At 61.6% G+C, this 43160-nt stretch carries 37 protein-coding genes and 1 tRNA gene; 17 read left to right on the forward strand and 21 right to left on the reverse strand.

Annotation, left to right across the window (positions count from 1 at the left end; translation table 11 throughout):
• Window positions 1–98 precede the first annotated feature (98 nt).
• Genes ACIQ3Q_RS15700 through ACIQ3Q_RS15710 form a run of 3 tightly spaced genes read left to right on the forward strand, consistent with a single transcriptional unit; the run spans window position 99 to window position 5243 of the window.
• Window positions 99–1817: an ATP-dependent nuclease gene (locus tag ACIQ3Q_RS15700; protein WP_396270111.1), complete on the forward strand. Its 1719-nt coding sequence runs from the start codon at window positions 99–101 to the stop codon at window positions 1815–1817.
• The gene (locus ACIQ3Q_RS15705) at window positions 1814–3997 is read left to right on the forward strand and encodes a DNA methyltransferase (protein ID WP_396270112.1); all 2184 of its coding nucleotides are present in this window, start codon (window positions 1814–1816) and stop codon (window positions 3995–3997) included. The genes ACIQ3Q_RS15700 and ACIQ3Q_RS15705 overlap by 4 nt, the downstream gene beginning before the upstream one ends.
• A gap of 22 nt (window positions 3998–4019) precedes the next feature.
• The gene (locus ACIQ3Q_RS15710) at window positions 4020–5243 is read left to right on the forward strand and encodes an ATP-binding protein (protein ID WP_396270113.1); all 1224 of its coding nucleotides are present in this window, start codon (window positions 4020–4022) and stop codon (window positions 5241–5243) included.
• A gap of 52 nt (window positions 5244–5295) precedes the next feature.
• Here ACIQ3Q_RS15710 and mfd read toward each other — a convergent pair whose 3' ends face one another.
• A complete protein-coding gene (mfd, locus tag ACIQ3Q_RS15715) occupies window positions 5296–8769 on the reverse strand; it encodes a transcription-repair coupling factor (protein WP_396270114.1) in 3474 nt (1157 codons plus the stop codon).
• Between the two features lie 86 nt (window positions 8770–8855).
• Here mfd and ispD point away from each other — a divergent pair, with 86 nt between their 5' ends.
• Window positions 8856–9932 carry a 2-C-methyl-D-erythritol 4-phosphate cytidylyltransferase gene (gene ispD / locus ACIQ3Q_RS15720; RefSeq protein WP_396270115.1) on the forward strand — a complete coding sequence of 359 codons (1077 nt, stop codon included), beginning with the start codon at window positions 8856–8858 and terminating at the stop codon, window positions 9930–9932.
• A gap of 30 nt (window positions 9933–9962) precedes the next feature.
• Here ispD and ACIQ3Q_RS15725 read toward each other — a convergent pair whose 3' ends face one another.
• Both ACIQ3Q_RS15725 and ACIQ3Q_RS15730 read right to left on the reverse strand, forming a co-directional pair.
• Window positions 9963–10397 carry a TA system VapC family ribonuclease toxin gene (locus tag ACIQ3Q_RS15725; RefSeq protein WP_396270116.1) on the reverse strand — a complete coding sequence of 145 codons (435 nt, stop codon included), beginning with the start codon at window positions 10395–10397 and terminating at the stop codon, window positions 9963–9965.
• A 13-nt stretch (window positions 10398–10410) separates the two neighbouring features.
• Window positions 10411–10647 carry a DUF6364 family protein gene (locus tag ACIQ3Q_RS15730; RefSeq protein WP_396270117.1) on the reverse strand — a complete coding sequence of 79 codons (237 nt, stop codon included), beginning with the start codon at window positions 10645–10647 and terminating at the stop codon, window positions 10411–10413.
• Window positions 10648–11021: 374 nt separating this feature from the next.
• Between ACIQ3Q_RS15730 and ACIQ3Q_RS15735 the strand changes: the two genes are divergently transcribed.
• From ACIQ3Q_RS15735 to ispF, 5 genes are all read left to right on the forward strand, one after another.
• A complete protein-coding gene (locus tag ACIQ3Q_RS15735; RefSeq protein WP_396270118.1) occupies window positions 11022–11687 on the forward strand; it encodes a hypothetical protein in 666 nt (221 codons plus the stop codon).
• Window positions 11688–12064: 377 nt separating this feature from the next.
• Complete coding sequence (locus ACIQ3Q_RS15740; protein ID WP_396270119.1) at window positions 12065–12349, forward strand: hypothetical protein; 285 nt, start codon at window positions 12065–12067, stop codon at window positions 12347–12349.
• Between the two features lie 125 nt (window positions 12350–12474).
• Complete coding sequence (locus tag ACIQ3Q_RS15745; RefSeq protein WP_396270120.1) at window positions 12475–12708, forward strand: hypothetical protein; 234 nt, start codon at window positions 12475–12477, stop codon at window positions 12706–12708.
• Window positions 12709–12774: 66 nt separating this feature from the next.
• The gene (locus tag ACIQ3Q_RS15750; RefSeq protein ID WP_396270121.1) at window positions 12775–13011 is read left to right on the forward strand and encodes a hypothetical protein; all 237 of its coding nucleotides are present in this window, start codon (window positions 12775–12777) and stop codon (window positions 13009–13011) included.
• A complete protein-coding gene (gene ispF / locus ACIQ3Q_RS15755; protein WP_396270122.1) occupies window positions 13011–13523 on the forward strand; it encodes a 2-C-methyl-D-erythritol 2,4-cyclodiphosphate synthase in 513 nt (170 codons plus the stop codon). Before ACIQ3Q_RS15750 ends, ispF begins: the two co-directional genes overlap by 1 nt.
• 136 nt (window positions 13524–13659) lie before the next feature.
• On the opposite strand, the gene ACIQ3Q_RS15760 is transcribed toward ispF, so the two are convergent.
• Window positions 13660–15069: an ATP-binding protein gene (locus ACIQ3Q_RS15760; protein ID WP_396270123.1), complete on the reverse strand. Its 1410-nt coding sequence runs from the start codon at window positions 15067–15069 to the stop codon at window positions 13660–13662.
• Window positions 15070–15097: 28 nt separating this feature from the next.
• On the reverse strand, window positions 15098–15832 hold the full coding sequence (ompR, locus tag ACIQ3Q_RS15765; protein WP_396270124.1) for a two-component system response regulator OmpR: 735 nt from the start codon (window positions 15830–15832) through the stop codon (window positions 15098–15100).
• A 156-nt stretch (window positions 15833–15988) separates the two neighbouring features.
• Here ompR and ACIQ3Q_RS15770 point away from each other — a divergent pair, with 156 nt between their 5' ends.
• The gene (locus ACIQ3Q_RS15770) at window positions 15989–16723 is read left to right on the forward strand and encodes an SIMPL domain-containing protein (RefSeq protein ID WP_396270125.1); all 735 of its coding nucleotides are present in this window, start codon (window positions 15989–15991) and stop codon (window positions 16721–16723) included.
• 107 nt (window positions 16724–16830) lie between these two features.
• Here ACIQ3Q_RS15770 and ACIQ3Q_RS15775 read toward each other — a convergent pair whose 3' ends face one another.
• On the reverse strand, window positions 16831–17613 hold the full coding sequence (locus ACIQ3Q_RS15775; protein ID WP_396270126.1) for a 3-hydroxybutyrate dehydrogenase: 783 nt from the start codon (window positions 17611–17613) through the stop codon (window positions 16831–16833).
• 80 nt (window positions 17614–17693) lie between these two features.
• Here ACIQ3Q_RS15775 and ACIQ3Q_RS15780 point away from each other — a divergent pair, with 80 nt between their 5' ends.
• The 5 genes from ACIQ3Q_RS15780 (at window position 17694) to ACIQ3Q_RS15800 (ending at window position 22333) form a co-directional block, all read left to right on the forward strand.
• Window positions 17694–18569, forward strand: coding sequence for an alpha/beta fold hydrolase (locus ACIQ3Q_RS15780; RefSeq protein ID WP_396270127.1), 876 nt, complete (start codon window positions 17694–17696; stop codon window positions 18567–18569).
• 56 nt (window positions 18570–18625) lie between these two features.
• Window positions 18626–20860, forward strand: coding sequence for a RelA/SpoT family protein (locus tag ACIQ3Q_RS15785; protein WP_396270144.1), 2235 nt, complete (start codon window positions 18626–18628; stop codon window positions 20858–20860).
• Between the two features lie 131 nt (window positions 20861–20991).
• A complete protein-coding gene (locus ACIQ3Q_RS15790) occupies window positions 20992–21681 on the forward strand; it encodes a PEP-CTERM sorting domain-containing protein (protein ID WP_396270128.1) in 690 nt (229 codons plus the stop codon).
• 43 nt (window positions 21682–21724) lie between these two features.
• A tRNA-Val gene (locus tag ACIQ3Q_RS15795) sits at window positions 21725–21801 on the forward strand.
• A gap of 151 nt (window positions 21802–21952) precedes the next feature.
• A complete protein-coding gene (locus ACIQ3Q_RS15800; RefSeq protein WP_396270129.1) occupies window positions 21953–22333 on the forward strand; it encodes a BLUF domain-containing protein in 381 nt (126 codons plus the stop codon).
• On the opposite strand, the gene ACIQ3Q_RS15805 is transcribed toward ACIQ3Q_RS15800, so the two are convergent.
• From ACIQ3Q_RS15805 to ACIQ3Q_RS15870, 14 genes are all read right to left on the reverse strand, one after another.
• Window positions 22330–23190 (reverse strand): DMT family transporter, encoded by an 861-nt coding sequence (locus tag ACIQ3Q_RS15805; RefSeq protein ID WP_396270145.1) that lies wholly within the window; start codon window positions 23188–23190, stop codon window positions 22330–22332. The genes ACIQ3Q_RS15800 and ACIQ3Q_RS15805 overlap by 4 nt on opposite strands.
• Window positions 23191–23255: 65 nt before the next feature.
• On the reverse strand, window positions 23256–24395 hold the full coding sequence (locus ACIQ3Q_RS15810; RefSeq protein ID WP_396270130.1) for an ABC transporter substrate-binding protein: 1140 nt from the start codon (window positions 24393–24395) through the stop codon (window positions 23256–23258).
• A gap of 13 nt (window positions 24396–24408) precedes the next feature.
• On the reverse strand, window positions 24409–25788 hold the full coding sequence (glnT, locus tag ACIQ3Q_RS15815) for a type III glutamate--ammonia ligase (protein WP_396270131.1): 1380 nt from the start codon (window positions 25786–25788) through the stop codon (window positions 24409–24411).
• A complete protein-coding gene (locus ACIQ3Q_RS15820; protein ID WP_396270132.1) occupies window positions 25781–27271 on the reverse strand; it encodes an aldehyde dehydrogenase in 1491 nt (496 codons plus the stop codon). Before ACIQ3Q_RS15820 ends, glnT begins: the two co-directional genes overlap by 8 nt.
• Window positions 27272–27358: 87 nt before the next feature.
• The gene (locus ACIQ3Q_RS15825; protein WP_396270133.1) at window positions 27359–28747 is read right to left on the reverse strand and encodes a DUF3138 family protein; all 1389 of its coding nucleotides are present in this window, start codon (window positions 28745–28747) and stop codon (window positions 27359–27361) included.
• 47 nt (window positions 28748–28794) lie between these two features.
• Window positions 28795–29640: an ABC transporter permease subunit gene (locus ACIQ3Q_RS15830; protein WP_396270134.1), complete on the reverse strand. Its 846-nt coding sequence runs from the start codon at window positions 29638–29640 to the stop codon at window positions 28795–28797.
• A complete protein-coding gene (locus ACIQ3Q_RS15835; RefSeq protein ID WP_396270135.1) occupies window positions 29640–30575 on the reverse strand; it encodes an ABC transporter permease subunit in 936 nt (311 codons plus the stop codon). The genes ACIQ3Q_RS15830 and ACIQ3Q_RS15835 overlap by 1 nt, the downstream gene beginning before the upstream one ends.
• 12 nt (window positions 30576–30587) lie before the next feature.
• Window positions 30588–31694 (reverse strand): ABC transporter ATP-binding protein, encoded by a 1107-nt coding sequence (locus tag ACIQ3Q_RS15840; protein ID WP_396270136.1) that lies wholly within the window; start codon window positions 31692–31694, stop codon window positions 30588–30590.
• A gap of 10 nt (window positions 31695–31704) precedes the next feature.
• Window positions 31705–32805 carry a polyamine ABC transporter substrate-binding protein gene (locus tag ACIQ3Q_RS15845; protein WP_396270146.1) on the reverse strand — a complete coding sequence of 367 codons (1101 nt, stop codon included), beginning with the start codon at window positions 32803–32805 and terminating at the stop codon, window positions 31705–31707.
• A gap of 165 nt (window positions 32806–32970) precedes the next feature.
• Entirely contained in the window at window positions 32971–34383 is a 1413-nt protein-coding gene (locus tag ACIQ3Q_RS15850) for an aspartate aminotransferase family protein (RefSeq protein ID WP_396270137.1), read from the reverse strand.
• A 44-nt stretch (window positions 34384–34427) separates the two neighbouring features.
• Entirely contained in the window at window positions 34428–35795 is a 1368-nt protein-coding gene (locus tag ACIQ3Q_RS15855; RefSeq protein ID WP_396270138.1) for a glutamine synthetase family protein, read from the reverse strand.
• Window positions 35796–35910: 115 nt separating this feature from the next.
• The gene (locus tag ACIQ3Q_RS15860) at window positions 35911–36678 is read right to left on the reverse strand and encodes a gamma-glutamyl-gamma-aminobutyrate hydrolase family protein (protein ID WP_396270139.1); all 768 of its coding nucleotides are present in this window, start codon (window positions 36676–36678) and stop codon (window positions 35911–35913) included.
• Between the two features lie 12 nt (window positions 36679–36690).
• Window positions 36691–37986, reverse strand: a complete 1296-nt coding sequence (locus tag ACIQ3Q_RS15865; protein WP_396270140.1) for an NAD(P)/FAD-dependent oxidoreductase — start codon at window positions 37984–37986, stop codon at window positions 36691–36693.
• Between the two features lie 60 nt (window positions 37987–38046).
• Window positions 38047–39354, reverse strand: a complete 1308-nt coding sequence (locus ACIQ3Q_RS15870; protein ID WP_396270141.1) for an aspartate aminotransferase family protein — start codon at window positions 39352–39354, stop codon at window positions 38047–38049.
• A gap of 169 nt (window positions 39355–39523) precedes the next feature.
• Here ACIQ3Q_RS15870 and ACIQ3Q_RS15875 point away from each other — a divergent pair, with 169 nt between their 5' ends.
• Entirely contained in the window at window positions 39524–40003 is a 480-nt protein-coding gene (locus ACIQ3Q_RS15875) for an Lrp/AsnC family transcriptional regulator (RefSeq protein WP_396270142.1), read from the forward strand.
• Window positions 40004–40019: 16 nt separating this feature from the next.
• Here the strand turns inward: ACIQ3Q_RS15875 and speB are convergent, their stop codons facing one another.
• Window positions 40020–40958 carry an agmatinase gene (speB, locus tag ACIQ3Q_RS15880; RefSeq protein ID WP_396270143.1) on the reverse strand — a complete coding sequence of 313 codons (939 nt, stop codon included), beginning with the start codon at window positions 40956–40958 and terminating at the stop codon, window positions 40020–40022.
• Window positions 40959–41058: 100 nt separating this feature from the next.
• On the opposite strand from speB, the gene ACIQ3Q_RS15885 reads away from it, so the two are divergent.
• On the forward strand, window positions 41059–42948 hold the full coding sequence (locus ACIQ3Q_RS15885; protein WP_396270147.1) for a PhoX family protein: 1890 nt from the start codon (window positions 41059–41061) through the stop codon (window positions 42946–42948).
• Window positions 42949–43160 lie beyond the last annotated feature (212 nt).

Raw genomic sequence — 43160 nt, forward strand, 5'->3', positions numbered from 1 at the left:
ACGAGGTACGGCTTCGTCTACGTCGATCAAGAGAGCTTTGAGCAACACAAGCCCACGAGCTTCGCAGGCCTGGTGAGCGCTTTTCGGGAGTATCAAACATGATCACCCACTTCAAAATCACCAATTTCAAGCGCCTCGGTTCCGTCGAGTTGGAGCTGGGCAATGCTGCCGTGTTCATTGGGCCCAACAACTCTGGCAAGACCACCGCTTTGCAAGCCTTGGCATTGTGGGACGTGGGTTGGCGTCGATGGGCTGAGAAGCGGGACAAGAGCTCACCCGCTGAGCGCAAAGGCGTCACCATCAACCGCCGCGACTTGTACGCCATTCCCGTCCCTAACGCCAAGTTGCTCTGGAACGGACTGCGCACCCACGCCCAAGACAAAGTCGCTGACAAAACAGGCAAGGTGTACATCACGCTGGAAGCGCAAGGGCTGGATGGAGACAAGCCGTGGTCCTGCGCACTTGAGTTCTATTTTGCGAACGAGGAGTCGTTTTACTGCCGTTTGAAAGACAGCGACGACGGGAAAATCCCCGAAGGGGCCCGCAAGCATTCGGTGGTGTTTTTGCCTCCCATGTCGGGTTTGGCCGCCAGAGAGCACCGCAAAGAGCCAGGTGAGATCAATGTCTTGATTGGTGAAGGCCAGACGGCGCAAGTGTTGCGCAACCTCTGCTGGCAACTGTTCACCCGCGAGGATCGAACCGGCTGGAAGACCCTGGTCAATCACATGACCAGCTTGTTCCACATCCAGCTCCAAGAACCGACCTACGTCAAAGAGCGTGCGGAGTTGACCTTGACTTACAAGGACCAACAACGCGACAGTGTCGAGCTGGATCTCTCATCCTCTGGACGAGGGTGCCAACAGGTGTTGATGCTCTTGGCTTTCATGTTGGCCAACCCTGGCTCCGTGCTCTTGCTGGATGAGCCAGACGCCCATCTGGAGATTCTGCGCCAGCGTGATGTGTACAACCTGCTGACGGATATTGCCGCGCAGAGTGATTCTCAGCTCGTGCTGGCAAGCCATTCGGAAGTGGTTTTGCAAGAAGCGGCCGAACGCGATGTGGTGATTGCTTTTGTCGGCAAACCCCACCGCATCGACACCCGAGGTAGAAGCCAAGTCAAGAAGTCGCTGGAAAGCATTCGAATCGCCGACTATTACCTGGCAGAACAAAAAGGGTGGATGCTTTATCTGGAAGGGTCTACGGACTTAGCCATCCTTCGCCGATTGGCTGTGCGCCTGAACCATCCTGCCCAGACAATTCTGGAAGGCTCGGTTCCGGTCAATTACCTCAGCAGCAATCAGCCCCAAGACGCGCGCAACCATTTTCAGGGGCTGCGTGAAGCAAAGCCCGACCTCCTGGGTATTGCATTGTTTGACCGCCTGGATAAAGAGTTGCACCCGGGCGGCCTAGGGCTGGCCTTGCACATGTGGTCACGTCGCGAGATAGAGAACTACCTGGTGACGCCTGAAAGTTTGCTGGGGTTCGTTAACCTGGGCTTGTCCGATGACGACTTGCTAGAGCAAGCGGAGCGCCATAACCGCAGCGAGATCATGCAAATCTGCATCGCCGAGATGGTGGCCGCCTTGAAGGTGGCGCGCCGCCCCGACCCCTGGGGCCCAGACATCAAGGTGACGGACGAGTTCCTGGACCCCCTGTTTGAAAACTATTACCAGCGTTTGGGCACCCCTCAACAGACCTACAAACGCGACTACCACGCCCTGGCCGACGCCATGCCGCTTGCGCAAATCGACCTGGAAGTCATTCAGATGCTCGACGCCATTGCCGAGGTGGCCCACAACGCGAAGCCGCAAACATGAGCAAATTCAAAAAGACCTACGACCTCAGCGAGGCCGAGCAACGCGACCTGTTCAACCTGATCCAGCAAGGCAAGGCCCTGCCCGAGAAATACCGCTTCATCCTGTTCGAGGACAAGCGTGAAGTGGAGCTGGTGTGGAACGGCAAGACCCGGGATGTGTGTACCACCGTGCTGCCTTTCCAGACGCTGGAGCACATCGACGAGCCCCGCCAAGAGACCAAGACTCAGGGCGACCTCTTCGACAGCCGGGGGCGGCAGATGAAGGGCTGGTCCAACAAGTTGATTTGGGGCGACAACAAGCTGATCTTGTCGTCATTGAAAGCGGGCCCACTGCGCCAGCAGATCGAGGACGCGGGCGGCTTGAAGCTGATCTACATCGACCCGCCATTTGATGTGGGGGCTGATTTCTCGATGGACATTGAGATCGGGGGCGAGACGTTCCACAAGGAGGCGAACCTGCTCGAACAGATCGCCTATCGAGACACCTGGGGGCGTGGGACCGACAGCTTCATCGCCATGATGTACGAGCGGCTGGTTCTGATGCGCGACCTGCTTGCCCCAGACGGCAGCATCTTCCTGCATTGCGACTATCGAGTCAGTGCATTGGTGCGGCTTGCCATGGACGAGATTTTCGGTCGAGAGCGTTTCAACAACGAGATCATCTGGAAGTACTCGGGCGGCCGTCTCGGAAAGCGCTTCTTTGGTCGGAAGCACGACAACATTTTTTGGTACGCGAGAGGCGACTCGTGGACCTTCCACCCAGACCGCGTGCGAGACGAGTACGCGGCGGCAACAGTCGAGCGGTTCAGCAGCACGATCCGAAACGTCAGAAACGGGGAGGACTTCGGCGAGCAAAGTCTGAACCCTGACGGCAAGTTTCCAGAGGATGTTTTCACGATCTCGATTGAGGCACCGTCCGCCCATATTCGGACAGGCTATCCGACCCAAAAGCCTGAGGCCCTGCTGGAAAAAATCATGCTCGCTTGCAGCGACGAGGGCGACCTGGTGGCCGACTTCTTCATTGGCTCAGGCACTACCGCTGCGGTTGCAGAGCGTCTTGGACGTCGATGGATCGCCACTGACCTCGGCAAGTTCGGTATCCACACCACCCGCAAGCGTCTCATCGGTGTGCAGCGTGAGTTGAAAGCCGCCGAGAAGGACTTCCGAGCCTTCGAGGTCTTGAACTTGGGCCGCTATGAGCGGCAGGCCTACCTCAACCTCGGTGGCCGCCTGACTGCTGAACAGAGGTCAGCAGCCTTGAATCAGAAAGAATGCGAGTTCCGCGACCTGATCTTGCGCGCTTACAAGGCGAGCCCGCTAGGCGCGGAAGGTGCCGCTCAGGACGGTTTCTTCCACGGTGCCCGCAATGGCCGCCTGGTGGTCATCGGGCCGATCAACCTGCCCGTGGGCCGTTTGTTTGTGGAGGAGGTCATCACCGAGTGCCGCAAGCGGGGAGCCTCGCGGGTGGACATCCTGGCCTTTGAGTTCGAGATGGGCCTGTTCCCGGCGGTGCTGGAGGAGGCCCGCAGCAAGGGCATCGATCTCAGCCCCAAGTACATCCCGGCAGAGGTTTTTGACAAGCGGGCGGTGGACAAGGGCCAGGTGGTCTTCCACGACATCAGCTTTGTCGAGGCCACGCCCCGCTATGACAAAAAGAACAAGCTGGCCTTGACGATTGAGTTGAGCGACTTCTCGGTGTACTACACCCAAGGGGCTGCGGATGCCGCCATTGCAGCACTGAAGGAGGGCAAAAGTGATGTGATTTGCGAGCAGGGCCAGCTCTACAAAATCAGCAAGAGCAAAGAGGGCGTGGTGACTCGGGAGCGGCTGACCAAGCACTGGACCGACTGGGTGGACTACTGGGCCGTCGACTTCGACTACCTGCAGCGCAAAGAGATCATCAAAGTGCCGGTGGGCACGGGTCTTGGCGGTGTGGCCAGCCTAGAAGGCTTTGAGCACCCGCAAGGTGTGCTGGCCTTGCCGGAGTTTGAAGAGCGATGGACGGGAGGCTATATCTTCGAGAACGAATGGCAGAGCTTCCGCACCCGCCAAAGCCGTGAGCTGGAATTGGCCACCGCCGTACACACCTACGACCGCGCTGGCCGATACACCGTGGCGGTCAAGGTCATTGATATCTTCGGTAACGATACGATGACCCTGATTCCAGTGAATGTGGGCTGAACAAGCTGAGGGGATGGTGAGCATGAACCCGTTGACCGATGAAGACCTTCTCGCACTGCTGGGCGACCTTGAAAGCGACCGGGTCGAGCGCAAGCAGGCGTGGAGCGGCAGTGTGGCGGACAAGGCGCGGGAGGCGATTTGTGCTTTTGCCAACGATTTGCCGGGCCATGGCCTGCCGGGCGTGTTGTTCTTGGGTGCGAGTGATGACGGGCAAGCGCTGTCTCAGCCGCTGGACATCAGTGATGAACTTCTGCGCACCCTGGCCGACATCAAAAGTGACGGGCGCATCGTGCCGCAGCCCACCATGACGGTGGAGCGCCGTGTGTTGCAAGGGCAGGCGGTGGCCGTGGTGTGCGTGTGGCCGGCAGACGCCCCACCCGTGCGCTACAACGGGCGCATTTGGGTGCGCACGGGGCCGCGTCGGGACTTGGCAAGTGCGCAGGATGAGCGCATCTTGAACGAGCGAAGACGTCATAGAGATCAACCTTTTGACCTGCGGCCCGTGCCCGGCGCCAGCATGGCTGACCTGAGCCTGAGCCTTTTTGCAGAGGACTATTTGCCGCAGGCCTTTGCCCCCGATGTGCTGGCGGCCAACGAGCGCAGCATGGAGCAGCGCCTGTCGGCTTGCCGCATGGTGGACTCGGCCGACACCTTGTGCCCTACCGTCTTGGGGGCGCTTTGTTTGGGGCGCCAGCCGACCCGGCTGTTGCCCGGTGCGTACGTGCAGTTCTTGCGGATTCAGGGGCGTGAATGGGGCGACGCTGTGGAGGATGAGGCCCTGTTGGACGGGCCACTGCCTCAACTGGCTGCAAGGCTGGATGACAAGCTGGCTTCGCACAACCGGGTCAAGGTGGAGTTCACCTCCCAAACGGTGGAGCAACGGCATTACCTGTACCCTCCAGCCGCCTTGCAGCAGGTGACCCGCAATGCTTTGATGCATCGGACTTATGAGGCCACCCATGCACCGGTGCGGGTGTACTGGTTTGATGACCGCATCGAGGTCATGAGCCCGGGCGGCCCGTTTGGCTTGGTGACGGTGAGCAATTTTGGGCAAGCCGGGGTCACCGACTACCGCAACCCTCACTTGGCCGAGGCGATGAAGGTGTTCGGCTTGGTGCAGCGCTTTGGTGTGGGCTTAAGCCTTGCGCAAAAGGCGCTGCGCGAGAACGGCAACCCGCCCTTGCGCTTTGAGGTGTCTGCCCAAATGGTGCGGGTGACGCTCTTTGCCGCGCTGGCACAAGGCTGATTGAGCGCTGCGGCCGCGCCTTCTTCGTCGGTTTGCGTCTGCAAGGTGGGCATCAAGCCGCCCGCACCGGCTGGCCCAACGAGCGCAAGATGTCGCGCATGAAATCGGCCCGAGCGCGGGGCTCGGCGATCTCGCGCTCGATGCGCAGCTTGTCATTGCCCGCCAGTTTGACGTGGCGGTTCTTTTGCACCAGCTCGATGATGCGCATCGCATCAATGGGCGGGTTGGGCTTGAAGGTGATGCTCATCAGGCGCGGCCCGGCGTCGATCTTCATCACGCCATAGGGCTTGGCCTGGATGCGCAGGCGGTGGGTGTCGAAAAGGGTTTGGCCTTGGGTGGGCAGTTTGCCAAAGCGGTCGGTAATCTCTTCGAGCAGCAGCTCCAAGTGCTCTGGCCGCTCGGCGCTGGCCAGCTTTTTATAGAGCGAGAGGCGGGTGTGCACGTCGCCGCAGTAGGCGTCGGGCAGCAGGGCGGGGCTGTGCAGATTGATCTCGGTGGTGGCGCCAAACACGGCGCTGTGAGGGCTGAGCAGGTCGGGCTCTTCGCCCTTTTTCAGTGCCCGCACGGCTTCGCTCAACATTTCGTTATAGAGCTGGAAGCCCACTTCCATCATATTGCCGCTCTGGTGGTCTCCCAGCACCTCACCGGCACCGCGAATCTCCAGGTCGTGCATGGCGAGGTAGAAGCCCGAGCCCAGCTCTTCCATCTCTTGAATGGCCGTCAGGCGCTGGCTGGCCTGCTTGGTCAGGCCTTCCACATCGGGCACCAGCAAGTAGGCATAGGCCTGGTGGTGGCTGCGGCCCACGCGGCCCCGCAACTGGTGCAACTGGGCCAGGCCAAACTTGTCAGCCCGCGCAATGATGATGGTGTTGGCGCTGGGCACGTCAATGCCGGTCTCGATGATGGTGGAGCACAGCAGCACGTTATGGCGTTGGCCGGTGAACTCGCGCATCACCCGCTCCAGCTCGCGCTCGGGCATTTGGCCGTGGGCCACGGCAATGCGGGCCTCGGGCACCAGCTCTTGCAGCTTCTGGCGCCGGTTTTCGATGGTCTCGACCTCGTTGTGCAGGAAGTACACCTGCCCACCGCGCTTCAGCTCCCGCAGCACGGCCTCGCGGATGGTGCCGCTGCTCTCGCTGCGCACAAAGGTTTTGATGGCCAGGCGGCGCTGCGGCGCCGTGGCGATCACACTCAGATCGCGCAGGCCCTCCAGCGCCATGCCCAAGGTGCGGGGGATGGGTGTGGCGGTCAGGGTCAACACATCGACCTCGGCACGCATGGCTTTGATGGCCTCTTTGTGACGCACGCCAAAGCGGTGTTCCTCGTCGATCACCAAGAGGCCCAGGCGCTTGAACTTCACATCCTTTGACAGCAGCTTGTGCGTGCCCACCACGATGTCGATGGTGCCGGCCTCCATGCCTTCCAGCGCGGCCTTGACCTCTTTGGGCGTGCGAAAGCGGCTCAGCTCGGCCACCTTGACGGGCCACTTGCCAAAGCGATCGACGATGGTTTGGTAGTGCTGTTCAGCCAGCAGCGTGGTGGGCGCCAAGATCGCCACCTGCTTGCCCCCATGCACCGCCACAAAGGCGGCACGCAGCGCCACCTCGGTCTTGCCAAAGCCCACATCGCCGCAGACCAGCCGGTCCATGGGCTTGGGCGAGATCATGTCTTGGATGACGGCGTGGATGGCCGCGCGCTGGTCCGCCGTTTCTTCAAAACCAAAGCTGGCGGCAAAGGCTTCGTAGTCGTGCGGCGAGAAGCGGTGGCTCATGCCCTCGCGCGCAGCGCGCAGGGCATAAAGGTTGAGCAGCTCGGCGGCAGTGTCGCGCACTTGCTCGGCCGCCTTGCGGCGCGCCTTCTCCCACTGGCCAGAGCCCAGGCGGTGCAAGGGGGCCTCGTCCGCGCTCACGCCCGTGTAGCGGCTGATGAGGTGTAGTTGGCTGACGGGCACATACAGCGTGGCGTCGTCGGCGTACTTGAGGTGTAAGAACTCGCTGGCGCCGTCGGTGCCACCGCTCAAGTCAATGTGCACCAAGCCCTGGTAGCGGCCAATGCCATGGGCCGAGTGCACCACCGGGTCGCCCACCTTCAGCTCGGAGAGGTCTTTGATCAGCGCATCGACATTGCTGGTCTGCTCTTGCTTGCGGCGGCGGCGGGCGGTGGGCGCTGTGGCAAACAGCTCGGTCTCGGTGATGAACTGCAGCGAGCGGGCGGGATTGGCCGCAGGCTCGTGCCAATGAAAACCGGCCGCCAGCGGTGCGGCGGCGATGGCCACCTTCTCATCGCCCGCGTCAAACTCCGCCAGCGTGTCCACACTGGGGATGCTGATGCCGTGGTCGCGCAGCATCTCCAGCAGGCTTTCGCGGCGGCCGTCGCTTTCGGCCAGCAGCAGCACGCGGTGCGGCGTCTCGCGCAGGTGCTTCTCCAGCGTGGCCAGCGGCTCGGTGGCGCCACGGTCGGTGGAGATGTCCGGCAGGGGCCGGGCCCAATCCACGGCCTCGTTGCCGCGCAGGGCCAGGGCAGCGTGCTCGTTGCAGCGGGCAAAGAACTCTTCCACCCGCAGGTAGATGGACTCGGGCGGCAAGATGGGCCGCTCGGGGTCGTGCTGCAAAAAGCGGTGGCGCTCGCGGGTGTCTACCCAAAAGCGCTGCAGGGCTTCGTCCACCTCGCCGTGCAGCACCAGATGCGTTTGTTGGTGGCTGCCGATGTACTCAAAAATACTGGCGGGCTCGTCAAAGAACAGCGGCAGGTAGTACTCAATGCCGGCCGTGGCGATGCCTTGGGCGATGTCCTTGTAGATGCGCGAGCGGGTGGGGTCGCCTTCCATCTGCTCGCGCCAGCGCTGCCTGAAGCGGGTGCGCGCCGCGTCGTCCATGGGGAACTCGCGCCCCGGCAACAACTGCACGGAAGGCACGGGGTAGAGGCTGCGCTGGGTGTCGGGGTCAAAGGTGCGGATGGAGTCGATCTCGTTGTCGAACAAGTCCACCCGGTAGGGCACGTTGGAGCCCATGGGAAACAGGTCAATCAGCCCGCCGCGCACGGCATATTCACCGGGCGAGACGACCTGGCTCACATGGCTGTAGCCCGCCAGCGTCAACTGGCTTTTCAGCGCGGCTTCATCGAGCTTGGCCTTTTGCTTGAACTGAAAGGTGGTGCCGGCCAAAAAGCTGGGGGGGGCCAAGCGCGTTAGCGCTGTGGTGGCGGGCAGCACTACCACATCCACTTCACGCTGGTGGATGCGCCACAGCGTGGCCAGCCGCTCCGAGATCAGGTCTTGGTGCGGGCTGAAGGTGTCGTAGGGCAGGGTTTCCCAGTCCGGGAAGATGGCCACCCGCAGGCCCGGCGCAAAAAACGGCAGTTCTTCGGCCAGGCGCTGGGCGTCGGCGGGCTCGGCCGTCATCACCACCAGGGTGCGCTGCTCGGCCACCCGCGCCTGGGCCATCTGGGCCAGCAGCAGCGCGTCGCCCGAGCCGATGGGGCGGGGCAGGGTGAAACGTTTGCCAGGGGCGATGACGGGCAGTTGCATGAAAAGCGTGGGGCAGAAATGACAACACGCCCCTAGCCTCAGAGCAGGGGGCGCATCAAAGCAGGGGATTCTAGAATCTCCCACCTATGACCACCTATTCTGTGGGGGCCGAGCCCCGTTGTTTTGCGCTGGTGCCCTGTGCGGGCACTGGCAGCCGCGCTGGCACCTTAGGGCCTAAGCAGTATCAGCCCGTAGGCGGCCAGCCGCTGGTGGCCCACACCCTGCAAGCCCTGGCCAAAGTGCCGCGCATTGCCGCCACCCTGGTGGTGCTGGCACCCGACGACATTCAGTTTGAAGAAGACTTAGGTGAGGGCGAGACTGAGCACCTGTGGCTGGCCAAGGTGGGCGGTGCCACCCGGGCCGAGACCGTGGCCAATGGCCTGAATGAGCTGCGTGCCCGTGGCGCCCAGCCGCAAGACTGGGTGCTGGTGCACGACGCGGCCCGCTGCCTGCTGCGCCCCGAATGGGTGGACCGCCTGATCGACGCCTGTTGGGACGATGAAGTCGGCGGCCTGCTGGCCTTGCCCCTGGCCGACACGCTGAAGGCGGAGGAGCCCGGCACCGAGCGCATCACCAGCACCCTGGACCGCACCGGCAAATGGGCCGCCCAAACCCCGCAGATGTTCCGCCTGGGCCTGCTGGCCCCGGCCCTGGCCTTTGCCGGTGAGCAAGTGACCGACGAAGCCAGTGCGGTTGAGCGTCTGGGCCACAGCCCAAAGCTCGTGCGCGGCGACTATGAAAACTTCAAAGTCACCTGGCCGGGCGACTTTGCCTTGGCCGAGCGGCTGTTGGCCAGCCAACAGCGCGGCCCCGAAGTGCGCGCCTTTGTGCCAGCCAAAGACTTTGCCCAGTCTCAGCGCTTTTACGCTGACCTGGGCTTCAGCCAAGAGTTTGCTCATGGCGATATCGCGGGCTTCCGTTGGGGCCAAACGGCCTTCTTGCTGCAAGACTTTTTTGAACCCCAACACGCCCACAACTTCATGATGCACCTGATGGTGGACGACCTCCACGCCTTCCATGCCCAGCTGCTGCGCAAAGGCATCGCCGCGCAATACGGCGTGAAGATCAGCGAGCCCGAACAGCGCCCTTGGGGCCTGCTGGACATGACCCTGCACGACCCCAGCGGGGTGCTGTGGCGGGTGGCGCAGCGGATGGTGGGGTGAGGCTGCTGAGCCAGAAAGGCCCAGCAACGCTCAAGGCCTGAGGCGGGTGAATTGCGATTTTGGCAATAGCTGTTTGAAGTCGCCGTCGAAACTCACCAAGTGTTCACCCTGGTGCAACACGGCGGCAGCCAGCCAGGCATCGGGCACCGCATTGGCGCTGAGTTTTTGGGTGCTGCACAGGGCACCCAAGGTGGGCCACTCAGGCCCCAGGTTCGCCAGGCTGACGCCTGGAGATTGCAACAAGGCCTCGACAAATTGCACAGCGTGTTCCGGCGGTGTCGGGTTTGGAAACAAGCGGCTGTTGGTAGCCAACCGAATGAAGCTGGCCACCACCATGGGTTGCAAGCTGAAGCGGGTGCCCTGACTGGCGGCGATCAGAGCGGTGTTGAGCCAAGCCAGCGCAGCAGTGTGGTGAGGATGGTCGCTGCGCGAGGCCGCGAGCAGCACATTGACATCGGGCGTCATGGTGGGCCCTCAGTCAGTCAGCGTCCGCAGCGTCCAATAAAGCTTTGTTACTGACGGGGTTGATGCCCGGTTTGATGCCGCCACGCCCGGCGTAAATGGGCAGCTTGACTGCCTTTGGCTTGACATGTGCCTTGCCCAGGCGCAGTTGCAGCCCCTCTTCAACCAAACGAGTCAGCGTCGTCTTTTGCTCAACCGCCAAAGACTTGGCTTGCTGCACCAGCGCATCGTTCAGAACCAACGTGGTTTTCATTCGAGAGCCTCTTTCGTACAGATTTCTGTATTTTAGGCTTGCGCACTGTAAGCATCAATCGGTTTGCCGCTACGCATTCCTCGGCGGCCAGCCGTGGAACGCCTTTGCGTCGGTGGCAGCAAGGAGCGCTATGCTAGCCGTGCAAAAAGGAGACTTGGCATGCTCACCATCCGCCTGACCCCGGAGCTAGAGCTGCGGCTCAATCGCCTAGCCAAAGAAGCGGGATGGACCATGACTGCTTTGGCCAGACAGGCCACCTCGCAGCCCCTCGACGATTTGGAAGCGGATTACTTGGCTGACGCTCGAGCTCGCAAGGGGCGTAAGGCAAATGTCTTATGTGCTCAATCCAGATCACCCCGTGAATTGAGGCCTGAATGTCTGAATTGAAGTCGCTGCTGTTGCGGTTTGATAGTGCCCTGGAGCGGTTCTCACCAGGCTTGCTGGCAAGTCTGCCTGGCCCGGTCTCAGGCATCGATCTGCAAGCGCTGGAGGCTGGGCTGGACTTCCCTCTACCCGATGAGATTAGGACTCTGCTTGATCACCATGATGGCAGCGGCCAGCACTGTGTCTTTGCTGCGGGATTTCCTTATCGCATGCTGTCGGCCCGCGAGATGCTCGACACTCACAGTGTGGAAGTCAGGCTGTTTGAGGAGCGGTATCAAGAGCGACTGCGTGAAAGATGCCTACCGAATCCTGAGTGGGTGAGCTCCCATCCGTTTGTGGACTGGAAGTTCCACCCAAGCCGCCTGACGATCGGCATCACGATCATGGGAGATTCCTTTGTCTGGGATGGTCTGCCCGGCGGGATAGGGTCAGTTGGCCAACTGCTGGAGGTCGCCAAATATGGAGCGGTCGGACTGGCAGCAGGTAGCCTGACGGAGTACCTGACGGCACTGCTGGACCAAGTCGATCAAGGCCTGGTGATCTGGTCTAGCACGGACCAGGAGCCTTTGGGCTGGCGATCTAGCGTTGACCTAGAAACCACCGATGTTTGGGATCTGCTTCCGCAGTATCGAAAGTATGGAAATGTCCTTGGATGAGATGCGTGCCTTTTGGGCAAAGTTTGATCGTGTGGTCGCTGTTCATGCACCTGATCTTTTTGAGCAGATGGCTCCCCCGGCAGGGAAAGACGACATTGTGGCCACGGAGCGGGCGCTTGGCTTCGCGCTGCCCCCCCATCCTTAGAAACAGTTACGCACACCACAATGGATCAGGCGATGCCTGGTTCTTCCCGGGCGCATACGGTACTTGGCGCCCGATTGCAGAATTGCCGACTTTGTATGCCAGTATCCCAACTACATCGGTTCGAGTTAAGCGTCACCGGGGTACTGGCGCTCGGATAGATGATGAATGGATCCAGAACAATCTACTGCAACCCTGGCCATATCACCCAAAGAGAATGCCGTTCATTCGCACCATGAGCAAAGAGGTGATGGCCGTTGATCTGTTTCCCGGCGGGACGGGATGCATTGAGCAGATCGTACACGTCGGAAAGTCGCCACCTTCCATAGCGCTATTTGCCAAGAGTTGGATCGACCTTTTGAATCCTCTGGTGGATGGCTTGGCCGACGGCTCCATCTACTGGGGTGTTGAGAATGAAACCGTGAACGTGGTGTCCTGGCACTTCACCAAGACGCGGCGGCCTGTCGAAGTATTCGACTTCTACCCTCAGGGATGTTGGCTCGGTTACCTGCACAACTGAGTGCAGATTGCTTGCGGGTGCCCGGCGGTTCATTCAGTGCGAATTTTCTAGCTCTATGACGCAGCTTGACACACCCAGCTTGGCCTCGCTAGATTGCTGAAATCTTCAACAACACAGGCTCCGCCATGAGGATCATGACCTTCAGCGTGCCCGAAGAGGTGAAGAAGGCCTTTGACCAGACTTTTGCCGGGCATAACAAGAGCGCGGTAATGACCGAGCTTTTGAAGGACGCTGTGGCCCAGCAAGCCCAGCACCAAGCCCGCCAAGCGGCGGCCCAGCGGCTATTAGGCCGTTTGGCACAAGCGCCAGTCACCAGCGCGGAAGACCTAGCCCGGGCGCGGCGTCTGGTCCGGGCTTGAGCGTGGGGAGCCCCACCTCGCCCCCGCAGTGGGTGCTGGATGCCGGCCCGCAAAGCGTCGGAGACTATGCTGCAAGATTGGGCGGACTTGATGGCCTCGCACCTGTCTGTAGAGGGCGACGCCGCTTTGCTCGCTGAAGCCATGGCGCTGGCCCAGCACTTGGACCCCCACCTATTGGACACCATCTATCATGCCCTGGCCTTGGCCGCCCCTGTTGCAGTGCCGCTGACAGCCGATGGCAGCATGGTGGCGCATCTGGGCAGCCTGGAACGCCTGCAACACTACTCTTTGACTGGATCGTGATGACCCTTGCCCACTCTTCTTTGTTGAACATCCGCATCGGCGAAGGCTGGGATACCCATGCGCTCGTCGTCGGTCGACCCTTGGTGCTGGGCGGCATCACCATCCCCCACAGCCATGGGCTCTTGGGCCACTCTGACGCTGACGCGCTGCTGCATGCCATCACCGACGCGGTGCTGGGCGGCGCTGGCTTGGGCGATATTGGGCGGCACTTTCCGGACACTGCTGTTGAGTTCAAAGGCGCAGATTCAGCCGTGTTGCTGGCCGAGGCCATGCGGCGCGTGCGCGCTGCGGGCTGGCAGGTGGGCAATGTGGACTGCACTATCGTGGCCCAGGCGCCCAAGATGGCACCGCACATTGCGGCCATGCAGGCACGCATTGCCGAGGTGTTGGGGGTGGCGGTGAGCCAAGTGAACGTCAAAGCCAAGACGGCCGAGAAAATGGGGCCGGTGGGCGAGGGCAGGGCGATTGAGACGCGGGCGGTGTGCTTGCTGGTGGGCATTGAGGGTGCTTGAGGGGGTTTGAAGACCGCCACAGAGGCACAGAGGCACAGAGGCACAGAGGCACAGAGGCACAGAGGCACAGAGGCACAGAGACACGGAGGGATACAGGCGGTGCCGGGGGGGCTGATGGGCGTGGTGCCCTTTGGGCTTAGTCGGCGCGCTTCAGCCGAATGTGAGCCACCAGGCCCGTGTCTCGCGCATTGGCCAAGGCCAAGTCACCACCGATGCGCTGCAGGGCCTTCTTGACGATGGCCAGGCCCAGCCCGGCACCCGTGGCGGCGGTGCGGGCGGCGTCACCCCGGAAGAAGGGGGTGGTGAGCTGGTCCAGCTTTTCGGGGGCCACGCCTTGGCCGTAGTCGCGCACGGTGATGATGACGGTGTCGCCGGCCTGCACATGGCTCACCTTGACGCGGGCAATGCCGGTCTCGGGCGTGCGGCCATATCGGCGGGCGTTTTCAAACAGGTTGGAGAAGATGCGGGCGAGTTCGGTCTCGTCACCTTGCACCATCAGCGCGGGGGGCAGCTTCAGAGTGATGCGAATTTGCGTGGTGTCGCGGAAGGCCGAGGCTTCGCGCTCGATGACGGGCACCAGGTCGACCTTGAAGATGCGGGTTTCGTCGGGCCGCGCGTAGTCCATGAACTTGTCGATGATGGCGTCGAGCTGGTCGATGTCTTGCGCCATGTTGCGGCGGGCTTCTTCGTCATAGACGCTGATTTCGGCCTCCAGGCGCAGGCGGGCCAGCGGGGTGCGCAGGTCGTGGCTGATGCCGGCCAGCATCACCGCGCGCTCTTGCTCCACCTTGGCCAGCTCTCGGGCCATGCGGTTGAAACCCATGTTGACGGTGCGAATCTCGCTGGTCAGCGTGGTCTCGTCCAAATGAGACTCAAACTCACCTTCCCGGATGCGGCTGGCCGCAAAAGAGAGTTCTTGCAGCGGGCGGTTGATCAGCCGCGCAATCGCCACCGAGCCCAGGATGGTGGCGGTAAAGGCAATGCCCACCCAGATCAGCCAGGTGTCGACTTGCATTTGCTGGTGCAGGCGCGAGACATCGGCTTGCAGCCAGTAGGGTGCGCGCTCGATCTCAAAGCCAATCCACAGGCCGGGTTTGCCGTTCACACTGCTGGCGATCACCACCTCTTTGCTGAGGCGGGTGCGCAGGTCAGCGGCCACCAAACGGGTGAAGCGGTCGGTCTCGAAGGGCTCCCACTGGTCAGTAGGGCCACGCGGGCGCAGGCTGACGCCTTCTTGCTCGCTCATGGTCTTGACGGCTGCTACCCTGTTGATCGGGTCGGCATAACGCAGCGCGGCGCTCGACAAGTTCACCAAGCTGGCAATTTGCTGCGCCGCTTGCACGGCGCGCGGCTCAAACTCCAGCTGCCTCAGGGTTTGCACCCACGCAGCAATGCCGCCGCCCAGCAAAATGGCCAGCAAGAAAAAGGTGCGCCAGAAGAGGTTGAGTGCAAATGGCGTCCGGGTGGACGCCTTGCTGCGAGAAGGGCTCTTCTTAGGCTTGACGAGGGGGCGCGAGGGGGGCGGCGAGCCCGTGCTGAGACTCATTCCAATTCCACGTCAGGGATGGAGGGGGTCAAGCGTTGTCACCGGGCACAAAGACATAGCCCACGCCCCACACGGTTTGGATGTAGCGGGGGTTGGAGGGGTCGGGCTCCAGCATCTTGCGCAGGCGCGAGATCTGCACGTCGAGCGAGCGGTCAAAGGGCTCAAACTCGCGGCCACGGGCCAGTTGCGCCAGTTTGTCGCGCGACAGGGGCTGGCGCGGGTGGCGCACCAGGGCCTTGAGCATGGAGAACTCGCCGGTGGTCAGCGTGATCTGCTCGCCATTGCGGGTGAGGCGGCGCAGCGAGAGGTCAAACTCAAACGGGCCGAAGGTGACGATCTGCGGGTCTTTGGCGGGCGCGCCGGGGGCTTCAGGGGCCGGGCGACGGCGCAGCACGGCATGGATACGGGCCAGCAGCTCACGCGGGTTGAAGGGCTTGGGCATGTAGTCATCGGCACCCACCTCCAGGCCGACGATGCGGTCCACATCTTCGACCTTGGCGGTCAGCATGATGATGGGCGTGGTGTCGGCGGCGGCGCGCAGGCGGCGGCAGATGGAGAGGCCATCTTCACCCGGCAGCATCAGGTCCAAGACGATGAGGTCGATGGTCTCGCGCGTCAGCAGGCGGTTCAGCGCCTTGGCGTCCTCGGCCAGCAGAACTTCGAAACCTTCCTGGGTGAGGTAGCGGCGCAGCAGGTCGCGGATACGGGCGTCGTCGTCAACGACGACGATACGGTCTTGGCGTGCATTGCTGTTGGCGTTCATCCCAACTCCTGAATTTGTAACAGCCTCGATTCTGGCCCTTTGCGCCCGGGTTTTTGAGGTGAATGCGGTCTGTTACATTTCATTTTTCCGAGGTGAAACCCTAGTTTGAAGGGGATCAGCCGTCATCCTGCCATTGATCTTGGGCGTTGTGCCGCCATGACTATCACTTCCTCCTCCCTTCGTGCCCGCCGCGCAGCCAGCCTGCTGGGCGGTGCTTTGTCGGTCTTGTTGGCCTCGGGGGCCAGCGCGCAGGCGGTGGCTCCGCAGCCGCAAGGCGTTTTAAACCTTTCCGCCACGGCCACGGTCGATGTGCCCAAAGATTGGATGATGCTGGTGCTGTCGGTTGCCAAAGAAGGTAGCGACGCCAATGCTGTGCAAAACCAGCTCAAAGTCGCTGTAGACAGCGCCTTGGTGGAAGCTCGCAAGCAAATGAAGCCTGGCCAGCTCGAAGTACAAACCGGCGCGTTTTCTATTTTTCCGCGCTACAACAATAAGGGGGTGATCAACGGCTGGCAGGGCAGCACCGAGGTGCAAATCCAAGGCCGTGACATGGCCACCATTGGCCAGCTCACCGGCAAGATCGCCAGCATGACGATTGCCAACGTCAGCTACAGCGTCTCGCGCGAAACCCGCGAAAAGATGGAAGCCGAAGTCACAGCCATGGCGATTGCGCGCTTCAAGGCGCAAGCCGAACTTCAGGCCAAGGCCTTTGGCTATGCGGGCTATAGCTTGCGCGAAGTCTCCGTGGCCTATGAAGCGCCAGAGAGTGGCCACCCGATGCCGATGCGGGCCATGAAGATGGCGATGGCCGATGCCGCCCCCGAGATGCCGGTTGAGGCCGGCAAGGGCAGCATCAGTGCCACCGTCTCCGGCAGCGTACAGCTCAAGTGATTCCGTCTCTCATCATCCGTGTCCTTGTTGCTTCGCCTCGCGCGTGCTACAGCACTGCCTTCGGCTTCGCGCCTAGACACGAATGATTTGGAAACGGAATTTGGGCTTTACTGAGCGACCCAGCCGCCATCCATATTGATGGCGGTGCCGCGCAGGTTGTTGGCGGCGGGTGAGCACATGAAGATGGCCATGGCGGCCAGCTCTTCGGGTGTGGTGAACTGCTGCGAGGGCTCTTTCTCAGCCAGCAAGCGGAGCTTGGCTTCGTCGTTGCTCACGCCGTCGTCCAGCGCGCGGGCATCGACTTGCTTTTGCACCAGCGGGGTCAGCACCCAGCCAGGGCAGATGGCGTTGACCGTCACCGGGGTGGTGGCGGTCTCCAGGGCCACGGCCTTGGTGAAACCGATGATGCCGTGCTTGGAGGCCACGTACGCCGACTTGTTGGCGGAGGCCACCAAGCCATGCACCGAGGCCACATTGATGATGCGGCCCCAGCCACGGGCCTTCATGCCCGGCAGTGCCAAGCGCGTGGTGTGAAAGGCCGAGCTCAAGTTGATGGCGATGATGGCGTCCCACTTCTCAGCGGGGAAGTCATCGACCGGCGCCACATGCTGGATGCCCGCGTTATTGACCAAGATATCCACAGCGCCAAACTCGGCCTCGCAAGCGCGCACCATGGCTTCGATCTCGGCGGGCTTGGTCATGTCTGCCCCGTGGTAGCTGACACGCACGCCGTGGGCCTGGCCGGCTTGGCTGACCTCGGCCTTGGCGGCGTCAATATCGCCAAAACCATTGAGCATTACGTGGGCGCCTTGTTCGGCCAGCGCACGGGCCATGCCGAGGCCAATGCCACTGGTGGAACCAGTGACCAGCGCGGTTTTTCCTTTGAGCATGCAGAAATCTCCTGAAGGGGTTGCTACAGTGATTATCCGCACAGCTTGCTTTAAGGACGCTTGCAGGCGCCCCAAACCCTATGAACACCACTTCCCAGCCCCGCCAACGCTTCGTGCAATGCCTCAATGCGCGGGGTCTGCACCGCATGGCCTACACCGAGTGGGGCGACCCCGCTAACGACAAAGTGTTGGTCTGCGTCCACGGTCTCACGCGCCAGGGGCGGGACTTTGACGTGCTGGCCCAAGCCATGAGTGCCGAATACCGGGTCGTCTGCCCCGATGTGGTGGGGCGTGGTCACTCCGATTGGCTGCCCGACCCCATGGGTTATGCCATTCCCGCCTATGTGGCCGACATGGTCACGCTCCTGGCGCGGCTGGAAGCCCAAACGGTGCACTGGGTCGGCACCTCTATGGGTGGACTGATCGGCTTGGGCGTGGCTGCGCTGCCCAACTCGCCCCTTCAAAAATTGGTGCTCAATGATGTGGGGCCACGCATTGAGGCGCAGGCCTTGATCCGCATTGGCCAGTATCTGGGCTTGCCGGTGCGCTGGAAGACGGAAGATGAAGCCGCAGATCAGCTCTGGGCCATCTCACAAGGCTTTGGCCCGCACAGCCGCGAGCAATGGCTGGCCCTGACCCGGCCGCAGTTGCGGCCTGAAGGCGACGGCTTCAAGCCGCATTACGACCCCGCCATTGCCCTGCCTTTCAAAGCCATCACCCCTGAGCTGGCCGCCCAGGGCGAAGCCATGCTGTGGTACAGCTATGAGCAACTGCGCGGCCCGACCCTGCTGATTCGCGGCGGCCAGTCCGACTTGCTGACTGCTGAGACGGCCCAAGCCATGACGCAGCGCGGCCCCAAGGCCGAGCTGATCGTGTTTGAAGAAGCGGGCCACGCGCCCACGCTGGTGCAGCCGCATCAGGTGGCGGCGGTGCGGGAGTTTTTGTTGAGGCCATGAAGAGCGACGGACATTCCAGCAGCCCGGCAGCGCCCATCGTGGCGCTGGCCGGGGACATGCTGCGCGCGGATGGCCGTCCGGCCCATGTCAGCAATGCTGCGGCCGCAGATGCAGCCGCGCGCGCAGCACTGGAAGAGGGCCAAGCGGCGCTGCTGCGCGCCCGGCAGTTTGCTGAGCCACTGCTGACGGGCCAGCAGCTCGATACGGGTGAAGATGCCTTTGCCCACGCCAGCGCGGTGGCCGACATCTTGCGCGCCATTGGCGGTGCGCCCAGCCTGCAGGCCGCCGCTTTTTTGGTGTATGCGGGCGACTTCTTGCAGCGCCCGGAAGACGTGATCGAGAAGGCCTTCGGGCCGTCCTATGCCAGCCTTGTGACGCTGACGCGAAAGCTGGTGCAGATTCAGCGTGCAGCGCGGGAGGCGCAGGTCGATGACGAGCTGCAGGCCCAGCAAACCGAGCGGGTGCGCAAGATGTTGCTGGCGTTTTCGCGCGACTTGCGCGTGGTGCTGCTACGCCTAGCCTCGCGCCTGCAAACGCTGCGTTGGTATGCGGCGGCACGCCTGCCATGCCCCCACACCCTGGCCGACGAAACCAGCCGCGTGTTTGCGCCGCTGGCCAATCGCTTAGGCATTTGGCAAATCAAGTGGGAGATGGAAGACCTGGCCTTCCGCTTCCAACATCCCGACGAATACAAGCGCATTGCCAAACTGCTGGCTGAGAAACGCGTAGAGCGCGAAGCCAGCGTCGAGGCTGTGCGCAAGCAGTTGGCGGCAGACCTGCAAGCCCACGGTGTGCCCGCCGTGGTGCATGGGCGGCCCAAGCACCTCTACAGCATCTGGAAAAAGATGCAGGGCAAGCGCCTGGATTTTGAGCGGGTGATGGACGTGCGCGCGCTGCGCGTGGTGGTGGCCGATGTGCCCGCCTGCTATGCCGCGCTGGCGCGTGTGCATGAGCGCTACAGGGCTGTGGAAGGCGAGTTCGACGACTACATCGCGCGCCCCAAGGCCAATGGCTACCGATCCCTACACACGGTTGTGCGGGGAGAAGATGGCCGCGCCATTGAGGTGCAGATCCGCACCTACGAGATGCACGAGCACGCTGAGTACGGCGTAGCGGCCCACTGGGCCTATAAAGAGGCCGGTGCCAAGGGCTATGCCGGGGTGAGTGCTGCCGGCGATTATGAAGGGCGCTTGAGCGAAGCCCGCAAGGCCGTGTTGCGGCAGTTGCTGGCCTGGGAGCGCGACTTTTCAGGGCAGGCCGTGTCAGCGGAAGGGGCGGCGCTGGACGATCGCATCTATGTCTTCACGCCGCAAGCCACGGTGATCGAGTTGCCAGCAGGGGCAACGCCCATCGACTTCGCCTATGCGCTGCACACCGACCTGGGCCACCGCTGCCGTGGCGGCAAGGTGGATGGCGCGATGGTGCCGCTCTCAACGCCCCTGGCGAACGGCCAGACGGTGGAGGTGGTGACCATCAAAGAAGGCGGTCCGTCTCTGGATTGGCTGAACCCTGAACTGGGCTTTTTGAAGAGCCCCAGGGCTCGGGCCAAAGTCCGAGCTTGGTTCAACAGCCAAGCTCAAGCCAGCACCATCGCCAAAGGCCGGGAGTCGGTGGAAAAGCTCTTGCAGCGCGAGGGCCGCACAGCGCTGAAGTTGGACGATTTGGCCAGCCAGTTGGGCTTCAAGGATGCGCAAGCCTTGTTCGAGGTGGTGGGCAAGGATGAGTATTCGCTGCGCAACATCGAGCAACTGCTACGGCCGCCTGAGCCCGTGGCGCCCGAGGATGAAGTGCCGCTGTTCCGCCGCAAGCCCGGCGCGCCCAGCCGAGCACCGGGCGGCGTGCTGGTGGTGGGGGTTGAAAGCCTGCTCACCACCTTGGCCAAGTGCTGCAAGCCCGCACCGCCGGACGCCATTGGGGGCTTTGTGACGCGAGGGCAGGGCGTGGCCGTGCACCGCGCGGATTGCACCAACTTCAGGCATATGGCGCAGCGCCTGCCGGAGCGTGTGCTGCCCGTGGCCTGGGGCCGTGACCTTGCCCAGAGCGAGGCCATGTACCCTGTGGATGTGGCTGTCGAGGCCGCCGACCGACAGGGCTTGCTGCGCGACATCACCGAGGTCTTTGCCAAAGACAAGACCAATGTGGTGGGCGTCCACACCCAAACCGTGCGTGATGCCAATGGGCAGACTGCTTGGATGACTTTTACGGTTGAAGTGGCCGATGTGGCGAGGCTGGCGCAAGTCTTGGCGCAGGTGCGTCGTGTCGCGGGTGTGCAACAAGTGAAACGGAAGTAGTTCACGTCAGCACACCTTGAACCGAAAGTTAACAAGTTGTATCTTTAGTCGTGGTTTAATTTGCTGACCTTATTGTTCTGATCTTGGCCGTTAACCGCAAAGATCTGCACGTTTTGTAGTTGGGGAACACCGTGAACGCTCGTCATTACCTCGCCCTTGCTTTGGCTGCCAGTGCTGCTTGCGCCCAGGCGCAATCCACCGAAGAGCCCACCAATTTGCTTGTAGACGGCAGTTTTGAGTTGGCCAACCAGGCTGCAGGCACCTGGGGCTTTTATAAGGGCAGCCCGGCTACCGGTTGGTACGCTGTCGGCGATAACTCCTTGATCGAGTTGCGGAACAACCTCGTGGGTACTGCTCAGAGCGGCAGCAGCTTCGCTGAGTTGGACTCTCAAAGTGCCAACTCCACGATGGCCCAGGACTTTGCCACGGTGGCAGGGCAGACCTACTACCTGTCTTTTTACTACTCCAGCCGGCCGGCCTCTGATGTCTACAACGGCCCGTGCTGCTCTGTTGTTCCGGCGGAATCCAATGGCTTGAGCTTCAATGTGGGCGCGGGTTGGACGGCTGCGCCAGCCTTGGGGGCGAATCAGAGCTATGACAACGTCTGGAACTACTTCACCACCAGTTTTGTGGCCGCCAGCACCAGCACCACGCTCAGCTTCATGGCCACTGGCCTGAGTGACACGTTTGGCACCTCTCTGGACAATGTGAAGGTGTGGACGGACACGCCACCCGTGCCTGAGCCAACCACCCTGGCCCTGATGGTGGCGGGCCTGGTGGCTGTGGGTGCGCGGGTCCGCCGCCAACAAAAATCTCGCTGATTTGCGATAAAGCCTAAAAAGTGGCTATACTGAGAGGCTCAGCAGGCGCGTAGCTCAGTTGGTTAGAGCACCACCTTGACATGGTGGGGGTCGTTGGTTCGAATCCAATCGCGCCTACCAAAATTCTGCTGTTGCCAAACCCCTGGTTTCTGTGATGAAACCAGGGGTTTTTTGCTTTGGGCCGCCGCCGTCAGTCTGTGTTCAATTTCCGCGCGTAGCATGCGCGCGTTTTGAATTCATGGCGGTAGAGCATGAGCGCTACTGAGAGACTGTGCTGGAACGTCTGCTGTACCGTAGCCAAGCCACCCACAAGCTGGGGTCGCTGCACTTGTTCACTTTGTTGGCCCGTGCCCGCGAGCGCAATCTGCGCTTGGGCATCACCGGCCATTTGCTCTACTTGGACGAACGGTTCGTGCAGTGCATTGAGGGGCCACCGTCGTCCATAGAAACGCTGTGGCAGCGCTTGCAACGGGATGACCGGCACTTCAACTTAGAGATTTTGGCGCGCGGCCCTTTGGATGTGCGGCGCTTTCCGGACTGGACCATGGCGTTTTCAAGCTACGCGTCATTTCGGCGCTTTTCCTTGCCTGGCTTCTTCCCCATTGATGAGCAGGGGATGAACGAGTTCACTGAGCGCTGCGTCCGCACTTAGGCTTCGCTGGGCCAAGTGGCCAATAACAGGCCAAGCAAGGCCAAGCACAGGGCCAGACCTTGCGCCATGCCCAAAGGCTCGGACAGGAAAAGAACACCGACCGCACAGGCCGAGATGGGCAGCAGCACGCTGAAGACACCCGCGCGTTGAGCGGGTACCCGCTGCAGGCCAATCATCCATAGCCACACGGTGACAACGCTTGCGGCCAAGGCGTAGAACAAGAGCAGGCCCCATGAGGGCAGCGCCACACTGCTGAAGTCAAACTGGCTAGCCTGCCAGAGCCCGAGTGGCGTGACCAAAGCCAAGCCCCAGAGGTTGATGAGCGCACTGATGCGCTTGGGGGACACCTGGGCGGTCAAGCGTTTGCCAATCACCACATAGCAGGCTTCGCAAAACACCGCGCCCAGCAGCAGCACGTGGCCCCAAAGCGGGCCGATGCTGGATGTTGAAGTGTGTTGCGGTGCACCACTGGGGCGAGCCAGCGCCAGCATGCCCATACCGCAGACGGCCAAGCCGATGCCCGCCAAGACCAAGGGACGAATCCGTTCGCCCAAGAAGAACCAGGAGAGCAGGGCCACCATGGCAGGAATGCCTGCCATCATCACCCCAGCGGAGACGGCCGAGGTGGCGGCAACCCCATACAACATGCAGATCGAAAACAGGAAGTTGCCCAGAAAGCTCTCTAAAAACAAAAGACGCTTTTCTTTGGGCCCCAAGGCCGGCTCATCTGCACCACGGCGTAACCAGCCCGCCATCGCCAAAGCTGCGATGCCAAACCGCAGCCAGGCCAACAGGAAGATGGGGAAGATGGCGACCAGCACTTTTGACAAGCCGACATAGCTGCCCACCAGCGCCATGCTGAGTGACAGGGCGCCGTAGGACAACCAAGGAACCGCACCGGAGGAGCGAAAGCTAGACGGGCTCAATGTCGTACGCGCCCTGATTGGTCGTAAACCGTGAGGCTGACATGTTGTGCCATCTGGCGCCGGGCGGAGTCCCACTTCAGCGTAAAGCCACCCATATCCCAGTTGCCCAGTGACTCCAAGGCCGACAAGAACTGATCCCGCGTGCCATTGCGCGGCATTCGTCGCAAGGCCTCCAACAGCGTCTGAGCCACCATCCAACCTTCTAGAGAGGCATGTTCCGGTTTAGAACCAGCGGCCCTTAAGCGCTGCAGATAGGCCGCAACCACGGGCTTGGCAGCGTCTGTGGGCGAGGGCACAACCTGCGTCAATGACAGCCCAGCGGCATCACTGCCCAATTGGGTGGCCAACGCGGCCGAGCCGCTCAGGCTGGTGCCGTAGCAGCCGCCTCTAAAGCCCGCTTTGCGCAAGGCCCGCCACACGGCGCCCGTGCTGCCATAGGCAGCCAAACTCACGACGACTTGCGGCTTGGCCTCCAGCAGTTGCTTGGCGGCGGGCGCAATGTCGTTTTGCCCCAGCGCAGACTCGCCGGTCGAGTTACGCGCCACCTTGGCCACGGTGACCGGTGCGGGCAGCTTGGCGGCTTGCAAGACTTGCTGCAAGGCGAGCAGGCCGGCCTCGCCGTCTGCATCGGTTTGTTGCAGCACGGCCAGGCGGTCCCACCCCATGGTGCTGAGGGTGCGCACGATCAAGGCCAATTCGGCCGATTGTTCTGCCCGCCAAGTGATCAAGCCTCGCGGAGGCGCCTGGCGCAAGAACTCCGCACCACTCAGCGGCGCAATCATCGGCACACCGGCTTTGAGCGCCAGTGGCAGGCTGCGCCGGACGGACTCCGCGCCGACATAGCCCACCAAGGCAAACACAGCTTCCGCGCCAATCAGGTCTTGGGTGTTGGCGGCGGCCATGTCGGCCTCATAGGCGTCGTCCAAGCTAATCAGCTCGATGCTGCGGCCTTGCACACCGCCGGCGGCATTGACCTGATCAAAGGCCATCTGCAAGCCGCGCTGGTACTCAATGCCCAGGTGTTGCGCGGCCCCGGAGATAGGTACCGATTGGCCCAATCGAATGACATCCTTCGGCGGCGCTGCCCAGCTCAGCCCCTTCGCCGAGGCTGCCGTCAGGCCAACCAAGCCTTGCAAGATTCGGCGTCGATCAGAACGTAGCCGCATAGCGCTGCAACTCCCAGGCGCTGATGTGTCGGGCATAGCTCAGCCATTCGGCGCGCTTGAGGCGGGGCAACTCTTGGCTCAGGGTGTCCCCTAGGGCGGCGAGGATGACTGGGTCGGCTTCCAAGGCGCTGATGGATTCGTCCAGAGACTGAGGCAACACCTCAATGGCTCGCAGGGCGATCTCAGACAGGCTCAGGTTGAACAGGTCATCGGTGCAGGCTGGGCCAGGGTCAAGTTGTCGGTTTATGCCGTCCAAACCCGCGGCGATCAGCGCTGCAGTGGCCAAGTAGGGGTTGGCTGATGCATCAGGCAAGCGCCATTCAAAGCGGCCGGGCAAGGTGCGCACCACCGCTGTGCGGTTGTTAGGCCCGTGGGCCACATAGGCGGGCGCCCAGGTCGTGCCCGACAAGGACTCTCCCACCACCAAGCGCTTATAGCTGTTGACCGTGGGCGCTGCCAGCGCGCACAAGGCGGCTGAATGGGCCATCACGCCAGCAATGAACTGTCGACCCAGCGTAGAGAGATGATGGCCCTTTTCCGCCTGGGGCTCTGTGGGCGCGAAAAGGCCTTGGCCTTGCGCATCCCACAGCGAGACATGAAAGTGCAATCCGCTGCCCGGTTGGTTCGCAAAGGGCTTGGGCATCATCGAGAACACGGCCCCGTGGCGCTCTGCCACCGCGTGGGCGGCCTGCTTGAAGCACATCAGCTTGTCGGCGCTGGCCAAGCATTCGTCATAGGTGAAGTTCACCTCGTACTGGCCGTGGGCATCCTCATGGTCGAGCTGAAACACATCCAGCCCCATCGCGCTCAAGGCCTGATGCAAGTCATGCAGCAGCGGAGCTTGGCGCGGCAGAGACTTCAGGTCATAAGAGGGCTTGTCGAGCCGATCTGCGTCATCAAAGGGCAGCCACTGGCCGTCCTTTTGCTTGAGCAAGAAAAACTCGGGCTCAATGCCTGTCTTGAGGGTCCAGCCCCGCTCGGCCAAACGGGCCGTGGCTCGGCGCAAGACTTGGCGCGGGCAAGCCTCAAAGGGTTGACCATCCACATAGCCGTTGCCCGTGGCCAGGGCATAGCCCGGCTGCCAGGGCATGGGCCGAATCGCGTCCAAGCTGATGGGCCGAGCGTAGTACTCCGCACGCGCGCCAATGCGCGGTAAGGCCGTGCCCCAAATGGAGGGCCCGGCAAAACCGGCACCGGTGCGCACCAACTCCCCCAGATAGCTCAAGGGCACATACTTGCCTTTGGCCACGCCATGCACGTCGGTGAACTGCACCAGCAGGGTGTGCACGCCCTGCTGTTCGAGCCGAACCTGGGTGCTGGCGATCTCGGCGGCGCTGGGGCTGAAGTCGGTGGGCTCAGTCAAGGCGGATCCAAGTGGTCTTGAGTTCGGTGTACTTGTCAAAGGCATGCAGCGACTTATCTCGCCCGTTACCGCTTTGCTTGTAGCCACCAAACGGCACGGTGATGTCGTCTTCATCGTATTGATTGACGTGTACCGTGCCGGCGCGCAGCGCGCGTGCCACGCGATGGGCGCGGTTGAGCCCGTCGCTCCAAACGCTGGCTTGCAGGCCGTAGCTGGAGTTGTTGGCCAGAGCAATGGCCTCTTCTTCCGTCTTGAAGGTCAGGATGCTCATGACCGGGCCGAAAATCTCCTCGCGGGCGATCTTCATGCCGTTGCTGACCCCGGCAAACACGGTGGGCTCCACATAGAAGCCACCGGTTTGAGCCAGAGCTTGCTGGCCGCCGGCGACACAACGCGCTCCTTCTGCATTCCCTGCATCGATATAGCCCAAGACCGTGCGCATCTGAGTCTCGTCCACCAAGGCGCCCAGCACCGTGCCAGTGTCCAGCGGATTGCCTGGGGCGTAGCCTGGGGCTTCGGCCGCCACCAGGGCGGTAAAGGCCTCAGCCACACGCTCATGCACCAAGACGCGGGAAGGCGCGTTGCAGCTCTCGCCTTGGTTGAAGAACATGCTGCCGGCCACGGTCTTGGCGGTGCGTTCCAGGTCCTTGAAGTCGTCGAAGACCAAGAAGGCAGACTTGCCGCCCAACTCGTTGTAGACGCGTTTCAGGTTCGAGCGGCCCGAGTAGTCCAACATGCGCCGCCCGACGCGGGTGGAGCCGGTAAAGCCAATGGCATCGACATCCATGTGCAGGGCCAAGGCCTCGCCCGCCTCATGGCCGAAGCCGGGCACCACATTGAAGACACCGGGCGGAATGCCCGCTTCAACCGCCAGCTCTGCCAAGCGGCAGGCCGTGTATGGGCTTTTTTCGCTGGGCTTGAGCACCACCGAGTTGCCGGCGGCCAGGGCAGGCCCCAACTTCCAGGCAGCCATGATCATGGGGTAGTTCCAGGGCACGATGGCACCAATCACGCCCATGGCTTCGCGGGTGATCAGGGCCAAGGCCGAGTCTGGGGTGGGCGCGATTTCATCGTAGATTTTGTCCACCGCTTCGGCATACCAGGCGATGCAGCGGGCGGTGGAGGGCACATCCACCGACAGCGAATACTGGATGGGCTTGCCCATGTCCAGGGTTTCCAGCAGTGCCAGCTCTTCTTTGGCGCCGAGGATCTTGTCGGCAAAGCGCTGCAAGATCTTTTTGCGCACGGCGGGCGCCTTACCGGCCCAGCGCCGGTCGTCAAAGGCAGCGCGTGCGGCACGCACCGCAGCATCCACATCCGCCGCTTGGCCGCGGGCCACGGCGCCGAGGAGACGGTTGTCGATGGGAGAGCGCTTCTCAAAGGTTTGGCCATCCACGGCCGAAACGCGCTGGCCGTCGATCACCGCACGGCCATCCGGACGCAGGTCGGCGGCACGCGCCGCCCAGGAGTTGCTCTGGGGCATAGACACCTCTTCATGAAGACAAAAAAATGGCCGCGACGGAACTGCGCGGCCATCGGTGGAGGCGGCAGCCCTCAGGCTGCCGAACCATCAGAACGCGACAACGACGGAGGCACCCAGCAGGTGATTGGTCTTGCTGTAGCTGCCGTCTTTGACGTTCTCAAACACGGCTTGGTTGGCGCGGTCCAAGCGGTACTCCAGCTTCAGCGTGGTGCTGGCGTCGAACAGATAGGACAGGCCCATGCTCAATGCCATGCGATTGGCGCCTTTGCTGCTGTCTGCCTGAACCCAGTTGCCGTCTTCATCGCGAGACCAACCAGGGCCGATACCGTTGCGCCCGTCAGACGAGGTAAAGCCCAGCAAGCCGCCGCCGTTCTTGGCGTTGTTCAGGTAATCAAGCCGTGCAATGCCCTCAAAGCGAGGGGTGAACTTGTAGGCGGCCAGGCCAGACAGACCCCACCATTGCGAGTCTTGCAGGCCGCCGTCAGCATTAGTTGAAATGGCGGCTTTCTTCTGGCGGCCAAAGCTGGCTTGGCCTTGAACCGTCCAGTCGCCACGGATGAAGTAGCCGTCGATCTCGAACAGGTCAACGCGGCTTTCGCCTTGCGGCACGACGGCGTCATCGGCATCCAAGACGTTCTCTGTGAAATTGGCCGCGTTGCCATGGACGCCAGCGAAACCAAAGCCGTTGAACTCACCCTTGGAGTAGTCCACACGGTAGGCCAACATGGGCTGGCGTGTGCCGGCATCCTTCTTGGTCTTGTTCATATTGCCAAGCATGAACTTGGTGATCCACTTGCCACGGGTCACATCCATGCCGACACCGGTGTAGGCCGTGGGCAAGGTGAAGTCGAACAACAGGTTGTGAGTGATCAGTTTGTTCTGCGTGGCGGGCAGAAACTCGTAGCCAGACCAATCCGGCAACTGGCCTGCAATCAGACGGGTCTGCAGGTCGGTGAGGGGAATGGAGACACTGGCCTCTTGCACGATGGAGTCGCCATCAAACACAGAGCCGACACCACGGTTGGGCGACAAGGTCAGGCGCCACTTCACACCAGAATCGGTTTCCTTTTGGAAATCGATGACAGCGGACCCGAAGTACGAGTTGTCGTAGTTATAGCCGTCGTCTCCCACCTTGTTCAGGAACTGAGCGCCAAAGCGGTTCTGGGCCTTGTTGTAGATGAAGGCCGGGTCCATGTAACCGCTGACCTTCAGGTTCTTGAAGCCCAGCATTTCGCGCGAGTCTTCAAGGGCCTCGGTCTTGTTGGCAATGCGGTTGAACTCTGCCGCTTGCTCAGGCGTCATGCCCCATTGCGGCTTGGGCGCTTCAGCAGGCGCTGCTTGCAGCTTCTTCTCCAGGTCATTGACGCGCGCCTTGAGCGCCTGCAGCTCCTTGAGCAAAGCCTCGTTGGACTGCGCTACGGCGGGGAAAGCGGCTGCCAGGGCCACGGTCAAGAGGGTGGGACTCAATAGCTTCATTGTCATGTCCTTCAGTGGCTAGAAAAAGTGAATATAAGGAGTGTCGGTCAGTTGCGGTAGGCCGCAGCCATCTCTTGCTGGCGTCGTCGCTCGGCCCGGGCGATCATGTAGCTCGCGACGATCACGCCAATGGAGACCGTCAGCACAATCAGCGTCGCCACCGCGTTCACGCTGGGGTTCAGCCCTAGGCGCGCTCGGGAGAAGATCACCAAGGGCATGGTGGTGGAACCGGGGCCAGACAGGAATGCCGAGAGCACCACGTCATCCAGCGACAAGGTGAAGGTCAGCAGCCAAGCCGACATCATGGCCTGAGCAATCATGGGCAAGGTCACCAGCATGAACACCTGGTGCGGCTTGGCGCCTAAGTCCATGGCGGCCTCTTCAAGCTGAGGGTTCAGCTCTTGCAGCCGGGCTTGCACCACCACGGTGGCATAGGCCATGCCCAGCAAGAGGTGACCCATCCAGATTGTCAACACGCCACGTTCGGGGAAGCCCAGGGCGCGCTGGATGGACACCAGCATCAGGAGCAGCGACAAGCCGACCACGACTTCAGGCATCACCAGGGGCGCGCTCACCATGCCCGAAAAAGCGGTACGGCCGGTGAAACGCTTGTACTTGACCAGCACAAACGCGGCGAAGGTGCCCAACACCACCGACCCGCAGGCGGTGAAGAAGGCAATCTTCAGGGACAGCCAAAGCCCATTTTGCATTTCAGTGTCATGCAAGAGCGCGGCATACCACTTCAGAGTGAAGCCTCGCCACTCATTGGGCAGGGGAGAATCGTTGAAGGAGTAGACGATCAGCGCAATGATGGGCAGGTACAAAAAGGCATAGCCTGCTGCCAGCCAGCCCTTGCCGAAATTGCGATTGAAAGCAGGAGAGAGGCGCAACATCAGCGGGACTCCTGGGCTTCCGCCTGGTATTTGTTGAACAGGGCCAGCGGCACAATGATGAGGAGCACCATCACCACCGCAAGACTGGAGGCCATAGGCCAGTCATTGTTGGAGAAGAATTCATCCCACACCACGCGGCCGATCATCAAGGTCTCTGGGCCACCCAAGAGTTCAGGAATCACGAATTCGCCGACGCAGGGAATGAACACCAACATGGAGCCCGCGATGATGCCGGCCTTGGACAGCGGTACGGTGATCTTCCAGAAGGCCGTCCAAGGTGTGGCGCCTAAGTCAGCAGCGGCCTCCAGCAAGCGCAAGTCCATCTTGGCCAAGTTGGAGTACAGCGGCAGGATCATGAAGGGCAGGTAGGTATAGGTCATGCCCAGCACCAACGAGAAGGGCGTGTGCATCAGCTTGCCCGGCGCAGGAATGGCGCCCATGGCATAGAGCAATTGATCCAATCCCAATGTGGTGATGAACTCAGCCGCCCACCCGCCTTCGGACAGTAAGCCTTTCCACGCGTAGACACGCAGCAAGAAAGAGGTCCAAAAGGGCAGCATGACGAGCATCAGCAGCGCAGGCTGTACAGATGGCTTGGCTCGGGCCATGAAGTAGGAAAAGGGGTAGCCAATCGCCAGGCACAGCACAGTCGTTGCCGCAGCGTACTTGAGACTGGCTATGTAGGTCTTGATGTAGAGATCATCTTGAGTGATGAAGACATAGTTGCCCAGCTTCAAGGTCAGTGCCAGCAGGCCATCTTTGTAGGTGATCAGGTCCTTGAAGACCACCGTCTCCATTTCAGAAACGCTGATCTTGGCCAGGATCAAAAACGGCAACAAGAAGAACAGCAGCAGCCACCCGTAGGGCACAGCAATCACGGCTGTGCGACCAGGGTTGCGCAGCAGGCGCTGCAAGAACTGGGGCATGAGGTGCATGGGGTCTCCGCCTTAGCTGGTCAACACCACATGGGCGGCATCGGACCAATGGGCCCAGACTTGATCCCCCCAAGTCAGGGCATCGGACTGGTGGCGCTCTGTATTGGCCATGCTGACCTTCAGCATCTGGCCGCTGGCGAGCTTGACGTGGAAGACCGTGAAGCTGCCGAAATAGGACATTTCTTCAATCGTGCCGGGCGCCGCGTTGTACTCGCTCTCTGGCTTGTCACGCGTCACGGCAATCTTTTCAGGGCGCAGAGCGACTGTGACCGGCATGCCTTGCGTGCCGGTAATGCCGTGCCCCACATAGTGCTTGCAGTCCGCGCAGTCAATGATGACGTGGTCGGGCTCGTCCACCGAGACGCTGCCATCCATCAAATTGACGTTACCGATGAAGTCCGCCACAAAGCGGGTTTGTGGGGTTTCGTAGATGTCGGAGGGCGAGCCCACTTGCAAGAAGCGGCCTTCGCTCATGATGGCGATGCGAGAAGCCATGGTCATGGCTTCTTCTTGGTCGTGCGTCACCATCACGCAGGTCACGCCGACTTGCTCAATGATGTTAACCAGCTCGATCTGCGTCTGTTCACGCAGTTTCTTATCCAGCGCCCCCAGTGGCTCGTCCAGCAGCAGCATCTGCGGCTGCTTGGCCAAGCTGCGGGCCAGGGCGACCCGCTGTTGCTGCCCGCCAGAGAGTTGATGGGGCTTGCGCTTGGCAAACTTACCCAGTTGCACCAGCTTGAGCATGGCTTCCACCCGCAAAGCCACTTCGTCGCGGCCCAGGCCGTCGCGCTGCAAGCCAAAGGCAATGTTCTCCCACACCGTCAGGTGCGGGAACAGCGCGTAGGACTGGAACATCATGTTCAAGGGCCGCTCGTAGGGCGGCAGGCCCGCCAAGTCTTGACCGTTGAGGATGATGCGGCCGGAGGTCGGCGTCTCGAAGCCCGCCAGCATGCGCAACAGCGTGGTCTTGCCGCAACCGGACGAGCCCAGGAGCGCGAAGATCTCGCCCTTGGCAATGTCCAGGTTGACGTTGTTGACGGCTTTGTAGCCGCCGAAGTCCTTCACCACATCGACGATGCGGAGAAAAGCGCTGTCAGCAGTGCTGGCGGTGGGGCTCATAAGTGGTTTCTCACAGACCTGTCTTGAACGAGGTATAGGTGCGCGTCATCAGGCGGCGCAGGTCGTTGTTCAACGAGTCTGGCGGCACCATCTTTTTCATGTCTGCGTCGCTCAAGAACACGGTGGGGTTGTTGGCCACTTCAGGCTTGATGAACTTCTTGGAATCCTTCACCGGGTTGGCGTAGAAAACCTTGTTGGTCAGGGCCGCGTGGTTCTCAGGCTTCAGGATGAAGTTGATGAACTTGTGGGCATTGCCAGGGCGTGGAGCATCCGCAGGGATGACCATCACGTCAAAGAACAGCAGCCCCCCGCTCTTGGGGATCAGGGCTTCGATCTTCTGGCCCGTCTTGCCGTCAATGGCACGCTGACGCGCGATGTTGATGTCGCCGGACCAGCCCAAGGCCAGGCAGATGGAGCCGTTGGCCATGTCATTGATATAGCCTGACGAGCTGAACAGGGTCACGCTGGGGCGCACCGATTTGAGAAGTGCTGAAGCGGCGTTGTAGTCGGCAGCATTCTTGCTGAAGGACGGCTTGCCCAAGTAGTGCAGGGCGGCCGGAATGACCTCGGTCGCAGAATCCAAGAAGGACACCCCACAGGACTTCATCTTCGAGATGTACTCGGGCTTGAACACCAAGTCCCAGGCGTTGTCCGGCATGGGCAAATTGCCCAAAGCGGCTTTGACCTTATCCACGTTAATGCCCACGGTGGTGAAACCCCAAAGCCAGTTGACCATGTAGTCATTGGTGGGGTCCAAGCGAGCCAGTTGAGCTTGAATGGCTGGGTCTAAGTTCTTTAGATTCGGGATCTGCGACTTGTCGAGCTTGCGAAGCAAGCCGCCGTCCATCTGCAGCTTGGCCCAGTTGGAGGACGGCAGCACGATGTCATAGCCGGTTTTGCCGGCCACCAACTTGGCGTGAACGATCTCGTTGTTGTCGAAGTTGTCGTAGCGAACCTTGATGCCGGTTTCTTTCTCGAAGTTCTTCAGGGTGTCTTCGGCGATGTAGTCCGACCAGTTGTAGATGTTGAGGACTTTTTCTTCCTCTTGGGCCTGGGCGGCGGCGCCCACAAAGCCCAATGCCGCTACGGCCAAGGACAGGATGGAACGCATAGGACTTGCTTTCATGCTCATGAAACCTCCAGAAAACACGGATGGAGAAAAGGGGTTGGAAGAGAAATCACTCAACGCCAGAGTCTAGGGGGTGGACGACGTCATCTGCATCGGGAGAAGCCATCACAGTATGCAAACCTTGTGCCCGCTCCCCTGCCAAAGCGCTCACAGCCAGCCGTTTTTGTGGGCGTCGGCCAAGGTGAGGTCGAGGCAGCGACGGATCAGGACCATCATCTCGTCGATCTGCGCACGGGTGATCACCAGCGGCGGCGCAATGATCATGCGGTCGCCCACGGCCCGCATGATCAAGCCGTTGCCAAAGCAATGGCCGCGGCAGACCATGCCCAACTCCAAATTGGATGGAAAGGCTTGGTGCTTGGCCTTGTCTTTGACCAGGAGCACAGCGCCCATCAAGCCGCAGGTTTGGGTCTCGCCCACCAAGGGGTGGTCATTGAGGCTGGCAAACTGCTCTGCCAAATACGGGCCAACGTCCTCACGCACATGCTCAACCAGCTTTTGCTGTTGGATCAAACGGATGTTGGCCAAGGCCACGGCGCAGGCGACAGGATGACCGGAGTAGGTGAAGCCATGGTTGAAATCGCCACCTTGCTCAATGAGCACCTTGGCCATACGCTCGCCGACCATCACCCCGCCCAGGGGGATGTAGCCTGAGGTCACACCCTTGGCAATGGTCATCAAGTCGGGCTTGGTGCCCATGGTCTCGCAGCCAAACCAATTGCCAGTGCGGCCAAAGCCGCAGATGACTTCGTCAGACACCAGCAAGATGCCGTACTTGTCGCAGATGCGTTGGATCTCAGGCCAGTATGTCTCTGGCGGCACGATGACGCCGCCAGCGCCCTGGACCGGCTCGCCAATGAAGGCGGCTACCTTCTCGGGGCCGACGGACAAGATGCGCTCTTCGAGCCAAGACGCCGCCACCTTGCCGAACTCGTCGCGGCTCATGCCGGCGCCGTTTTCCCACCAATAGGGTTGGTCGATGTGGGTGATGTTGGGAATGGGCAGGCCGCCTTGCGCATGCATGCCGCTCATGCCCCCCAGCGAGGCGCCCGCCATGGTCGAGCCGTGATAGCCGTTGTTGCGGCTGATGATGACTTGACGATCGGGCTGGCCCAAGATGTCCCAGTAGCGGCGCACCATGCGCACTACGGTGTCATTGCCCTCTGAGCCAGAGCCTGTGAAGAACACATGCTTGAACTGGGGCGGTGTGACTTTGGAGAGCAACTCCGCCAGTTCAATGGCTGGCGGTGTCGACGTCTGGAAGAAGGCGTTGTAGAAGGGCAGCTCCTTCATTTGGCGCGTCGCGGCATCCACCAAGCTGGTCTGGCCATAGCCGACGTTGACGCACCACAGGCCGCTCATGGCGTCCAAGATCTTGTGGCCGTCGCTGTCCCACAAATAGATGTTGTCGGCTTTGGTGATGATGCGCGACCCCTTCTTGGCCAATCCCGCAAAATCGGTGAAGGGGTGCAAGAAGTGGTCGGCGTCGGCTTGCTGCCATTCACGCGTTGTGCGCTGGCTGGCCACGGCCGGTGCTTGGAGAACGATGTTGTTGTGCATGGTGTATCTGTCCTGTACTTGGTCCTGAAGGCTCGCCGTCTTTCTCAGACGTGCAGCAAAAGGTGTTCGCGCTCCCAGGGCGAAATCACCTTCATGAACTCGGCGTATTCGATTTCCTTGACTTCGGTGTAGACGGTGACGAAGTCTTCGCCGAGCACGGCGGCCAAGTCCTTTTCATCGCGCAGCAACTGCAGCGCTTCTCCCAGGCTGCGGGGCAGTTGATACTCGCCCAGGTAGGCGTCGCCCTTGCACTCGGGTGAGGGTTGAATCTTGTTCTTGATGCCCAGATAGCCGCAGGCCAGCGTGGCGGCCAAGGCCACATAGGGGTTGGCATCAGCGCCGATCACACGGTTCTCAATGCGACGCGCTGCAGGCGAAGCCACCGGTGAGCGAATGCCCACGGTGCGGTTGTCGGTGCCCCACTGAATGTTGATCGGGGCGGCCGTGTGGCGCGAGAGGCGGCGGTAGCTGTTCACATAGGGCGCGAACAGGGCCATCGCAGCCGGGATGTATTTTTGCAAACCGCCGATGTACCAATAAAACTCATCGCTGGCGGTTCCGTCCGGCTTGCTGAAGATGTTCTTGCCCGTCAGCTTGCTGACCACGCTTTGGTGGATGTGCATGGCGCTGCCGGGCTCACCGGCGATGGGCTTGGCCATGAACGTGGCGTACATGTCATGGCGCAAGGCGGCCTCGCGCACCGTGCGCTTGAAGAAGAAGACTTCATCGGCCAGGCCCAATGGGTGGGCATGGAAGAAGTTGATCTCCATCTGGCCTGCCCCGATTTCATGAATCAGGGTGTCGACGTTCAACTCCATCTTGTTGCAGTAGTCGTAGACATCTTCGAACAGCGGGTCGAACTCATTGACCGCGTCGATCGAATAGGCCTGACGCGAAGTTTCAGCCCGGCCGCTGCGGCCAATCGGCGGCTTGAGCGGCATGTCAGGGTCTGTGTTGCGGGCCACCAGATAAAACTCCAGCTCAGGCGCCACCACAGGGTCCCAGCCTTCGGCCTCGTAGAGATCGCAGACGCGGCGCAGCACCGAACGTGGTGCAAAGCTCACCAGCTTGCCATTGCGGTCGTAGCAGTCGTGAATGACCTGTGCGGTCGGGTCCGTGGCCCAGGGCACGAGGCGCACCGAAGCCGGGTCAGGCACCAGATGCATGTCGTGGTCGGTCGGGCTGATGACGTCGTAGTACGGGCCTTCTTCAGGGAACTCTCCCGTCACACCCATGGCCACCACGGCTTCGGGCAAACGCATGCCGCGGTCTTCGGTGAATTTTTCGCGCGGCAAAATTTTGCCGCGAGCCACGCCCGTCAAGTCGGGGACAAGGCACTCAATCTCTGTGACGCGATGTTGGTCGAGCCACTGCTCTAGTTCGGGAAACGTGAAATCTGCTTTGCTGGCCATAGTGGCACCTGTTTGCTGTTCAGTGCGCGTGGATTGCCGCTGCGTGTGCAGCGCCGGGCCACGCGAGCCCCGGGGGAGGTGAGGGCCTCGGTGAAGAGGCGAGGGGACATCTCACCTACGGATATGCGCCACGGTGTCCTTCGCGCCAGCGGCGGCAAGCCTGGCCAAAGGCCGTCAACATGGCTACGGACTGGGGGTTCTGGGCGGCCTGCCACTCGGGGTGCCACTGCAGGCACAGCGTGAAGCCCGCGCTGCCCTCGACAGAAAACGCTTCGATGACACCATCTGGCGCCCGCGCTTCAACGCGCAAGCCGGGTGCCAATTGCTTAACGGCCTGGCCGTGAACGGAATTGACGGTGAAGGGCGCGTCGCCCACGATCTGCGCCAAGACGCCGCCGGGCTCTACGGCCACGCTGTGCGAAGGCCCGTACTGCACGGCCGCCGGCGCACCGTCTGGGGCGCGGTGGTCGGCATGCCCTTCATGCTCATGGACCGCTTGGTAGAGCGAGCCGCCGAGGGCGACGTTGGTCTCTTGCGTCCCGCGGCAGATGGTCAACAAGGGCAGGCCACGCGCCACCGCTTCGCGAATCAGCGGCAGGGTCCAGGCGTCGCGCTGCGGGTCCAAGGGCAGGGTGGTGTCGTGGACGTCTTCGCCAAAGTGGCTGGGGTGGACGTTGGAGGGCGAGCCGGTCAAAAACACGCCATCGGCCATCTGGAGCCACTGCTCCAACTCGTGCTCTTCGGCCCACGGGACGACCACGGGCAAAGCGCCTGCTAGGCGCACCGCGTCGAGGTACTTCTTGCCCACGATTTGGAAAGGGTGCTCGCCCAGCTGCCGACTGCAGGCGGGGACCAAGACGATAGGTTTTGAGGGTGTGCTCATGGTGAAAAGGCCTTAACCCAAGATGTCCCGCAGGCGGTACCAAGCCATGCCCAGCACCAGGGCCGGCGTGCGCAGCCAACGGCCCCCCGGGAAGGGATGATGTTTGAGGCGGGCAAAGATGTCGAAGCGACTGGCATCGCCATGCATGGCCTCGGCCACCAGACGACCAGCCAGCCCAGTCAGGGCCAAGCCATGTCCGGAGAAGCCCTGCAGGTAGTACACGTTGTCGGCCAAGCGCCCGAAATCCGGCGCGCGGTTCATGGTGATGTCGACGAAACCACCCCACGCAAACTCAGCCTTCACCCCTTGCAATTGCGGAAAGGTGTGGGCCATGCGCTGACGCATGTTCTCCGACAGATTGGGCGGTGTGACCGTGCTGTAGCTGACCCGCCCGCCATAGAGCATGCGGTGATCGTTGGTGGTGCGGAAGTAGTCCAGCACAAAGTTGGTGTCGCAGACCGCCGAGCGGCTGGGGATCAAGCTGTTGGCCAGCGCCTCTGGCAAGGGCTCTGAGCACACGATATAGGTGCCCACCGGCATGATGCGTGCCTCGAGGTGGCTGGAGATGCCCTGCAAGTAGACATTGCCCGCCAAGAGCACCTGTTTGGCGCGCACCTCGCCCTTCGCCGTGCTGACCCTTGCCATAGGCCCCATCTGCAGGCTGGTCACGGCGGAATGCTCAAAGATGCGCAAGCCAGCCTGGGCCGCAGCGCGCGCCAAGCCTAAAGCGTACTTCAGCGGATGCAGGTGGCCGGAGTGTGGGTCATGCAGGCCGCTGTGATAGCGCGGGCTGGCGATCCAAGACGACAGCTCTTGCGGGCCGATGCGGGTGAACTCTGCACCGTAGACCTCGGCCATGCGGTCAGCCCAGCGGGCGAGATCCGCCCCTTTGCGCGCCGTGGTGGCCAAGCCAAGGTAGCCGTCGCGCCAGTCGCAGTCAATGTGGTGCTCGGACATTCGCTCGCGCAGCAAGGCCAGGGCCTCCAGCGTCATCTGCCAGACTTTGCGGGCATCGTCCAAGCCCAGTTGCGACTCGATCTCGGACTGGTCGCAAGCCAGGCCATGAATGGCCTGCCCGCCGTTGCGCCCGCTCGCACCCCAACCGACTTCACGCGCTTCCAAGAGCACCACCGAGTGGCCTTTGCGGGCCAGATCGAGTGCCGCAGACAGGCCTGCCAGACCACCGCCCACCACTGCGACATCGCATTCCTGTGCCCCTGCAAGAGGGCTGTAGGCCGCATCGCGCAAGGCGGTGGCGGCATAGTAGGAATGACGAGCAAGATCCTGATCGATGCTGAGGAAGCTCATACGGTAAGCGCTAGGCAGGCCCTTTGTCGTTGCGAATGCGGTTCAGAGGAAGAGCAAGGATCAGGCCACACGCTGCAAAGCTTGGCGCAGCGTGGCCACGATCTGGTCGATGTGCTCAGTTTGGATGATCAAGGGCGGGGACAGCGCAATCGTGTCGCCCGTGGTGCGGATCAGCAAGCCTTCCTTGAAGCAATCCAAGAATACGTCGTAGGCCCGCAGCGCCGGTGCGCCTGGGCGCGAGGCCATCTCGATGCCGCCCACCAAGCCGATGTTGCGGATGTCGATGACATGCGGGCAGTCGCGCAGCGTGTGCAGCTTTTCAGCGAAATAGGCTTCCAGGCTCGCCGCACGTGTCAGCAGCCCATCGTCTGCATAGGTTTCGAGCGTGGCCAAGCCGGCAGCGCAGGCCAGCGGGTGAGCCGAGTAGGTGTAGCCATGGGCGAACTCAATGAGGTGCTCAGGCCCGGCCATGAAGGTGTCGTAAATGCTTTGCTTGGCAATCACGGCTCCCATGGGTACAGCGCCGTTGGTCAAACCCTTGGCACAGGTGATGAGATCCGGCGTCACGCCGAAACGCTCGGCGCCAAAGGCCGTGCCGGTGCGGCCAAAACCAGTGATGACTTCGTCAAAAATCAGCAAGATGCCGTGGCGGTCACAGATCTCGCGCAGGCGCTGCAGATAGCCTTGAGGCGGAATCAGCACCCCCGTCGACCCCGCCACAGGCTCGACGATGACGGCCGCGATGGTGGAGGCGTCGTGCAAGCCGCACAGGCGCTCCAGGTCATCCGCCAACTCGGCACCGTGCGCGGGCTGGCCCTTGCTGAAGGCATTGCGCGCAGGGTCATGGGTGTGGCGAATGTGGTCCACGCCGCCCAGCATGGTGCCGAACATCTTGCGGTTGCCCACCATGCCGCCCACCGACATGCCACCAAAATTGACGCCGTGGTAGCCGCGTTCACGCCCAATCAAGCGGGTGCGGTGGCCTTCGCCACGGGCGCGGTGGTAGGCCAGCGCGATCTTCAAGGCGGTGTCTACCGACTCCGAACCTGAGTTGGTGAAAAAGACCTTGTTCAAGCCTTCAGGTGCCAGCTTGGCAACTGCCTCGGCCAACTCGAAGGCTTTGGGGTGCGCCATCTGGAAGGGGGGCGCAAAGTCCATCTCTGCCGCTTGTTCGGCGATGGCTTGCACAATCTTGGGGCGGGCATGCCCCGCATTCACGCACCACAAGCCGGCTACGCCGTCTAAGACTTGGCGACCCTCTGGCGTCCAGTAGTGCATGCCCTCGGCCTTGGCCAACATGCGCGGCTGCTTTTTGAACTGGCGGTTGGCCGTGAAGGGCATCCAGTAAGCGTCAAGCGAAGCGGTCATCGGGCGTTCTCATCCGTCTTTATGGCGCGTCCTTGAGAGCAAGGCTCGCGGCCTGTGTGAATGGGTGTTAGTCTAGCCAAGGCCTCGCGCAATGTGCTTGCGCGATAGCCAGGGGTCAACCCGCGAAAACACAATAATATGCGAAGCATCATGAGACAATCGCAACATTATGCGCAGTAGCTCAAATTCCACGCAATTGGATGCGACCGATCGACTGATTTTGGGCGAGCTTCAATTGGACGGCAAGCTCTCCAATGTGGAGCTAGCCACCAGAGTACATCTATCGCCGTCCGCGTGTTTGCGGCGGGTTAAGCGGCTGGAAGAGGAGGGCGTCATTGCCCACTATGCGGCGCTCCTCAACCCAAAGGCGGTAGGCCAGCATGGCACCAGCTTCACCATCATTAATTTGGAGACCATGAGCACGGCGCTCTTGGAGGCCTTTGAGCAGGCCGTTCGCGATCAGCCGCAAATCTTGGACTGCTATTACGTGGCGGGCGCCAACGACTATCTCATCCGCTTCAGCTACCGAGATGCCGAAGACTTGGAGCGCTTTCACACCGAGGTGCTGATGCGGCTGCCCGGCGTTGAGCGCAGCAATTCCATGCTGGTGCTGCGCACCGTCAAGAAGACCACGGCCTTACCGCTGTGAGCGGCAGGCCGAGGCCTCAGCCGCGTGGGTGCAGCGCTTCGCGCTTGACCTGTCCGCAAAGATAAGTCCACACCAGTTGGGCTGCCACCGAGCTGGTGAGCTCGGCATGGTCGTAAGGCGGGGCCACCTCCACGCAATCCATGCCCACAAACTTCAAGTCAGCCAGCTCTTCCAGGATGCTGAAGACTTGGTTGCTGCTCATCCCTGCGGGCTCTGGCGTGCCGGTTCCCGGCGCAAACGCCGGGTCCAGACAATCGATGTCCAGACTGAGGTAGAGCGGCGGATGGCCAAACTCCGCCAGGCGATGACGGACGCGCTGCAGCAGGGGGGCGAGTTGGGTTGGGCTTTCTAGGCCACGCAGGTCACGGGCTGTGAAGATCTGCCCGCCTTGGTCTTTGACGTACTCGCGGGCTTCACGCTCCCCGGCAGAGCGAATGCCAAACTGCGTGAAGCACTCCTTAACGACCAGGCCTTCTTGAATAGCCTCGTAGACCCAGGTGCCGTGGCCACTGGGCTCTCCAAAATGGTCTTCCCAGGTGTCGCAATGCGCGTCGAAGTGGATGACCGCCAAAGGTTGGCCGAGGTGCGCCTTATAGGCGCGAAGCAGGGGCAAGGTGATGGAGTGGTCCCCGCCCAGCCAGGCCATGTGATGCTGCGCGATCAGCGTTTGGACCTGCGGCATCATCGCCGCGCGCATGGCTTCCAGGCTGGTGTTGGGGAGCGCCAAATCTCCGGCGTCACACAGGTGCCCGTCGAGCACCACATCAAAGTGCGGGTGGGTACCGTCGCACAACATGTGGCTGGCTTCGCGGATAGCGCGAGGGCCCATGCGTGCGCCGGGCCGGTTGGTCACGCAGCCGTCCCAGGCCACACCCGCCACTGCAAAGGCGTGCTGAGTATCTGCATGAGGGCTGCGCAGAAAAGTGCTTTGAGACAGAAAGGCAAAGTTGGACATGGGCTGAGCACTGAGGACGAAGGTTTACATCCTAGACTATCAGCGTGCAGGATGGATCTGCTTAACTTTCGGAGCTTCCGTGGCCAAAGACTTTTCTTCGATGGAAGACAGCAACCGGTCTTCTAACCCCAGTATTCATGAGATCAGCGAGCCTTCTCGGCGGATTGTTTTGCAAGGCAGCATGATGGTTGCGCTTGCGCCTGTCTTGGGAGCTTTGTCGGCCTGCGCAAGCACGAAGAGCCCACTGACAGCAGGACCTAGGCCGGGCTTCAGGAGCGTCGCGGCGAGCACGGCCGATGGGCTGTCCGTGGCGGAGGGATATAGCGCGGTGCCATCCTTCATGTGGGGTGAGCCAGTGGGCCTGTATGGCGACATGCCCGCCTTCAAGCCCGATGGCTCAAACACTGCCGCTGAGCAAGCCGCACAGATCGGCATGCACCATGACGGCATGCATTACTTTCCGCTCAGTGGCAGTCAGCGTGGCCTTCTGGTCATGAATCATGAGTACACCGATGATGGTCAGCTACACGCCGACGGCATGGCCACTTGGTCAGCTGAAAAGGTCAGGAAGAGCATGGCCGCACATGGCGTGAGCGTGCTCGAGATTGAAGATCGAGACGGTCGTTGGCAACTGGTGCGGCCCTCGCGCTTTGCGCGTCGAATCAGCGCGTCTACGCCCATGGCTCTTAGCGGCCCCGCTGCGGGCCATGCACTACTGCGAACGGCAGCCGATCCCCTAGGCAAGCGGGTGCTGGGCACACTGAACAATTGCGCCCACGGGCACACCCCATGGGGAACGTATTTGACTTGCGAAGAGAACTTCATTTACTACTTCAATGGCCCGGAGCAGCCCGATGCCCATGAGAATCGATGGGGCCTACGCCCGCGTGAACGGGGCATTCGGTGGCATGAGCACGAAGAGCGCTTTGACGCCGTAAGGCATCCCCATGAGCCGAACCGCTTCGGTTGGGTGGTGGAGATTGATCCTATGGACCCCACCATGACGCCGATCAAGCGCACGGCGCTGGGTCGTGCAGCGCACGAAGGCGCCTGGGTGACCCAAACCGCTGATGGTCGGGCGGTGGTCTACATGGGCGAAGACGCTCAGTTTGAATACCTCTATAAGTTCGTCAGCCGTGATCGCATCCAGCCGGGGGGCTTCAGCGCCAATCGCGATCTGCTTGATCATGGCGCGCTCTTCGTGGCCAGGTTCGATGCCGACGGTTCTGGTGAGTGGATCGAGCTACGCCATGGTTCCCAGGGGCTGAGCCAGGCCAATGGATTCGCGGATCAAGGCGAGGTGCTGATCAAATCTCGTCAAGCCAGCGACCTGCTGGGTGCGACCAAGATGGACCGGCCGGAGTGGGTCGCCATTCATCCGACCAATGGAGAGGTCTACTGCACGCTCACGAACAACACCAGGCGTGGCACAGCGGGCCATCCCGGGCCTGACGCAGCCAATCCGCGTGCCAACAACAACATGGGGCACATCATTCGCTGGAAAGAGGCGGGGGACTTCGATGCGAGGCGGTTCACTTGGAACCACTTCGTGCTGGCCGGTGACGACAGCGTGGCACGTGCCGAGGCCAAGGGCAACATCAAGGGCGATCTCTACGGAAGCCCAGACGGCCTGTGGTTTGACGCCAGAGGGCTGCTGTGGATACAGACCGATGCGTCTGCCTCCACCATGAACAAAGGTGAGTACACCAGGATGGGCAACAACATGATGCTGGCGGCGGACCCGGCCACCGGTGAGACGCGGCGCTTTTTGGTGGGGCCAGTGAACTGCGAGATCACCGGAGCGGTGTGCACACCGGACATGAAGACCATGTTTGTCAACATTCAGCATCCTGGTGAGAGTCCGGGCGAACGCAGCGATCCCGCAGACCCCAGCAGATTTTCCACTTGGCCCAGTGGCGTCAAAGGCGCACGGCCGCGCAGCGCGACGGTGGTGATCCGCAAGAAAGACGGCGGGATCATTGGCACCTGAGGTCCGGCATGGATCGCCAGGCACGAGGAAGACCTTCTAGGGCCTGGTGATCTTTGTCGGGTGCCTCGGGTGCCAAAGCAATTGCCGCAACAGTCACTCATCGATTTGACATAATATACATTGTCGCTAGTAGCCATAAAGGAGGCCATCAAGCGCAACCTATGAAGATCGACCTACGAACCATCGTCATAGCCCCGGCCGGGTTGCCAATC

The organism is Ideonella sp. (genome assembly GCF_044358605.1).
Taxonomy (GTDB): domain Bacteria; phylum Pseudomonadota; class Gammaproteobacteria; order Burkholderiales; family Burkholderiaceae_C; genus Ideonella.

Excerpts from the sequence above, each read along its gene's own strand:
- ACIQ3Q_RS15875 (WP_396270142.1), top strand. The coding sequence starts at position 39,524 with ATGCGCAGTAGCTCAAATTCCACGCAATTGGATGCGACCGATCGACTG.
- ACIQ3Q_RS15820 (WP_396270132.1), bottom strand. The coding sequence starts at position 27,271 with ATGCCCCAGAGCAACTCCTGGGCGGCGCGTGCCGCCGACCTGCGTCCG.
- ACIQ3Q_RS15775 (WP_396270126.1), bottom strand. The coding sequence starts at position 17,613 with ATGCTCAAAGGAAAAACCGCGCTGGTCACTGGTTCCACCAGTGGCATT.
- ACIQ3Q_RS15730 (WP_396270117.1), bottom strand. The coding sequence starts at position 10,647 with ATGAAAACCACGTTGGTTCTGAACGATGCGCTGGTGCAGCAAGCCAAG.
- ACIQ3Q_RS15700 (WP_396270111.1), top strand. The coding sequence starts at position 99 with ATGATCACCCACTTCAAAATCACCAATTTCAAGCGCCTCGGTTCCGTC.
- ispF (WP_396270122.1), top strand. The coding sequence starts at position 13,011 with ATGACCCTTGCCCACTCTTCTTTGTTGAACATCCGCATCGGCGAAGGC.
- ACIQ3Q_RS15780 (WP_396270127.1), top strand. The coding sequence starts at position 17,694 with ATGAACACCACTTCCCAGCCCCGCCAACGCTTCGTGCAATGCCTCAAT.
- ACIQ3Q_RS15845 (WP_396270146.1), bottom strand. The coding sequence starts at position 32,805 with ATGCGTTCCATCCTGTCCTTGGCCGTAGCGGCATTGGGCTTTGTGGGC.
- ACIQ3Q_RS15855 (WP_396270138.1), bottom strand. The coding sequence starts at position 35,795 with ATGGCCAGCAAAGCAGATTTCACGTTTCCCGAACTAGAGCAGTGGCTC.
- ACIQ3Q_RS15805 (WP_396270145.1), bottom strand. The coding sequence starts at position 23,190 with ATGGCGCTGGTGGGCAGCTATGTCGGCTTGTCAAAAGTGCTGGTCGCC.
- ACIQ3Q_RS15785 (WP_396270144.1), top strand. The coding sequence starts at position 18,626 with ATGCTGCGCGCGGATGGCCGTCCGGCCCATGTCAGCAATGCTGCGGCC.
- ACIQ3Q_RS15740 (WP_396270119.1), top strand. The coding sequence starts at position 12,065 with ATGAGCAAAGAGGTGATGGCCGTTGATCTGTTTCCCGGCGGGACGGGA.
- speB (WP_396270143.1), bottom strand. The coding sequence starts at position 40,958 with ATGTCCAACTTTGCCTTTCTGTCTCAAAGCACTTTTCTGCGCAGCCCT.
- ACIQ3Q_RS15750 (WP_396270121.1), top strand. The coding sequence starts at position 12,775 with ATGCTGCAAGATTGGGCGGACTTGATGGCCTCGCACCTGTCTGTAGAG.
- ACIQ3Q_RS15725 (WP_396270116.1), bottom strand. The coding sequence starts at position 10,397 with ATGACGCCCGATGTCAATGTGCTGCTCGCGGCCTCGCGCAGCGACCAT.
- ACIQ3Q_RS15770 (WP_396270125.1), top strand. The coding sequence starts at position 15,989 with ATGACTATCACTTCCTCCTCCCTTCGTGCCCGCCGCGCAGCCAGCCTG.
- ACIQ3Q_RS15825 (WP_396270133.1), bottom strand. The coding sequence starts at position 28,747 with ATGAAGCTATTGAGTCCCACCCTCTTGACCGTGGCCCTGGCAGCCGCT.
- ompR (WP_396270124.1), bottom strand. The coding sequence starts at position 15,832 with ATGAACGCCAACAGCAATGCACGCCAAGACCGTATCGTCGTCGTTGAC.
- ispD (WP_396270115.1), top strand. The coding sequence starts at position 8,856 with ATGACCACCTATTCTGTGGGGGCCGAGCCCCGTTGTTTTGCGCTGGTG.
- ACIQ3Q_RS15830 (WP_396270134.1), bottom strand. The coding sequence starts at position 29,640 with ATGTTGCGCCTCTCTCCTGCTTTCAATCGCAATTTCGGCAAGGGCTGG.
- ACIQ3Q_RS15860 (WP_396270139.1), bottom strand. The coding sequence starts at position 36,678 with ATGAGCACACCCTCAAAACCTATCGTCTTGGTCCCCGCCTGCAGTCGG.
- ACIQ3Q_RS15745 (WP_396270120.1), top strand. The coding sequence starts at position 12,475 with ATGAGGATCATGACCTTCAGCGTGCCCGAAGAGGTGAAGAAGGCCTTT.
- ACIQ3Q_RS15865 (WP_396270140.1), bottom strand. The coding sequence starts at position 37,986 with ATGAGCTTCCTCAGCATCGATCAGGATCTTGCTCGTCATTCCTACTAT.
- ACIQ3Q_RS15710 (WP_396270113.1), top strand. The coding sequence starts at position 4,020 with ATGAACCCGTTGACCGATGAAGACCTTCTCGCACTGCTGGGCGACCTT.
- mfd (WP_396270114.1), bottom strand. The coding sequence starts at position 8,769 with ATGCAACTGCCCGTCATCGCCCCTGGCAAACGTTTCACCCTGCCCCGC.
- ACIQ3Q_RS15870 (WP_396270141.1), bottom strand. The coding sequence starts at position 39,354 with ATGACCGCTTCGCTTGACGCTTACTGGATGCCCTTCACGGCCAACCGC.
- ACIQ3Q_RS15850 (WP_396270137.1), bottom strand. The coding sequence starts at position 34,383 with ATGCACAACAACATCGTTCTCCAAGCACCGGCCGTGGCCAGCCAGCGC.
- ACIQ3Q_RS15760 (WP_396270123.1), bottom strand. The coding sequence starts at position 15,069 with ATGAGTCTCAGCACGGGCTCGCCGCCCCCCTCGCGCCCCCTCGTCAAG.
- ACIQ3Q_RS15835 (WP_396270135.1), bottom strand. The coding sequence starts at position 30,575 with ATGCACCTCATGCCCCAGTTCTTGCAGCGCCTGCTGCGCAACCCTGGT.
- ACIQ3Q_RS15885 (WP_396270147.1), top strand. The coding sequence starts at position 41,059 with ATGGAAGACAGCAACCGGTCTTCTAACCCCAGTATTCATGAGATCAGC.
- ACIQ3Q_RS15735 (WP_396270118.1), top strand. The coding sequence starts at position 11,022 with ATGTCTGAATTGAAGTCGCTGCTGTTGCGGTTTGATAGTGCCCTGGAG.
- ACIQ3Q_RS15840 (WP_396270136.1), bottom strand. The coding sequence starts at position 31,694 with ATGAGCCCCACCGCCAGCACTGCTGACAGCGCTTTTCTCCGCATCGTC.
- ACIQ3Q_RS15705 (WP_396270112.1), top strand. The coding sequence starts at position 1,814 with ATGAGCAAATTCAAAAAGACCTACGACCTCAGCGAGGCCGAGCAACGC.